This window comes from Acuticoccus yangtzensis, from assembly GCF_001927245.1.
Lineage (GTDB): Bacteria > Pseudomonadota > Alphaproteobacteria > Rhizobiales > Amorphaceae > Acuticoccus > Acuticoccus yangtzensis.
The window spans coordinates 171818-229488 of sequence record NZ_MJUX01000006.1 but is presented as its reverse complement, the minus strand read 5'-3'; the positions used below and the strand labels follow the sequence as shown (position 1 = coordinate 229488).

Sequence of the window (57671 nt, the reverse complement as noted above, 5' to 3'; positions counted from 1 at the left end):
GTCCAGCGCCCACAGGCGGCCGAGACTCTCCACCAGGAAATGACCGAAGTGCGGGCCGATGAGACCGGCGAAGAGATGCCTCCCCGAGACTGTCTCTCCCGCCGCCGCGCGCGCCTCGGGCAGCGTCTCGGGCGCCACGTTGTCCTTCGGCAGGTTGCCGGCGCGGTGGAGGGCGAGGGGACAGAGCCGCCCTTCGCCGTCATAGACGCCGCTGTCCTGGATCTCGACGCCCTCCGGCACCGTGCGTAGCGGGCCCGGAATGGTCACCGTCGCCCCGTCCAGGAATTCGACGATGGGCGTGACGGCGGCGGGAGGGCGCCGGGCGTGGTAGGCGAGGAGCGACTCGTGCAGGGCGCCGGGGTCGGGGCGGGCTCGGGGATCAGGAAGGGCGCGGGCGTCGTTCATCGGTCGGTGCGGTAGCGGCGATGCGGCGGTGGCGGGGTGGCGGCGCAAATGCCGTAGCGGTCAGGCGTGGCGCGGTGCCTCGCCGGCCGCGACGCGCTTGTTGTATTGGACCGACGACCACAGCGCCAGGATGATCAGTGAGGCGCCCAGAAGGCCGGTGACGATCTCCGGCACATGCACCATCGACTGCGCATACATGATCACCGACAGCACGAGGATGGAGTAGAACGCGCCGTGCTCCAGGTAGCGGAACTGCGCCAGCGTGCCGCGCTCCACCAGCATGATGGTCATGGACCGCACGTAGAGAGCGCCGATACCGAGGCCAATGGCGATGAGGAAGAGGTTCTGCGTCAGCGCGAAGGCGCCGACGACGCCGTCGAACGAGAACGAGGCGTCCAGCACTTCGAGGTAGAGGAAGGCGCCGAACCCGCCGCGCGCGGCGACCCCCGCGACTTCGCTCGGCGCGTCGAGGACCCGGCCCAGGATGTCGACCGCCGAGAAGGTGACGAGCCCGCACACGGCGCTGAAGAGGAAGGTCATCTCGTCCGATTCCGGCTGCGCCTCGGCGATAAGCAGGGCGAGCATGAGGACGAACGCCATCTCGAGGCCGCGGATGGAGGCGCAGCGGCGGAGGCGATGCTCCACGGCGTGGACCCAGTCCACCTCTTTCTCCTCGTCGATGAAGTAGGTGAGGGCGACCATCATGAGGAAGGTGCCGCCGAACGCCGCAATGGACAGGTGCGCGTCGTCCATGATGGCGGCGTATTGCTCGGGCTGGGTGGCGGCGAGAACGACGGCCTGGATCGGGCCGATGTTGGCGGCGATCACCACCACCAGCAGCGGGAAGACGACGCGCATGCCGAAGACGGCGATGATGATGCCCCAGGTGAGGAAGCGCCGCTGCCACTTCGGGTCCATCGTCTTCAGCTTGTTGGCGTTGACGATGGCGTTGTCGAAGGAGAGCGAGATTTCGAGCGCCGCCAGGACGATGCCGATGGCGAGGAATGAGACACCGCCGGCGAGGGTGCCCGAGGAGAAATAGCCGACCGCGAATGCAAGGATCAGTCCGACGACTGTGAGGCCGAGAGGCCATCCGAGGTAGCGAGCGGTCGTGGTCATGAAGAATTCCCAAGCGAGCGCGAGGCGCTCCGTTGGCCGGCGGGGTGCGCCGACGGCGAAACCCGCGCGAGAGGCGCGCGGTCCTGGAGCCGGAATGCTGAAGGCTCCGGCTAAGCTATCAGATAACCATCCCGCCGGGGCTTGTGAAGGCGGCGTGAGGCGCGGCTCGGCTGGGGCCAAGCTCCACGAGCGGTTGCCGAAAGGCTCGGCACAGCCCGCGCGCCGAAGCGGCCTCGTCCTGGCACACATCACGGCATACCCGTCATCTGCCCGTTGCGGGGGCACCGGTGCGGCACGTCCGCCCCGGTCACGCGGATGTGGTGATGCGTGTGCGCGAGGGCCAGGGGCGCCCTCACCGAGCGTCGCCCGGCGGCACCACCGCAGCGCTGCGAGCGGGCGGCCCGTGTGGTCGATCAGCCGCGGTGCGGATGCCGATCGGGGGTGGCTCGTAAGGCGTGGCGATGTCGCGCGGGTGGCGGCGCGGTGGCCGAGGGGATTGGCGGGATAAGTGGCCGGCTCGCCGCGAACGGGCGTATCGTCAACGGCTTAGCGCGTCCTCGAGGCGGGATGCGGCACTCCCGATCGGCGCCGGGGGCCGGGCCGGACTCATGGCCGAACCGTCGACGACGCGGCGGGGCACGGGGCGACCTTCGGGGGCAGGCTGCGGCTCCACGCCACAGTCTGCCGCCCGCTTCGCGTCACGTTCGGCCCCAGTCGGCCTGCCATCTACTCGCCGGCTTGGCGCACTTTCATCGCCGCGGCGTCCAGCGCGCGGGTCAGGTCGGCGATGAGGTCGCCTGCATCCTCGAGCCCGACCGACAGGCGCAGCAGACCCTCGTCGATGCCCGCGGCTTCGCGCGCCTCCGGCGTCAGGTTCTTGTGCGTCGTGGTCGCCGGATGGGTGAGGAGGCTCTTCGCATCGCCGAGATTGTTGGACAGCTTCACGAGCTTCAGCGCATTGGCGGCGCGGAAGGCGGCGGCGCGCCCGCCATCCACGGAGAAGGCGAGGAGGGTGGAGCCGCCCTTCATCTGCCGCTGCGCCAGTTCGGCCTGCGGATGGTCGGCGCGGCCGGGATAGAGAACGCGCTTCACCGCCGGATGGGTGGCGAGAGCGTCGGCCACGCGCGCCGCCGTCTCGGTCTGGGCGCGGATGCGAAGGGGCAGCGTCTCCAGGGACTTCAGCATCACCCAGGCGTTGAAGGGCGACAAGGCGGGGCCCGTCTGGCGCAGGATGACGTCGAGGTTGTCCTTGATCCACGCCTCACGGCCGAGGATCGCCCCGGCGAGGCAGCGCCCCTGACCGTCGATGTGCTTGGTGGCCGAGTAGACGACCACGTCCGCGCCGAGGGCGAGCGGGCTCTGCCACAGCGGCGTGGCGAACACGTTGTCGACGACGACCTGCGCGCCCGGCGCCTTCGCGTCGCGGATCGCGGCGACGCCGGCGATGTCGACCAGGGCGAGCGTCGGGTTCGTCGGCGTCTCCATGAAGAAGACGCGGGTGTTCGGCTTTACCGCGGCTTCCCAGGCGGCGAGGTCCTTGCCCTCGACCAGCGTGGTCTCGACACCGAAGCGCGGCAGATAGGTCTCGACGATGTAGCGGCAGCCGCCGAAGAGCTCGCCCGCGGCGACGACGTGGTCGCCCGCCTTCAGCGCGGCGGTGAGCGCGGCGGTCACCGCGGCCATGCCGGAGGTGGTGCCGCGGCAGGCTTCGGCGCCTTCCAGGGCGGCCATGCGCTGCTCGAACATCGCCACGGTGGGGTTGCCGTAGCGCGAATAGACGAAGCCCGGCGCCTCGTTGGCGAAGCGCGCGGCGGCTTCCTCCGCGCTGTCGTAGACGAACCCCTGGGTCAGGAACATCGCCTCTGAGGTCTCGCCGAACTGGGATCGCATCGCGCCTTCGTGAACGAGGCGTGTGGCCAAAGCCCAATCGTCAGACATCAGTCCCTCCAGAACACCGGCGTGAACAGGATCAGCACAGTCATGATCTCGAGCCGGCCGAGGACCATGATAAACGAGAGGAGCCACAGCTCGAATTCGCCGAGCGAGGCGAAATTGCCCGAAGGGCCAATGGTCTCACCAAGGCCCGGGCCGACGTTTGTGAGCGCCGTCTGCGCACCGGTCAACGCCGTGATGAAGTCTTGCCCCGCCAGCGACAGCGCAAGGATCGAAAAACCGTATACCAGAAAAAATGCGATAAAATAGATGATGACGGAATCGTAGACGTCCTGCTCGATCACACGGTCGCCGAACCGCAGCGGCTGCATGGCGTGCGGGTAGACGAGGCGGGTGAAGGCGCGCCGCAACGCCTGAAAGACGATGATGAAGCGGTAGACCTTGATGCCGCCGGTGGTCGACCCCGAACAGCCGCCGATGAAGGTCAGGATGTAGAAGATCCCGAACGCGAACGGTCCCCACACCGCATAGTCGTCGGACGCATAGCCGGTGGTGGTGACGATCGAGACGACGTTGAAGGCGGCCTGGGTGATCGCGTCGGCCAGGTCGATGTTGCGCGTCTGGTCGAGCCACAAAGCGAGGATCAGCGTCACCGCGGTGATGCCGATGAGGAAGGTGCGCACCTGCCAGTCGGTGAGGATGTTGAAACGGCCGCGGACCAGGATCTCGACATAGAGGACGAAGGGCAGGGCGCCGACGATCATGAAGAAGACCGCCGCCCAGAGGATGCGCGAATCCTGGAAGAAGCCGAACGAGCGGTCGTGATTGGAGAAGCCGCCGGTCGAGATGGTGGTCATCGCGTGACAGATGGCGTCGAACACGCTCATGCCGAGCGCGGCATAGACGATGGCGCAGGCGATCGACACGAAGACGTAGATGAAGCAGAGCGCCCGCGTGACGGAGACAAGGCGTGGCAGGGCCTTGTCGGACCGGTCCGAGCTTTCGGTGCGGAAGACCTGCATGCCGCCGATCCTGAGGAACGGAAACAGGAAGAGGCCGATGGCGACGATGCCGATCCCGCCGAGCCACTGCAGCATCGAGCGCCACAGGAGGATCGATCGCTCCATCGCGTCGAGCTCGGACAGGACGGTGGCGCCCGTGGTGGTGAGGGCGCTCGCCGACTCGAAGATGCCGCCGCCGATCGTCATCGGCAGGTCCGACAGCCAGAAGGGGATCGCCCCGATGATGCAGGAGGTCAGCCAGATGACACTGGTGAGCAGGAAGCCGAAACGCGGTGTGAACGCGGGCATCGGCTCGCGCAGGGAGATGACGCCGAGGGTCGAGATGCAGAAGACGCCCGCCGCGGAGACGGCGAAGACGCTCCACGTGTCGTTGCCGTCCGCAAGGTCGAGCAGGGCGGGGATGAGCATCGTCCCGGCGAGGACGATGCCGAAGAAGCTCGCGATATAAAGGGCCGGGCGCAAGTGCAGGACACCGCGCGGCACGTGGTGGTATTTCCGCTCGTTCCGACCGCTGATATGCGCCACAGAGGCTCAGCCCTTTTCACTCGGCGACAGGTCAAGATGGCCGCGATAGGCCAAGCCCGATAGCGGATAAAGCGGTGACGGCGCCGCGGGGCGCATTCGGTGGCGCGCCGTGACTGCGAGGTCACATCGCCCGGCGGACGCGGTGCTGAGCGCAAGGGCGCCGCCCGGCCCGGCTCTCAAGCCGCCGATTTCGCCGACGAATATTGGACTTTGGCGCGGCGACCGGGGACAAAGCGTTCGCGCATCGCCTAGGCTTGCGCCCATCGTCCGCACCCGCGGTCCGGTGCTGCGGCACGGATCGCCCCGGTCCAGATGCTCAGGAGATCCGATGGAAGGCGAAGTCGCGCACGGCATTCCATTTCTCAAGGAAGCGACCATCTTTCTCGCGCTGGCCGGGCTCGTGGTCCCGATCCTTCAGCGCTTCGGCCTGAATACGATCCTGGGCTATCTGCTGGCCGGTGTGGCGGTCGGCCCCTACGGCATCGCCCAGCTGGGCGACAGCGTGTTCGGCGTCCCGGTCTCGGCCTTCACCATCACCGACACCGAGGGCGTCCATTCGATCGCCGAGCTCGGTGTGGTCTTCCTCCTCTTCCTCATCGGACTGGAGCTGTCGGCCCCGCGCCTGTGGGCGATGCGCCGGCTGGTGTTCGGCCTCGGCGGGCTCCAGGTCGTCCTCACCGCGGCGGCGTTGACCTGCGCGGGGATCGCGGCGGGGCTCGGCGTCGAGGCGGCGGTGGCGGTCGGCGCGGCCCTCGCCTTGTCGTCCACCGCCATCGTCGTGCAGCTTCTCATCAGCGCCGGACGCCTCGCCTCGCCCTCGGGGCAGGTGATGTTCTCGATCCTCTTGATGCAGGACATCGCCGTCGTTCCGGTGCTCCTCGTCATCTCGTCCATGGCGTCGGCGGGGGAGACAAGCATCGCCATGCACCTGGCCCAGAGCCTCGCTCTCGCGGCGGTGATGATCACGGCCATCCTCCTGGCCGGGCGGCGGATTCTCGCGCCGGTGCTGCGCTTCATCGGCGCGCGGCAGGACCGGGACATGTTCACCGCGGCGGCGCTTCTCGTCATCATCGGCACGGCGGAGGCCACCTCCATCGCTGGGCTGTCGATGGCGCTCGGCGCCTTCCTCGCCGGTCTCGTCTTCGCCGACACGGAATTTTCGCACCAGCTCGAGGTGGAGATCGCACCCTTCAAGGGCCTGCTGCTCGGCCTTTTCTTCCTTTCGGTGGGGATGACGATCGACCCGGCGATCGTCCTTCAATCGCCGCTGGCGCTGGTCGGTATCATCATCGCCGTGTCGCTGATCAAGGCGGTGGTGATCATGCTTCTGGCGCTCGCGTTCCGGCAGTCCCTTCCGGTCGCCGTGGAAAGCGGGCTGATGCTTGCGCAGATCGGCGAGTTTTCGCTCGTCGGCCTGTCGCTCGCCTACACGCTGGGCGTGGTTCCGGAGGACATCGCGCGGCTTTTGGTGGTTTCGGCGGGCGTGGCGATGGCGCTGACGACCGCGACGTCCGGCCTCATTCAGAAGCTGACCGACCGCCTGACGACCCCGGCACGGGCCGAGCACGCTCCCTCCACGGCCCGGCTGGAGACGGCCGCGCCCGACAATCACGTCATCGTCGCAGGCTTCGGGCGGATCGGCCGCTCCATCGGCGCATTGTTGGATGCCCGGCGCATTCCTTACGTGGCGCTGGAAATGAACTCCAAGGCGGTGACGATGGCGCGCAAGCGCAATCTCCCCGTCTATTTCGGCGACGTGCGGCGGCTCGACGTCTTGAAGAACGCGCATGTGAGCACCGCGCGGGCCATCGTTCTCACCATGGACAGCCCTTCGGCCAACGCCGATGTCGTGCGGCTGGTGCGCGAGGCGGGGTTGGCGGTGCCGGTGGTCGTGCGCGCCCGCGACAAGGCACATGCGGGCGAGCTCTATGCCATGGGCGCCGACGAGGTGGTGCTGGAGGCGTTCGAGGCGTCTCTGCAGATGGGCGAGGAAACGCTGGTGGCGCTCGGCTTCCCGCGTGAGGCGGCCCACTCGTTGATCGAAGATCAGCGCGAGGCGGGGCGGCGCGAGCTGGCCGACGCGGCGCGGGCGGGCAAGAGCGACACCGCATAGGCCGACGCTGCGCCGGGCGCCCGATGCGCGAGGCGAAAAAAATGGCCGCGAGATGCGGCCAGTTTGTCGAAGGTGGATGTCGCTCTCGGGCCGGGGGACGACCGAGGACTACATGAAGAAGACGCGCCGGACGGCGGAAGGTTCCGCCATGGGGCCGAACTTTTTCGTCCCCCACGGTTCGGCCCCAACGGTCGGCGGCGGATTGCCGGCTTGCTCTCCTTCGGGCAGGCCATAAGTTCTTCTCAGCCGCGCCGTGCGTGCGGCCGGCGAGGTCTGATGGACGTCGGCGCGATGGTCGCGCCGGCGACGATCCCCGCCACAACAGGAATGATGTGCGCCTTATGACGACCGGCTTTTCCGCAACGGCCTGGGCCCGCAATTCGGCGGCCTATGAGACCATCCGCACCATGCCCTTCAACGCGGAGCTGGCCGAGGGAACGCTGCCGCGCGACACGTTCGAGCACTACATGGTCCAGGACGCGCACTATCTCGTCGGCTTCGGGCGTGCGTTGGCGCTCGCTGCGGCCAAGGCCCCTCATCCAGACAGGATCGTTCAATTTTCCGACGCCGCACGCGAGGCGATCGTGGTCGAGCGCGCCCTGCATGGGTCGTTCTTCAAGGAGTGGGGGATCACGGCGGGCGCCTTCGCGGACACGCCGGTTTCGCCCGCGTGCCATCATTATGTGTCCTATCTGATCGCCACCGCCTTCGCCGAACCTTACGAGATCCTGCTCGCGGCGCTGCTGCCGTGCTTCTGGATCTATGCCGAAGTGGGGCGCGACATCCACGGCCGCGCGGCGCAGAACAATCCCTATCAAGCGTGGATCGACACCTACAACGACCCGCATTTTCACGAGGCGGTGGACGGCATGAAGATGGCCACCGACGAGGCCGCCGCCGCCGCGACCGCCGACACGCGCGAAAAGATGCTGTCTGCCTACAACGCCGCGACGCAGCTCGAATATCTCTTCTGGGACTCGGCCTATCGCCGGGCGGACTGGCCGCTCTGATGGACACCGGCCGCCTGAGATTGACATCGGGACGGCTGATCCTCGCCGGGGCCGGCCTCATCGCGGCGGCCTTCGTCGCGGTGCCGGTGCTCACCGCGATCTGGCCCGGCGGCCTCGCCGGCTATCTGACCGTTCTGGCGCTTTATTGGGTGTTGTTCTGCGTGCCTGTCGGCTTGCTGTCGGGCGCGTTCGCGCGAGGGATGTCGCTGCGTGTCGGCCGGGCCGTGTGGGTGCCGGTCGTCGTGCTGGTGCAGGCGCTTTCCTATGTGGCTTATGGGCTGACGAAGGGGCTCGCCGACGTGCCGCTGGAGCTTCTCGCCCTCGGCGCGCTGCTCGCCTTCATCAATGCGCCGCTTGAGGAATTCGCATGGCGCGGGGCCTATCTTTCGGTGGCGCGGCGCAATCCGTTGATCCAGGCGGTGGGCGTGTGGCTGTTCGCGCTGTGGCACATCCCGTTGATGCTGGCGGCGGGCGTCACCTTCGGCGAAAGCGCCGTCACCGTCGTCTTCGGGACGGCGGTGCTGGGGACGGTCTGGGCCGTCGCCGCCTTCTGGACCGGGGCGGTGGGGTGGCCGATCGTCGGCCACGTCATCGTCAACATGGTGGCGATGCCGGGTCTTCTCGCCGCCAATATGTGAGCCGTCAGAACGGGTTGACGCGCCGCAGCGTGAGATTGATGCGCCCGCCCCCGTCGATAAGGCGGGAGGAGCCGGACAGCACCCTGTCGATACCGTGATAGATGAGGCGCGACGGTCCGCCGAACACGACGACGTCGCCGGATGCGAGGCGTACGGAGCGTGTCGGGCCGCGCCGCTCGGTCCCGCCGAGGCGGAAGACGGCCGTGTCGCCCAGCGAGACGGAGACGACGGGTGCGTCGAAGGTCGCTTCGTCGCGGTCCTGGTGCATGCCGAGGCGGGCACCCTCGGCGTAGATGTTGACGAGGCAGGCTTCCGGCTCGGCCGGGGCGCCGAGGTCCTGCCACAGCTTCACCAGGCGCTCGGGGATCGCCGGCCAGGGGCGGCCGGTGACCGGGTGGTTGGGCTGATAGCGGTAGCCGGCGCGGTCCGACACCCAGCCGAGCGGGCCGCAATTGGTCATCTCCACCGAGAAGGGTTTGCCCGTGCGCGGCATGACCGGCTGGAACAGCGGCGCCTTCTTGATGATCTTGCGGATGTCCTCGGCCAGCGCGCGCTGTTCCGCGGGCGTGATCCGGCCGGGCAGAATCGCAAGTCCGTCGGCCTCGATGACATCGGCCATAGGCTCACCACCTCGGTTGTACGGGACAGGCATGTGGCGCGACCTCTGCCCGATCCCGCAGGCGAACGCAAATTTTTGTCGCCGGCGTATGCCGCGGATCGCCCCATTTGTTACCTCGGCGGGACGCAGGTCACCTGAAGGTGCCCTCTTTCGGCGCAAATCCAATCTCTTAGGTGTTGCGCGGTCGGCGCGGGGACGGTCCCGCGCCCCATGTTCACACCGCAGGTGACGTGCCGCGTCACCGACACCTGGAGACTGAGATGCGCCATTTCCTCGCTGCGGCCGCCGCTGCCGTCACCTTCGGCCTCGCCGCCCCGGCCATGGCCGAGACGCTGGACATCCCGTCCGGCACCTACGTCAACGACCCGACCCACACGTCGATCCTGTGGAAGGTGAGCCACCTCGGATTTTCGACCTACACCGGCTCCTTCGCCCGCGGCGGCATCGCGGCGACGGTGGAACTCGACGCGGACGACGTCGCCCAGTCGAGCCTGAACGTGACGGTCGACGGCCAGGGGGTGACCACGGGCCATCCGAACGAGACCGATTTCGACGGCGAGATCGAGTCGGCGATGTTCATGAACACGGCCGAGTATCCGGAAATCACCTTCGTCTCCACCGGCATCGAGGTGACGGGCGAGAACACGGCCGAGATCACCGGTGACCTGACCATCGCCGGTCAGACGCACCCCGTTACGCTGCAGGCGACGCTGAACCAGGCGGCCAACCACCCGATGGCGGGCGTTCCGGCCTTCGGCATCTCGGCTACCGGCACGCTGAACCGTTCGCAGTGGGGCAACGAAGGCCTGCTCGGCCCGGTGTCCGACGCGGTGTCGATCGAAATTCAGGCCGAATTCCTGCCACAATAATCTGTCCGGCGCCGTTGCGGCGCGGGCAAACCAGTTGGCAAAGCTTTGCCGGCATGATGCGACTCCGCTTCGGGCGCCGTCGACGGTGGCCCGGAGCGGACTTTGTGCGATGAGTGGGGTGGTCCGAGCGCGTCGGGCCGTGCCGATGTTCCGAGCGCCGCATGCGGCCATTGTTCGAGGCCGTGCGCGGCCGATGTGGAGTTGAGTGCCCCGTGCCGACAACCACCGTTCCCCCTTTCAAGGCCTCGCGCTACACCACGGTCGCGATCCTGCTGCACTGGTCGATTGCGTTTCTGGTGATCGCTCAGATCGCCGGCGGTTGGGCGATGGGTGCGCTCGTTTCGGCCGGATCGCCGACGCAATATTGGCTGTTCCAGCTCCACAAGAGCCTGGGCGCGACCGTGCTGCTCCTCACCGTGGCGCGGATCGTGTGGCGGGTGTTCAATCCGCCGCCGGTCGAGCCGGCCAGCGTCAGCCGGCGGGACCGCGTGATCGCCGGCGTCGTGCACAAGGCCTTCTATGTCCTCCTTCTCGCGATCCCTCTGGCGGGCTGGGTGGTGATCACCGTGTCGCCGATCCAGATCGAGACGATCCTCTACGGTCAAACCTGGCTGCCGTGGCCGCATCTGCCGGGCCTCGGCGCGCTGGGGGCGCAGAGCCGTGAGCTCGTCGAAGGTATCGCTGCAGAGACCCACGAGATTCTGGCCTATGCGATGGGTGTCCTTGTGCTCCTCCACATCGCGGGCGCGGTGAAGCATCATCTGGCGGACAAGGCCTATCTGAGGCGCATGCTGCCGGTGTCCGGAGGGGACGGGCCGCGCAACGCCTACGGCCATGCGACCACGGTGGTGACGACGCTCGTCGTGGGCGGCGTGATCATCGGTTCGGCCGGGATCGCGCGCCATAATGCGCGTGAGGCGCGGGCATCGTCGGGTGAGCTTTTTGGGGGCGTGTCGCCCGACCAGGGCAGCGTTCTGGCATCGGGTGCCGCGATCGCACCCGGAGGGCTCGCGGATGCTGCGGTGACGGACGGCGCCTCCGCCGGTGCGGGCGGGTTCGACTGGTCGTCCGCCGTGCCGGGCTTGGCGACGGGCCCCGCTGCGGAAGCGCCGGTAGCCGCGGCGCCTGCCACGGCCCCGCAGGCCGCTGCCGCCTCCCCGGAGGCCGCGACGCCGGACGAGGCCCCGGCGCTGGAGACGGCCGAGCCGAGTGAGCCCGAGCCCGCCGCCACCGTCATCGCCGAGGCGGATCCCGCCGGCGAACCCGCCGCTCCGGAGGCCGAGGCCCCGGACGAAGCCCCGACGCTGGAGACGGCCGAGCCGAGCGACTCCGAGCCGGCGGCCGCCGTGGTCGCCGAGGCGGACCCCGCCGCCCCGGAGGCTGAAGCGACAGACGAGACTCCGGCGTTGGAAACAGCCGAGCCGAGTGAGGCCGAAACCGGCGCCGCCGTGGTGGCGGACATGGACGCCGCTGCCGAGCCCGCCGCCCCGGAGGCCGAGGCACCGGACGAGGTTCCGGCCTTGGAAACTGCCGAGCCGAGCGAGCCGGAGGCGTCCGCCGCAGTGGTGACCGAGATGGATCCCGCCGCCGAACCGGCCGCCCCGGAGGCCGAGGCACCGGACGAGGTTCCGGGGTTGGAAGCTGCCGAGCCGAGCGATACCGAGGCGTCCGCCGCGGTGATCGCCGAGGTAGATCCCGCCGCCGAGCCCGCCACGCCGGAGGCTGACGCGACAGACGAGGCCCCGGCGCTGGAAACAGCTGAGCCGAGCGAGGCCGAGCCGACCGCCGCCGTCGTGGCGGACATGGACACCGCTGCCGAGCCCGCCGCACCGGCGGCCGAGGCACCGGACGAGGTTCCGGCCTTGGAAACTGCCGAGTCGAGCGAGCCGGAGGCGTCCGCCGCGGTGGTGGCCGAGATGGATCCCGCCGCCGAGCCCGCCGTGCCGGACGCCGAGGCACCGGAAGAGGCTCCGGCGTTGGAAGCTGCCGAGCCGAGCGAGCCGGAGGCGTCCGCCGCGGTGGTGGCCGAGATGGATCCCGCCGCCGAGCACGCCGCCCCGGAGGCCGAGGCACCGGACGAGGCTCCCGCCTTGCAAACTGCCGAGCCGAGGGAGCCGGAGTCTGCCGCCGCGGTGGTGGCCGAAATGGACGCTTCTGCCGAGCCCGTCACACCGGAGGCCGTGGCACCGGACGAGGCTCCCGCACTCGAAACAGCGGAGCCGAGTGAGCCGGAAGTGGCCGCCGCCGTGGTGGCGACCATGGATCCGCCACCCGGCAGCGTGACGGATGGGTCGGATGCCGAAATGCCGTCCGTCGACGAGATGACGGACGAGGCCCCCGCCCTCGCACCGCGAGCTGCCGACGTGCCGCAGACCGCCGAAGCGCGCGATGCCGCCGTCGCGGACGACGGGCCCGAGGTGATGGTAGCCGCACCGGCCGCGGATCTGGCGCCGGCAACCGAACCCGCATCGGCCACCGAACCAGCATCGGCCACCGAACCCGCATCAGCCAACGAACCCGCACCGGCAACCGAACTCGCACCGGCCACCGAACCCGCGCCGGGAACCGAACCCGCACCGGCCGGCGGTCCCGCACCAAGCGCCGATGTCGCGCCGGCTGGCGATCCTGGGCCGGTCGCTGATCCCGCGCCGGCCGCCGGCCCTGTCGATCCCGCGGCCGCGTCGGCCTCGCAGGACGATGCGGCCATGGCAGCGGACGCGGACCTGGAGGCGGACGCGGGCACGGACGCGGAGGCGGCTCGTGCTCCGGCGCAAGCTCCGGCCGCAGCCCCAGAGACGGTCGCCGCCGTAGAGGCCGCGCCGGAGGCCGCCGGCGTGTCGCAATGGGCCTTGGCCCCCGAACAGAGCACGCTGGCGTTTGCGTTCGGCTACCAGTCCGCCCAGGTCGTCGGCCAGTTCGAGGAGTTCTCCGCGAGCATCGCCTTCGACCCGGACGACCTCGCCGCGTCGTCGATCGCCGTCAGCGTCGACCTCGACAGCGCGCTGATCGCCACCGGAGACCTCTCGCTGTCGCAGATTACAGGGCCGGACGGGCTGGCCGCCGCATCAGGCGTCCCGGCAACCTTCACGTCCGAGACGATCCGCCGGACCGGCGAGGCCACCTACGCGGCGGAGGGGCCCTTCACCCTGCGCGGTGTGGTGCGGCGGGTGGAGCTTACCTTCAGCCTCGACATCGACGGCGACCGGGCGGTGGCCGAGGGCGGCACGGCGCTGCGCCGGCTCGACTACAAGGTCGGCGCGAGCAGCGATCCGAAGGGCGGCACCATATCGCCGGAGGTGGGCGTACGCTTCAGGATCATAGCAGACAGGCTCTGACACGATTGTGATAGGGCGCGCCGACCGACTTGTGCGCCCGGCCACTCTCCTTATATCTGCACAGTGTGAGGGGGCCTTTTGCGGCCCCCGATGTCTGTCACGCGAACCGGGGACCGGTCGCGCGAGTGTGAGGGACGCCGCGAGCGGGTCCCGCCGGTCCGCCACGAAGGAGAGAACATGAGCAAAGTCATCGGCATTGACCTCGGGACGACCAATTCCTGCGTCGCCGTCATGGACGGTAAGAGCGCCAAGGTCATCGAGAACGCCGAGGGCATGCGCACCACCCCGTCGATGGTCGCCTTCACGGAGGATGGTGAGCGCCTCGTCGGCCAGCCGGCCAAACGCCAGGCGGTGACGAATCCCGAGAATACCCTCTTCGCGGTCAAGCGCCTGATCGGCCGCCGCTTTCAGGACCCCACCGTCGACAAGGACAAGGGTCTCGTCCCCTACCAGATCGTCAAGGCCGACAATGGCGATGCCTGGGTGAAGGCGCGCGACAAGGACTATTCTCCTTCGCAGATCTCCGCCTTCATCCTGCAGAAGATGAAGGAAACCGCCGAGTCCTATCTCGGTGAGACGGTCGAGAAGGCGGTCATCACCGTCCCGGCCTACTTCAACGATTCCCAGCGCCAGGCCACCAAGGACGCCGGCAAGATCGCCGGTCTGGAAGTGCTGCGCATCATCAACGAGCCGACCGCGGCCGCGCTCGCCTACGGTCTCGACAAGAAGGACGGCAAGACGATCGCCGTCTACGATCTCGGCGGCGGCACGTTCGACGTGTCGATCCTGGAAATCGGCGACGGCGTGTTCGAGGTGAAGTCGACCAACGGCGACACCTTCCTCGGCGGCGAAGACTTCGACATGCGGATCCTCGACTATCTCGCGTCGGAGTTCCAGAAGGAGCAGGGCATCGACCTGCGCAAGGACAAGCTCGCCCTTCAGCGCCTGAAAGAGGCTGCGGAAAAGGCCAAGATCGAGCTGTCGTCCGCGACGCAGACCGAGGTGAACCTGCCGTTCATCACCGCCGACCAGTCCGGCCCGAAGCACCTCACCATGAAGCTGTCCCGCTCCAAGCTGGAAAGCCTGGTCGAGGATCTCGTCGAGCGCACCATCGCACCGTGCCGCTCCGCGCTGAAGGACGCCGAGCTGTCCCAGAGCCAGATCGACGAGGTTGTTCTCGTCGGCGGCATGACGCGCATGCCCAAGGTTCAGGAAGCGGTCAAAAACTTCTTCGGCAAGGAGCCCCACAAGGGCGTGAACCCGGATGAGGTCGTGGCCATCGGCGCGGCGATCCAGGGCGGCGTCCTGCAGGGCGACGTCAAGGACGTTCTGCTGCTCGACGTCACCCCGCTGTCCCTCGGCATCGAGACGCTGGGCGGTGTCTTCACCCGACTGATCGACCGGAACACCACGATCCCGACCAAAAAGTCCCAGGTCTTCTCGACCGCCGAGGACTCCCAGTCGGCCGTGACGATCCGCGTCTTCCAGGGCGAGCGTGAGATGGCCGCCGACAACAAGATGCTCGGCCAGTTCGACCTCGTCGGCATTCCGCCCGCACCGCGCGGCGTGCCGCAGATCGAAGTGACCTTCGACATCGACGCCAACGGCATCGTTCAGGTTTCGGCGAAGGACAAGGGCACCGGCAAAGAGCAGCAGATCCGCATCCAGGCCTCGGGCGGCCTGTCGGACGCCGACATCGACCAGATGGTGAAGGACGCCGAGTCCCACGCCGAGGACGACAAGAAGCGCCGCGCTCTCGTCGAGGCCAAGAACCAGGCCGAGGCGCTGATCCACTCGACCGAGAAGATGATCGCCGAGAATGGCGACAAGATTGCTGACTCGGACAAGTCGACCGTCGAGGCGGCCATCGCCGACCTGAAGACCGCGCTCGAGGGTGACGATCCGGCCGCCATCGAGCAGCGCACCCAGGCGCTCGCCCAGGCGTCCATGAAGCTCGGCGAGGCGATGTACGCCTCCGCCCAGGCCGATGGCGGCGAGGGCCCCGGCGCCCCCGGTGCCGACGCCGAGAAGGACGATGTCGTCGACGCCGACTTCGAGGAAGTGTCGGACGACGATCGCAAGCGCTCGGCCTGAGCCGCCGGAGGGCATGGTGAAAACCGGCCTGACACATGACACGGCGGGTGCGGTCCTCAGGGGCCGCACCCTTTCTCATGGGGCCGGATGCTCCGGATCGGCGCCGTCCTGTGGCGCACCTTTCGGGACCGCGTCTCGCGGCACACGCTTCGGCGGCGCAGCGATCGACCGGACCCCGGCGCGCACGGCGCGATCCTCCCTCTTCTGCGCCGCCTCACGCGCCGCCCCGTCCGCCCTTGGCGGATGCGCACCCGGCAGGGCATCGCAGCACCGCCGTGCTGGGCTCGGCGCGCAGCACCGCCGGGCCGGACCCGGCAACGCCTTTTCATCCGTGCGCATGTCTCCCCAGCGGATCCCGCAGGGTCCGTCTCCATTGATGACAATGCATGAGTTAATCTAAGAAGAGCGATGGCAACCACTCAGAAGCGCGACTACTACGAGCTCCTCGAGGTCTCTCGGACGGTGGACGAGAAGGGCCTTAAGAGTGCCTATCGCAAGCTGGCCATGAAGTATCACCCGGATCGCAATCCGGGCGATGCCGAAGCCGAAGTGATGTTCAAGGAGTGCACCGAGGCCTACGACATCCTGCGTGACCCGCAGAAGCGCGCCGCATACGACCGCTTCGGCCACGCCGCCTTCGACGGGCGCATGGGTGGCGGCGGCGCCGGCGGCCCCGGTTTCGGCAACGACTTCGCCTCGGCGATGAGCGATATCTTCGACGAGTTCTTCGGCGGAGCGCGCGGCGGCGGCGGTGGCCGCAACGCGCGGCACCGCGGCTCGGACCTGCGCTACAACCTCGAAATCAGCCTGGAAGACGCCTTCCGCGGCAAGCGCGTCACCATCAACGTTCCGACCAGCGCCACGTGCGACGTGTGCACCGGGACCGGCGCCAAGCCGGGCACCGAGCCGGTGAGCTGCCCGACCTGCCACGGTGCGGGCCGCGTGCGCGTCAGCCAGGGCTTCTTCACGCTGGAACGCACCTGCGTCACCTGTTCCGGCCGCGGCCAGGTCGTGCGTGACCCGTGCGCCCATTGCGGCGGCTCCGGCCGCGTCTCCAAGGAGCGCGAGCTGTCGGTGGAGATTCCCGCCGGCATCGAGGACGGCACGCGCATCCGCCTCGCGGGTGACGGCGAGGCCGGCGTGATGGGCGGGCCTCCGGGCGATCTCTACATCTTCCTCACCATCAAGGCGCACGACTTCTTCCAGCGCGAAGGGGCGGACCTCTACTGCCGCGTGCCCATCTCCATGGCGCGCGCGGCGCTCGGCGGATCCATCGAGGTGCCGTCCATCGACGGCGAAAAGGCCAAGGTGAAGATCCCCGAGGCGACGCAGACCGGGCGCCAGTTCCGCCTGCGCGGCAAGGGCATGCCGGTGCTGCGCTCCTCGCAGACGGGCGACATGTACATCCAGGTGGTGGTCGAGACGCCGCAGAAACTGACCCGCCGTCAGCGCGAGCTCTTAACCGAATTCGAAGAACTGTCCTCGAATGAGAACCATCCGGAGAGTCACGGGTTCTTCTCCCGTGCCCGTGAGTTTTTCGAGAACCTGTCCCAATAGCGGCAGCGGACCCCTGCGGTGAGCGGAGCCCCCATGATTGACCAAGCACGGCAACGCGCGCGCGAGATGCACACGCGCCTGACGCAAGAGATGCAGAACTTGAAGCAGAAGCGCGCCGAAGGGGTCAACGCAACCCGCGAGCTCCGCATCGTGGAAGAATTGCGGGCGCTCGCCCGGCGCACCGAGGCGGAGCTGCGCCCCTCCGACACAACGCGCGCCAAGCTGCGCCGCGTGCAGTCGCGCGTCCTCGACGAAGCGCGCTTCCTGCGCCAATGGGCCGAGAGCCCGCTGAAGACCGGCGCTGTCGCCCCGTCCGGGCAGGAGCTGTCGCGGCTGATGGCGGGCTACGTGGAGCTGGACCGGCCGGGCGTCATCGTCGAGCTGGGGCCGGGCACCGGCGCGGTGACGCAGGCGCTGGTGGAGCGCGGCGTCCCGCAGGAGCGCCTCCTCCTCATCGAATATTCGTCCGAGTTCTGCACCCTGCTGCGCGAGCGCTTTCCGCAGGCGACGGTGGTGCAAGGCAACGCCTACGCGCTCGGCGACGTTTTGGACGACCTCGGCAACCCGCCTGTGGCCTCGGTCGTATCCGGTCTGCCGCTCTTCACGCGGCCGCTGCCGGAGCGTCAGGCGCTGATGTCCGCGGCGATGGCCGCGATGTCGCCGGGTGCCCCGTTCATCCAGTTCTCCTACGCGCTGGTTCCGGCGGTGAAGGGCCTCGTCGGCATCACCTGGTCCACCTCGCGCTGGGTCATCGCCAATCTGCCGCCGGCGCGCGTGTGGGCCTACCGGTCCGACGAGGGCGTGGCCGCGGTCGCCGCCTGAGGCATCCCGACCCGCCGTATCGCGGCCCGGCCGCGGCGGCGCACCTGTCCGCCCCTCGGTTGTTTGCCGCGTCACGGTTGCCCATATCAGGCCCGAATGACAACGGTATCTCAGGACATGACAGACTCGAACAACGCCGTCTGGCACGGGACGACGATCGTCACCGTGCGCAAGGGCGACAAGGTCGTCGTCGCCGGTGACGGCCAGGTCACGATGGGCCACACGGTCGTCAAAGGCACGGCGCGCAAGGTGCGGCCGATCGGCGGCGGCAAGGTCATCGCCGGGTTCGCCGGCGCCACGGCCGATGCCTTCACGCTGCTGGAACGCCTCGAAGCCAAGCTGGAGCAGTATCCGGGCCAGCTCATGCGCGCCGCCGTGGAACTCGCCAAGGACTGGCGCACCGACCGCTACCTCAGGCACCTCGAAGCCATGATGATCGTCGCCGACACCAACGAAACGCTGGTGATCACCGGCAACGGCGACGTGCTGCAGCCGGAAGCCGGCATCGCAGGCATCGGCTCCGGCGGCACCTACGCGCTGGCCGCCGCCCGCGCGCTCGCCGACACCGACATGAGCGCCGAGGAGATCGCCCGCCGCGCCATGGCGATCGCCGCGGAAATCTGCGTCTACACCAACGACAGCGTCATCGTCGAAAGCCTGGACGCTGCCGCCTGATGGTCAGACGCCAGGCTGGCGCACCGCGGCCAGCGCGGACCCGTCACCGGCCGGTGCGTGCGTGATCACGCTGAGCGCGCCGTTCGTCTCCAGCACCACGGCGTGGATGCCCGACAGTCCCGCATATCCCGCCGACCTCACGGCCGCGAGCACGGAGGCTTCGGACAGGCGGGCGGCGCGCATCGCTTCGGTGAGAAGCACGCCGTCCCGCACGACCAGCGTCGGCTCCGACTTCACCGCGCGCCGTGCGGCGGCGGAGTGGGCGCCGGCGAAGGCGACGACCGCCTGGCACACGACGAGCGCCAGAAGCGCGGCGAGACCGTGCGACAGGGAGACGCTCGGCGACAGGATCGTCGTCGCGAGAACGGAGCCGAGCGCCACCGTCACGACGAAGTCGAATGCGTTGAGGTCGGTGAGCGTCCGTTTCCCGCTGATCCTCAGGAGAACGACGAGTGCCGCATAGGATGCGACGGCGAGCATCGCCACTTGTACGACCCGCGGCGCGTCAGAATATAGATCAAGCATGCCACGTGAACGCGGCGCGGCCGCCGTTGGTTGCGTTGCAGTCGAATTGCCGTGCCGTCAGGGCGGCGCACGGCGGGACCACGGTCCGCCGTCGGAAAGGAACACCATGACCGACTTTTCACCCCGCGAGATCGTCTCCGAGCTGGACCGCTACATCATCGGCCAGAAGGAGGCGAAACGCGCCGTCGCCATCGCGCTTCGAAACCGCTGGCGCAGGCAGCAGCTTTCCGAAGAGCTGCGTGACGAGGTGATGCCCAAGAACATCCTGATGATCGGCCCCACCGGCGTCGGCAAGACGGAGATTTCGCGCCGCCTCGCCAAGCTCGCCAACGCGCCCTTCATCAAGGTCGAGGCGACGAAGTTCACCGAGGTCGGCTATGTCGGCCGCGACGTCGAGCAGATCGTGCGCGACCTCGTCGAGATCGGGCTGTCCCAGGTGCGCGAGCGGCGCCGCAAGGAGGTGCGCGCCACCGCCCACGCCGCGGCCGAGGCGCGCGTTCTGGAAGCCGTCGTCGGCAAGAACGCCTCGCCGGGCACGAAGGAGAGCTTCTCCAAACGCCTGCGCAACGGCGAGCTGGACGACCGCGAGATCGAGATCGAGATTTCCGCCGCACCGTCGATGCCGAACTTCGACATTCCGGGCATGCCGGGCGGCAACATCGGCGTCATGAACCTGTCCGACATGCTGGGCAAGGCGTTCGGCCAGCAGAAGAAGACGCACCGCACCACCGTGCGCGATTCCTACGAGCTCCTCATCACCGAGGAGTCCGACAAGCTGCTCGACACCGACAAGCTCACCCAGGAGGCTCTGCGCCAGGTGGAGCAGAACGGCATCGTCTTCCTGGACGAGATCGACAAGATCACCGTGCGCTCGGACCGCTCGGGCGGCGACGTCTCGCGCGAGGGCGTGCAGCGCGATCTGCTGCCGCTGGTGGAGGGAACGACCGTCACCACCAAGTACGGCCAGGTGAAGACGGACCACATCCTCTTCATCGCGTCCGGCGCGTTCCACGTGTCGAAGCCGTCCGACCTGTTGCCGGAGCTGCAGGGCCGCCTGCCGATCCGCGTCGAGCTTCAGCCGCTCACCAAGGAGGACTTCCGCTCCATCCTGACCGAGACGGAGGCGTCCTTGATCAAGCAATCCTCGGCGCTTCTGGCGACGGAGGGGGTGACGCTGAACTTCACGCCGGACGGGATCGACGCGCTGGCCGAGGTGGCGGTGGACATCAACGCCACGGTGGAGAACATCGGCGCGCGGCGGCTGCAGACGGTGATCGAGCGGGTGCTGGACGAGATCTCTTTCACCGCCACCGACCGCGCGGGCGAGACGCTGACGATCGACGGCGACTACGTGCGCTCCGGCGTGGCCGAGATCGCCAAGAACGCCGACCTGTCGCGCTTCATCCTCTAATGGGCGGCGCGGCGCATCCGTGGGCGCGGGCGGCGGTTTATGGGGATGGGCGGCGGCCATGGCGCGCCGCCGCCGTGGACCCCTCCGCGCGAGCCATGGTATCGGCGAAGAACCGTCCAGTTTGCCGGGTGATTCGCCCTTGCGCTGTGACTTCCGAGGAGGGCGGCCCGGCTGCCCGAGCGTTGTGAGAGGCCGCTGGTGAGCAACGAGGACGATCTGACTGCGCCCCGTCGCGGCCGCCCTGGCGCTGCCGGCGCGGAACGGCCGCGCCGACGCGATGCGGCCGAAGCGGGGGGCGCGCGCGCTTCGCGCCCCGGCAAGGCCGAGCGTCCCGGCAAGGGCGAACGTCCCGGCAAGGTCGAGCGCCCCGAGGGGCAGCGCCTGACCCGTGCGGAGAAGGCCGAACGGCGCGCCGCGCGCCAACGCATGCGGGCCGAAAAGCAACTCGCCCGCGCCGAAAAGCAAGCCACACGCGCCGAGAAGCAGGCGAACCGTGCCGCCCGCCAGGCCGCCCGTGCAGGAGCCGCCGAGCCGTTGACCGCGCCGCCGCTGACACCGGCCGCCGAAGCCGTCATCGCGGCCGCCCCGGCCCCGGCCGCGCCCGCCGCCGCCGCCACGGGCGACGATGCGCCGGATGCACCGCGCAGGCGCCGCCGCGTGCCCAATCCCTACATGCGCACGTCCCCGGCGAGCGCGCCGTCGGTCGACATCGCGCCGGACCTCGCCGAGCGCCTGCTCGCCGCCGCCATCGACACCGCCGAAGCGCACTTCCGCCAATATATCGCCACCGGCGGCGCGGTGACCGACGCCTATCGCTCCGCCATCGCCAAGACGCTGGACTTCACCCGCGAGCACGCCCAGAGCCCGACCTTCCACGAGGACGACTTCGTGTCGACCGCGGTGCTGGTGTCGCTGCTGGAGCCGAAACTGATCGCCCTCGCCGGGGCCAGCGCGGACGCCGTCGCCGCCGCCTACGCGACCTCGACCGCCAAGGTGGTGGCGCTGGCGCGGGACGCCGACAAGCTGGCCCGCGCCATCGCCCGCGACACCTTCTCGGAGGAAGACTTCGGCGCCTACGACTTCGGCACGCTGCCGGAGGGGTCGCTCGCCCATATCAGCGATCAGGTCTCCACCGCCAAGCGGCTTCTGGACGCCGAGGCGAAGGGGTTCGATGCGGCGATCGTCGTCAATTCACCCGGCATCGGCCTGATGACGCGCCAGGGGCCGGCCCCGGTGCCGACGCTGCCGATGATCCTCAACGCGCCGTCCTACAGGGCCGGCGACGTCTTCGCCTGGTCCACCAAGCGCCGCCGCTTCGAGGTGACCGTGTCCGAGGCGATGCTGAACGAGATGGCCCGCGCCGCCGCGATCATCGACCGCGTGGTGCCGTTCCCGGACCTGTCGGGCGTGATGGCGCTGCCCGTGAAGGACCAGCATCTCGGCACGCCCGCGCTGGTCCTCTTCCGCTGAACGCGGCTCTCGCGCTGACCGGCTTGCGCCGCGCTGAACCGCGGGCGCCCCGCCGCAACGGGGCGCGCCCGGGCCGGCCTCAGCGTGAGACGGTGATGCCCGCGCCGTCGGACGTGGAGCCGGAGAAGCTCTGCGCCGAGTCGGCCCGCAGCGTGGCGACCTGCGTCGAACCGTCGCCGCCCTTCAGCGTCACCGTGCTGCCGTTCAGGTCCCACGCGGCGATGCCGGCCAGCGACGGCGCCGAGCAGCCGCGCGTGGAGGCGCGGTAGCCGCCCGTCCACGTCGTCAGCGACATGAAGAGCTGGCAGCTCGCGCCGCCGGACGAGATGGTCCACCCGCCGAGAAGATCCGTGCGGCCGACGCTGACGCCGGACGGGGCGGGCGTCGCGGCTGCCGTCTGCACGCCGCCGCCGAAGTTCGGTTCGGTGCCCGGCAGCGGCTCGGACGCGATCGGCGCTTCCGGCACCTCCGGCTGGACCGGCTCCAGCGTCGGCGGCGGGGCGAGCGGCGCCTGCTGCACCGGGCGCGACGGGGCCGGCTGCACCGAGGCGATGGTCTGCGTGCGCTGCGTCATGCAGCCGCCTGCGGCAAGTGTCAGGGCGCCAACCATCGCGAGGTGCAATGCCCGCGGCGTGGAACGGTACTCGATCATCACATTTGCCCCTTCAGGCCTCTGGCATTCAACGCCGGTACGGGACACCGGCAGGTTCCGAGCGCGTGTCACCCATCGGCGCGGCGCATCGCACGACGACGGTCCTCTAACCGTGTCGGCCCGGACCTGTCGATATACCGTTAACGCGGGGCGCGGTTGAAGGGGGGAGGGCAAATTCGCTGGCGCTTCGACGGCCGTTTCGGCACCATCATGCACACACCCACCCTCGGCACCGCCGCGCGGCCGTCGGCGGCGGCCGCCTCACGCCGACAGCGGACGGTGCACCGGCGGCTGCGACAGGACGAGGTCCGGCGGCCTGTGCCCGTCCAGAAAAACGCGGATGTTGATGATCACCTTGTCGCCCATGTCGATCCGCCCTTCGCGCGTGGCGGACCCCATATGCGGCAAGAGCAGCGCCTTGCCCGCCTTGGCGAGCGCGATGAGCTTCGGGTTCACCTCCGGCTCGTTGGAAAACACGTCGAGCGCCGCGCCCGCCAGCTTGCCGTCCTCGATCATGCGGATCAGCGCGTCTTCGTCGACGATGTCGCCGCGGGCGAGGTTCACCACCATCGCGTCCGGCTTCATCAGCGCCAGGCGGCGGGCGGACAGAAGGTGGAAGGTCGCCGGTGTCTGCGGGCAGTGGATGCTGACGAAATCCATCCGCGCCAGCATCTGGTCGAGGCTCTGCCAGTAGGTCGCGCCGATCGGCTCGACGATGGACGGCGCCGCGGGCCGGCGGTTGTGGTAGTGCACCGACATGCCGAACGCCTTCGCGCGCCGGGCGACGGCGGTGCCGATCCGCCCCATGCCGACGATGCCGATGCGCTTGCCCCACACGCGGTTGCCCATCATCCACGTCGGCGCCCAGCCGTGGAAGCCGCCGTCCCGCATCACCTCCACGCCGTCGACGATGCGGCGCGGGAGGGCGAGGATCATCGCCATCGTCATGTCGGCGGTGTCCTCGGTCAACACGCCCGGTGTGTTGGTGACGAGGATCTTGCGCGCCGCCGCGGCCTCGATGTCGATATTGTCGGTGCCGTTGCCGTAGTTGGCGATGAGGCCGAGTTGCGGCCCCGACTGCTCCAGCACCGCCGCGTCGATCCTGTCGGTGATGGTCGGCACGAGGACGCGGGCGTGGCGCACCGCCTCCACCAGCTCGGCCTGGGTCATCGGCCGGTCGTCGGCATTCAGCTTCACGTCGAAAAGCTGGCCCATGCGCTCTTCGACCGGCTCCGGCAGCTTGCGCGTGACGATGACGCTGGTCGACATATCGCTCCTCATCACCCCGCCCTTCCGGCGGGTCCGCCTGTTCCGACGAAGCGGCCGGTCTTGCTAACGATGCCGCAACCGGTTCGATGCCACCTTATCGGTCCCCGCCAAAGAGGGAACGATGAAGCCTATCCCATTTTCTCGCGCAACTGTGGCCCTGGCCTTTGGCATGGGTCTCGCCATCATCTCCGCACTTCCGTCCACGGCGGCCGAGCCTGTGGAGACCGGCCCCAGCGGCCTGCCCTTGCCGCGTTTCGTCAGCCTGTCGGCGGGGACGGTCAACGTGCGGGTGGGGCCTGGCCCGTCGTACAAGATCAAGTGGATCTTCAATAAGCGCGGCCTGCCGGTGGAGATCGTGCGCGAATACGGCAACTGGCGGCGTGTGCGCGATTCTGAGGGCGAAGAGGGGTGGATCCACCGCTCGCTCCTGTCCGGCAAGCGAACCGCCCTGGTGGCGCCGTGGTCCGACACCGAGACGGTGCCGCTGCTGCGCGAGCCGAGCCCGAGCGCCGACCCGGTCGCCTACCTGCAGCCCTTCGTGCTGGCCGACGTGAAGCGATGCGACGGGGCATGGTGCGCCATCGAAGGCGCCAACTGGCAAGGCATGGTGCCGCAGCGCACCCTGTGGGGCGTATACCCGAGCGAAACGGTGGATTGAGGCGGGGCGGGCTCGCGCAAGTTCCGGCGCTAGATTGGCGGAGGCGCCTCAACGAGGGGAGTTCCCCCCTCGCGCTCCCACTGAAGTCGGCTGTTGCCGATTTCAGGATCCATCATGCTCGACTGCGCAACAGCGGAATTGGGGCTCGCCAGCGGGCAGGCGTTCAGTTCGGGCTGCAGAAGCCCGAGACTGAACACCTGATGCAAGGCTGTGAAGGCGCGCGACGGCGTCAAGACCACCGTCCTCCCCGTGCTCGTCCGCTGAAGAAGCGGACCGCGCGCCGGTCCGGGCGGGATCTTGACCCCGCCGCCAGCCTTCAGATCCGTGATGCTGTCGAAAATCAGCCGAACGGGCGGCGCTGGTTGATCGCAGCCGCGAGCGTGCCCTCGTCCAGATAGTCGAGTTCGCCGCCGATCGGCACACCGGACGCGAGGCGCGAGATGGTGACGCCCGTCGGCTCCAGCCGCTCGGTGATGTAGTGGGCCGTGGTCTGGCCCTCCACCGTGGCGTTCAGCGCCAGGAGCACCTCGGCGATGCCACCGTCCGCCACCCGCTCCACCAGCTTGCCGATGCCGATGTCATCCGGCCCCAACCCGTCCAGCGCCGAGATCGTGCCGCCCAGAACGTGATAGCGGGCGCGCAGAACCGCCGCACGCTCCAGCGCCCACAGATCGCCGACGTCCTCGACCACGACGAGAAGCGCGGGATCGCGCGAGGCGTCGGCGCAGACGGTGCAGGGGTCGGACGTGTCGACATTGCCGCAGATGGAGCAGAGGCCGACACGCTCGCCCACCTCCGCCATCGCCGCGGCGAGAGGGTGCAGCAGCACCTCGCGCTTCTTCACCATGTGCAGCGCGGCTCTGCGGGCCGAGCGGGGGCCAAGCCCCGGCAACTTCGCCAGAAGCGCGATCAGACGCTCGATCTCGGGGCCGGCAACCGCCACGCAACGCTCTCCGGGAAAAAGATCGGCCGCCGCACGCGGGGTGCTCGGCGGCCGGTCGGACGGGTCAGCCGCCGAAGGGCAGCTTCATGCCGGGGGGAAGGCCGAGGTCGCCCATCAGGTCCTGCGTGCGCTCCTGCACCAGGCCCTGCACCTTGGCCTGCGCATCGGCCACGGCGGCCATGACCAGGTCCTCGACGATTTCTTTCTCGTCCGGCTTCATCAGCGCCGGGTCGATCCAAAGCGCGGTCAGCACCATGGCGCCGTTCATCGTCGCCTTGACGGAGCCGGCACCCGATTCACCCGACGCCTCGATGGTCTTCAGCTCTTCCTGAAGATCGCCCATCCGGCTCTGGATCTCGCGGGCTTTGCCCATCATCTTGAAAAGGTCCATCTCAATCCTTTCGGTGCGTGCGGCCGTGCTGCTCGCCGGGTGTCGTGTCACCCTCGGCGGCGTCGTCGGGGCCGTCATGTTTGCGGACTTCTTTGATCTCGGCGTCGCTGAAGCGCTCCAGGATCGCCTTCACCAGCGGATCGGTCTCCGCCTCGGCCTTCAGGCGAAGCTGCTCGGCGGCGCGCACCTCGTAAAGCGTCGGTCCTGTGGCGCCGTCGCTCACCGAGACGATCCAGCGCTCGCCCGTCACCTCGGTCAGCTTGGCGCCGAGCTGGCCTGCCGCGGCGGCGTTGGCGCTGTCCGTCAGCGACACCTCGATGCGGCCCTGGGCAAAGCTCTTCAGCCGCATGTCCTGCTCCACCGCCTTCTTCAGGATCAGCGAGTGGGAGCCCATCAGCTCGGCCACGTCCGCGAAGGACTTCGGCGCGGGACGCTCGGACACGGCGGGGCGGGCGCGCTGCGTCGCCGCGGGACCGCGGGCGGGCCCTCGCGCGGCGCTGCCGGGCGTTCGCGCCGCGCCGCCGCCGGGGGCCTGCGGCGCGTCCGACAAGGGCAGGCGGTCGGGGTCCGGCAGGCTCGCCATGTAGCACAGACGGATCAGCACCATCTCGGCCGCCATCATCGGCTTGGGGGCAGACTGCACCTCCTGAATGCCGGTCAGAAGCGCCTGCCACATGCGCGACAAAGCGGCCATGCCCAGCGTCTCGGCGAATCCGGCGGCGCGTTCGCGCACGTCTTGCGGCTCGCCGGCGTCGGGCGGGCCGTTGGTCACCTTGAGGCGCGTCACCTGATGCGTGAAGGCGGCGAGGTCGGACAGCACCACCGCCGGGTCGGCGCCGACCTCGTACTGCGCGGCGAGTTCGGCCAGCGCGCCGGCCGGGTCACCCCTCATGATCAGCTCGAACAGGTCGACGGTGCGCGCCCGGTCCGCGAGGCCCAGCATGTCGCGCAGGCTTTCGGCGGAGATGACGCCGCCGCCGTGGCTGATCGCCTGGTCCATCAGGGAGAGGGAATCGCGCACCGAGCCCTCCGCCGCGCGGGAGATCAGCCGCAGCGCCTCGTCCTCGGCGGTGATGCCTTCGGAGGCGGCGACCTTGGTCAGATGCTCGGTCAGCTCCGCGGCGTCGATTCGGCGCAGGTCGAACCGCTGGCAGCGGGACAGCACCGTCACCGGCACCTTGCGGATCTCGGTGGTGGCGAAGATGAATTTGACGTGCTCGGGCGGCTCTTCCAGCGTCTTCAGCAGGCCGTTGAAGGCCGCCGTCGACAGCATGTGCACCTCGTCGATGATATAGACCTTGTAGAGCGCCGAGACGGGCTTGTAGCGCGCCGCGTCGGTGATCTCGCGAATATCGTTGATCGAGGTGTGGGAGGCGGCGTCCATCTCGATCACGTCGACATGGCGGCCTTCCATGATGGCCTGGCAATGGTCGCCCCGCTCGGTGAAATCCACCGTGGGTTTGCGCACGCCGTCCTTTTCGTAGTTCAGCGCGCGGGCGAGGATGCGGGCGGTGGTCGTCTTGCCGACACCGCGCACGCCGGTCAGCATCCACGCCTGGGGGATCCGGTCGTGGGCGAAGGCGTTCTTGAGGGTGCGCACCATCGGCGCCTGGCCGATGAGTTCGCCGAAATGGCTCGGGCGATATTTACGCGCGAGGACCGTGTAGGGCGATGCGCTCGAAACGGGGCTGTCGGACAAGCGAGGCTCCGGCCTGAGGCAGGCACGATCCAGAATAAGGCGCCGCGCGGTGCGGCACCTCAAGGCGCGACACCGAAGGGCGATGAGAAGGAGGCCGGCGAATGACCCGGACCGGAATCGTTAGGGCTGCTTCGTTCCCGACCTGACCCGGTTGGCGAAGGGTCCGTCCACCGCCGACCTCCCAACGCCCTATATCAATATCATGACCCCTCTTGGCAAGGCCGGATCTCGACGATCTTGCCCCCCGCGGCCTCCGCATCCGCAGGATCGTGGCTCACCATGACAACGGGAAGCGCGTCTTCGCGGGCGAGTGTGAACACCATAGCCCGAACGTCGGCCCTCAGCGCCGGGTCGAGGGCGGCGAACGGTTCGTCCAGCAGCAGCGCCCGCGGGGCCGAGGCGAGGGTGCGGGCTAGCGCGACGCGGCTCTTCTGGCCGCCCGACAGCGTCGCGGGGTCGCGGGTCTCGGTCCCGGCCATCTGCGTGCGGGCGAGGTGGGCGGCGGCGCGGGCACGGCGCTCGGCCCGCGGCAGGCGGCGGCCCTCCGCGCGGCGCGGGACGGCGAACATCACGTTTTCCAGCACCGACATGTGCGGGTAGAGGAGCGCGTCCTGGAACATGAGGCCCATGCCGCGCCGCTCGGCCGGCAGGGCGGCGATGTCCTCGCACCCCAGCGACAGCCGGCCGGTGACGGTGAAGGGCGGCTGCAACAGCCCGGCGATCGCGAGGAGCAGCGTGGATTTTCCGGCGCCCGACGGGCCGATGACGGAGAGGACCTCGCCCGGCGCGACGGCGGCCGCGAGGCTGGCGAGTTCGCGCCCGGACAGCGCAACGTGGATGTCGGCGACGAGGCCGCTTCGTGCGGGGGTGTCCGTCATACCCGCCCGCCCATGCCGGCGCGGTGGCGGAACAGGGCCGCCGGTATCCCGCGCGCCAAGGCGAAGGCGGCGAAGGGGAGGGCGAGCTGCACCAATGCCAGGATGGCGACGAGGCGCCTGTCCCCGCCGGTCGCGGTCGCCACCGCCTCGGTGGTGATGGTGACGACCGTGCCGCCGCCGACGAGCCGCGTCGGGACGTAGAGCGCTACGCTGACCGCCACCGAAAGCGCCGCCGCCACCGCCAGCGGGCGCGAGAGGAGGGCGAGCCGCACCGTCACGAAGCGCCGCCACGGGGCGACGCCGTAGCTGCGGGCGAGGCGCTCATAGCCGGGGTCCAGCGCGCGCCAGGGTCCGGCCAGGGCGATGAGGGCGTAGGGGAGCGCGAAGAGGGCATGGGCGAAGACGATCGGGACGAGCCCCGGCGCGACGCCGAGGCCGATGGATAGGGTGGAGATGCCGAACAGGAAGGCGACCTGCGGCACCACCAGCGGCACATAGATCGCCCGGCCCGTGCGCACACCGCTGGCGAGAAGCGTCACCGCCAGCGGCATCGCCACCGCCGTGGCGCCGAGCGCGACGGTGAGCGTGGTGACGAGGGCCGGCCAGAGCTGCGGCAGGCGCTCGACCCATGTGGCGAGGCTGGGGTTCGGCGGAACGAGGTCCGGGAACGGCCAGTATCCGGCGACCGACTGGGCCGCCAGCGCCATCGTCGCTGCCGCCATGATGGCCGCGAACAGCGCCGCGAGGGCGAGTGCGGCGGCGCGGGCGGGGGCGTCGTGCGTCCAGCGCCGCCCGCTGCGGCGAAGGCGTGCGGCGGCGGCTCCAGCGGCCCGCTCCAGCCCGGCCCAGGCGAGGGCGAGGCCCGCCATCAGCGCGAGCAGCAGCACCGCGCCCGCCGATCCGGTCAGCCAGGCGGCGATGTCGGGCGAGGAGAGGGCGGTGAGGACGCGCACCGCGAGCGTCGGCGGGCGGGTGGGGCCGAGGATCAGCGCCACGTCCACCACCGACACCGAGAAGGCGAGGACGGCGAGGATGGGAAGGCGCATCTGCCGGTAGACCAGCGGCCAGACGCCGTGGAGGAAGGCCGCCATCCGCCCGTAGCCCAGCGAGCGGGCGAGGGCGACGCGGGAGGGCGCCTCGGTCTGGCCGAGTGCGGCGATCCCCATCAGGACCAGGAAGGGCGTCTCCTTCAGCACCAGCGCCGCGGTGAGGGCGAGGCCGTAGGGGTCTTTGACGAGGGCGATGTCGGGCGGTGCGGTGAACCCGGTGATGCCGGGCGAGAGGGCGCGCAAGAGGAGCCCGGACGGGGCGAAGAGCATCGCGAAGCCCAGCGCCGCCGCCGCGTGCGGCACCGACAAGAGCGGGGCGAGCGCGCGATCCGCGATCCGCATCGCCCGCGTGCCGAACGTGCCGGCGAGGATCAGCGCGGCGGCCACCACCGAGAGTGCCGTCGCGGCGAAGGCGGTGCCGGCCGACAGCGCGGCCGAGCGGGCAAGGCCCGGCCATTCGGCGAGCGCCGCGAACGGGGCGAGGCTGAGCGCTGCCGATCCCGCCGCCGGAAAATAGCCGAACGCCGGGAGAAGCACGCCGAGAAGCCCCGCCGCCACCGGCACCACGATGACGAGTTTGACCGCCCACCCCGCGACCACGGCGCCCGTCAGCCCGTGGCCTCGGCCGGGCGTGCGGCGTCCGGCGCCGGATGCGGGGAGGGCGTGCAGGGTGCCGGTCGGCTCGATGGTGACGTTCCTCCTACGGCGGCGGCTGGCGTCTGCGGCGGGCCAGACCTTGTCGCGGCCCGCCGGTGATGCCACGTCCCGCCCACCCCGCAAAGAGAGTGGAGCGGCACGGCGCGATGCCACGTCCCGCCCAAGCCGCAAAGAGAGTGGAGCGGCGCGGCGCGATGCCACAGCGCCGCGGCGGACCGGCCGAACCACCTCCCGCCGTCGCTGCCGCGCCTTCCGGGATCAACACATATTTTGGGGCGCTGCCATGTGCGAGCGTGGCGGGCGGACGGCGTGCTTGTGGGCGCCGCTTTGTCCGGGGAGCGGCGTCCAAAGCTTAGGCACCTTAGGCGTGGGCGAGCGGTTCTGCGGCGCCTTGGGTGGTGAGGCGCTGGGTGCCTCGGGGAGGCGGCGGATTTCGTGCGGGCTATGGGCACGGCCGCCTCCTTGGTGCGCTGCGACGCTTCAGGCATTGGGTATTGTCGTTGCGGCATCGTGGCTGGCGGGCTCTGCGTCGTTCCATGGGCGGCGGTGTTCGTGCGGGGAGTGGCCGCGGCAACGTCCGGAGGCGCGGCGTTCCCGAGCTGCGACGCTTCAGGCATGGGGGATTGTCGTTGCGGAATCGTGGCTGGCGGGCACTGCGTCGTTCCGTGGGCGGCGGTGCTCGTGCGGGCCGTGGCCGCGGCAGCGTTCGGACGCGCGGTGTTCCCGAGCTGCGACACTTCAGGCACGGGGGATTGTATGTGCGGCGTCGTGGCTGGCGGGGCGCTGTAGCGCTTCGTGGGGAGGGGTGCTCGTGCGGGCCATGGGCGCGGCCGCGTCCGGAGGCGCGGCGTTCCCGAGCTGCGCCAACTCAGGCGTGGGTCATCGATCCTGCGACATCGTGGCAGTTGGGGCGCAGCGCTCCTTCGCGAGCCGCGCGCACGGCCCATGGGCGCGTCTGCGGTGCGGGGCCGGGTTAGGGGGCTGTAAAAGAGGCGAGAGCGGCGGCGGCGTCACCTTGGGTGTCAGGCCGCGCGCCGCAACGGGCTGCGGCGCGGACCACCTTCTGGCGCGGAGCGGTTATGCCTTTGGTGGGGCCGGATCGCCGTGGCGCGGAGGGCACGCTATATTGGGGCCATGCTCACGCACGAGACCGCGCCCTTCCACGCCGTTCTCTTCCCCCACCGCTCGCTCTCGCGGCGCGGCTTCGCGGTGCTGATGGTGATCGTCGGCGGCACGCTCGGCTTCGCCGCGCTGCGCACCCTCGCCCTCGGCGCCTGGCCCGTCGCCGTCTTCTCCGTCCTCGACATCCTGCTCGTGTGGGGCGCCTTCCACCTCTCCTACCGCTCCGGCAAGGCGTTCGAGGAAGTCACCGTCACCCAGGACGAGGTGGTCGTGCGCAAGGTGTCGCCCGGCGGCAGGGTCAGCGAGCACCGCTTCCACACCGCATGGGCGCGCATCACCATCAACCGGCGCGAGGAAGAGGTGGTGCGCCTGCGCGTCGGCTCGCACGGCCGGTCCATCGTCATCGGCGATTTTCTGAACCCCGGCGACCGCGCCACTTTCGCCGACGCCTTCGCCGACGCGCTCATCCGCAGCAAACGCGGCGTTTGAGCGGGCCGGGTGGACGGCCGCGCGCCTGCGGCCGGCCGCGGCCGTTAAGCCGGCGCCCCGACGTGCAAAGGGCAGTCCGGCGCGGGTGCAGGCGGGGGCGTCAGCGCGGCGGCGGCTCCTTCATGGGCACCACGGCGAAACCGGCGGCGCGCAGCAGGGCCACCAGCCCGTCCTCGCCCGGCAGATGCAGCGCACCCACCGCAATCACCACACCGCCCGCGGCCAGAGCGGGAGCCGCCCGCTCCACCATGCGCCTGTTGCGGGCGGCGACGATCCGGTTCCAGAACACCGCCGACAACGCCTCGGCCTCCTCCTCGCCGAGGACATCGGCCGCCAGCGCCAGCCCGTAGGTCCACATCGCGCCGATGTGGCGCGTGCGGTAGAGGGCGAGGTTGGTGAACCAGGTCGTCAGATCGTCGCCGCTCTGGGCCAGCATCATGCGCAGGATCTGCATGCTCGCCTCGGGGTCGGCGTCGAGCGCGGTCACCTGCTCGCCCACCGTCTCCAGCGCCGTCACGGGAACGCCGTTCGCGCGGGCGATGCCTTGCAGCCGCGCGTCGAGGCCGGGGCGGCTCACCGCGTCGATCGCGCAGGGCGGCACGCTGAGAAGGCCGATCAGCATCATCGGCCGCAGCGTCTCGGCCACCACCAGCGGCATGCCGTAGCGCGACAGAACGGCCGCCGCGTGGGCGCGCTCGTCCTCGCTCATCGCCTCGGTCAGGCGCGCCCCGTCTTGGCGCACCACGTTTGCGGGGTCGGCGGACCAGCGGGCGAACTCCTCGTCCAGCGTGTCCGTCTCGAGCTCGACGAGGAGGCCCCGCGCCTCGCCCACGAGGTGGGTGAGGAGGGGCCCCGGCGTATCGATCCCTCCGACGGGGACGTGAAACGTGCCGACGAGGTAGGACGGCGGGTCGGTCTCCACCCGCCACAGGCGGCCCGAAGCGTTGGGCATCGTCTCCGCCGCACGGTCGAGCGCCGCGGCGGTGACCGGCGCGGACAGCAGCGCCGCATCACCCGGTGGCACGCCGCATTCGGCCGCCGCCGGGGCGACGGCGAGGAGCGCCGCCGCCAGCGCACCATAGACGGCGCGCGACGCCCGCCCGGCGATCCCGGCGCGGATCGATGCGCGCCGGCCGGGCAGGGCGAGGCTCAGAACGAGAAGCCCTTCGCCTTGGCGAGATCCGCCAGCGAGGTCTGCGGCCGCGCGCCGAAGTGGGAGATCACCTCCGCCGCCGCCAGCGCACCGATGCGCGCACAGTCCGCCGGAGCCATCCCGCGCGCATAGCCAAGCATGAAGCCGCCCGCGAAGAGGTCGCCCGCGCCGGTCAGGTCGACCACCTTGGTCGCCTCCGCCGGAACGTCCTCGGCGACGCCCTTCGTGATCACCCGCGCGCCCTTCTCGCTCATCGTCACCACCGCGGTGGGGACGAGCTCGCCGAGCTTCGCCGCCGCAGCGTCCACGTCCTCGGTCTGGAACAGCGACTTCACTTCCGCCGCGTTGGCGAAGCACAGGCCGATGGTGCCGCCGGACAGGATCTTCATGAAGTCGTCGCGGTGACGCTCGACGCAGAAGGAGTCCGAAAGCGTGATGGCGCCGATGCGGCCCGCGTCCGACGCACGCTTGGCGGCGAGGTAGAAGGCGTCCATCGCCGCGGGCGGGTCGAACAGGTAGCCTTCCAGGAAGGTGATGGCGGCGCTCTCCACCAGCCCTTCGGCGATGTCGGCCACCGTCAGCTCCTGGCTTGCGCCGAGGAAGGTGTTCATCGTGCGCTCGCCGTCCGGCGTCACCAGGATGGTGGAGGTCGCCGTCGGTGCCCCGCCGATCAGCGGCGGTGTGGTGAAGACGACGCCCGCATGGCGCATGTCGTGGACGTAGGCTTCGCCGTTGGCGTCGTCCGCCACCTTGCCGATGAACGCCGCGCGACCGCCGAGCGAGGCCACACCCGCCACCGTGTTGCCCGCGGACCCGCCGGACACGCGCACCGAGTCCGTCAGCTCCGCGTCGACCGCGCGCGCCTCTTCCTCGGTGACGAGCCGCATCGAGCCCTTCGCGACGCCGAGGCGCTCCAGCGAATCGTCCTTCACGTGGCCCAGAATGTCGAAGATGGCGTTCCCGATGCCGAGAACGTCGAAGCGTGCGTCAGTCATTCATGTCTCCAGATAGGCCATAGGGCGAACCATGGAGCCGGGGCGCGGTCAAGTCTCCGGCCCCGTGACGGGCGCGCGGGTTGCGGCGCCTGCGCCGATGGTCAGGCGTCCCAGACGATCTGGGCGGATTGCAGATCGCGCGAGTTGGGGCCGACCTTGAGGACGAATGTGCCGGGGTCCCAGACCCATTCGACCGAGGTCATCGTCTCGCCCATCGCGTAGGAGAGGTCGCGGCGGTTGAGGGTGAAGGCCACCTCGCGCGCCTCGCCGGGAGCGAGCGTGATCTTCTCGAACCCCTTCAACTCCTGCATCGGCCGGGTGATCCGCGCCACCGGATCGGAGACGTAGAGCTGCACCACCTCGGTGCCCGTGCGCGCGCCGGTGTTGGTGACGGTGACGCGCACGGTGGCTGTGGCGTCCACGCCCTTCAGCCGGTCCGCGTCGACGCTCGGCTTCGAGTAGGCGAAGGTGGTGTATGAGAGGCCGAAGCCGAAGGGGAGGAGGCCCGTCGCCGGGGCGACGGTGTCGGGAAGGTCGAGATAGCCGGTCTTGAACTTCTCGAAGCGGCCGGGATAAGGCCGCCCCGTCGCCTCCGCCTGGTGATGCACCGGCACCTGGCCCGTGCGCGCCGGAAAGGCCGCGGACAGGCGGCCCGACGGGTCGACCTTGCCGGTCAGAATGTCGGCGATGCCGTGCCCGGCCTCGGTGCCCGCGAACCACGCGAAGAGCACCGCGTCGGCCAGCGCGAGTTCCGGCTCCAGGGCCAGCGGGCGGCCACCTTTGACGACGAGAACCAGCGGCATGCCGGTCGCCGCCAGCGCCTCGACGAGACGCTTCTGCGGGGCAGGGAGGCCGAGGTCGGTCACCGAGGAGCACTCGCCCGAATGCTCCTTCGCCTCGCCCACCACGGCCACCGTCACGTCGGCGGCGCGCGCGGCGTCGACCGCCTCGTCCAGCATCACCGCCGCGCTGCGGGTGTCGAGAAACACCGTTTGGCCGTGGACGTTCAGCCGGTCGGCGAGGATGCGGTCGTCGACGATGTCGGCGCCCTTCACGCAGGTGATCGGCCCGGTGTGGCCGGCGTGGAGGCCCTCCAGCAGCGTCACCGCCTGGCGGTGGTCACCGGACACCGCCCATGTGCCGAGGAGGTTGGTCTGGTCGTCCGCCTGGGCGCCGACCATCGCCACCCGCGCGCCCGGCGCCAGCGGCAGGATGCCGTTGTTCTTGAGCAGGACCGCGCTCTCGGCGATGGCGGCGCGGGCAAGGCGCCGGTGCGGCGGCGACAGCGGCAGGCTCGCGGCGCGCTCGTCATCGCAATAGCGGTAGGGATCCTCGAACAGGCCGATGCGCTCTTTGAGGGCGAGGACGCGGCCGCACGCCTCGTCGATCGCCGCGCGGATGTCGGCGGCGGGGATGTCAATGCCGGATTCGGGGCGTGACAGGCCCTCTTCGGCGAGCTTCGGCAGGTGGTTCAGGTAGTCCTCGCCGATCATGTCCATGTCGATGCCCGCGAGCAGGGCGAGACCGGCCACCGTCTCCCGGTCGCCGAGGCCGTGGGCGGCGAGCTCCATGATGCCGGTATAGTCGGCCACCATCAGCCCGTCGAAGCCGGCGGTGCCGCGCAGCCAGCCGCGGATCAGCGCGCGGTGGGCGTGCATGGGCCGCTTGTTCAGCGCGTTGAAGGACCCCATGACGGAGCCCGCCCCCGCCGCCACACCGGCGCGGAAGGGTTCGGCATAGACGCCGATCGCCTCCTCGGGCGACAGCGAGGCGTTGTCATAGTCGCGCCCGCCGACGGCCGCGCCATAGGCGAGGAAGTGCTTGAGGCACGAGACCACGGTGTCCGGCGCGCGCGGGTCGTCACCCTCGAAGCCGCGGACCATCGCCTCGGCGTAGCGGGCGGCGAGGAAGGGGTCCTCACCGGGGCTCTCGGCGATGCGGCCCCAGCGCGGGTCGCGGGCGATGTCCACCATCGGCGCATAGACGTGGTTGATGCCCTCCGCCGACGCCTCGATGGCGGCGACGCGCGCCACGTCGTGCCAGAGCTGCGGATTGAAGGCGCAGCCGAGCGCGATGGGGAGCGGGAAGATCGTGCGGTGGCCGTGGATCACGTCCTCGGCGAAGAACAGCGGAATGCCGTGCGCCGATCCCTTCAGCGCGATCTCCTGCCAGGCGCGCACCGAGGCGACGGACTTGGTGCCGAAGAGGCCGCCGAGCTGACCCGCGGCCAGCCGTCCCTCGATGTTGCGCGTGGCGGGGCTTCCGGTCTCCGGCCCCTCGCCGGCGCTGAGGAGGTTGAGCTGGCCGATCTTCTCGGCCAGCGTCATGCGCTGCAGGAGAGCAGCGACAAAGTCGGAGTGCGGCATGGGGACGGCTCAGCCCTATTCGGCGGCGATCTGGTCGACCGATTTCGCCACCTGACCTAGGGCGTGGATGTCGCCGATACCATCCTCGATGTAGAGAATCCGGTCGTAGAAGGACTTGCCGCCGGGCGCCACGGGAGGCTCGGGCGTGTGCATGATCGAGATCACGATCGCCTTCGGCAGGTGCTCGGCGAGCAGGCGGTGGAACTCCAGCGTGGCGAGCGGGTCCAGCGCCGCACACGCCTCGTCCAGCAGCAGCACGTCGGGCTTTTGCAGGAGGATGCGGGCGAGCACCAGGCGCTGGCGCTGGCCGCCGGAGAAGACGCTGTTCCAGGGCTTCCCGTGGTGGAGGTCGTCCTCCAGGTCGCCGATGAACTTGCCGAGGCCGACCTCCGCCAGCGCTGCGGCGATCTGAATGTCGGTGAACTTGCCCCCGAAGTCGGGGTAGCAGATCAGTTCCTTCAGCGTCAGGCGCGTGGGCAGGTCCGGGTCCTGCCCGGCGAAGAACATGCGGCTTCCGGCCGGGTGGACGATGTCGCCCGAGCCGTAGGGCCACAGCCCCGCGATCGCCTTCATCAACGAGGATTTGCCGCAACCATTCTGGCCGCGCACGTAGGCCCACTGACCGGGGCGGATGGAGATGTGCGGCACGGTCAGGAAGGGCGCGGTGTCCTTGCCGCGGTGGTGCAGGGCGACGTTCTTCAAGGTCAGGCCGAAGCGCGGGTCCTGATCCAGATGGCGGAAGGCGTGAACGCCGGTCTGGCTGTAGAAGTCGGTCTGGTCGCTGGCGATTTCGATGGCGTTGGCGACCTCCGTCAGACGGACCGCGTTGGCCTTCAGCGTGGCGATGGCGGGCATTACCTGGATGAACCAGGAGCAATCCTCGATCAGCTCGGCCGCCAGCTCCGACGTCGCCGAATAGGCGCGGAAGGAGAGGGCGCCCGACAGGTAGCCCGGCAACGCCGGCAGGTAGGAGACGAGGCGCTTGGAGAGGAAGTTGTAGCTGTTGGTGAACATCATGAACCCGGCCTGGGTGATGTTCATGCGGTGCCACACGTCGTCGATGTGGCCGTAGAGCTTGCCGTTGGTGCGCTGCTGCACGCGCTGGCCGTGGCTGATCGCGAGCTGGCCGGAGCGGCCCAGCATCTCGTTCAGCTCGCCGCGCCACGTGCCGTCGCGGGATTGGCGCTCCAGCGTCTGACGCTCCAGGACGCGGCCCAAAAGCCATGCGCAGAAGGTGCCCAGCGGCACGTAGACGATGATGAGGAGGGCCACCAGAAGGGCCGAACCGTAGTCGCCGGGCGAGAAGGTGAGCGCGGAACCGACGGCGGGGCCAAAAAGTTCCGTCGCCTTGGAACCGATCGCGGCAAACCAGCGTTCAAGAAACGGCACCGCGACCGACCGCTCGATGATGGCGGAGGACACGAAATAGATCGACGTGACCGAGCCCCAGATGCCCATTGCGAGGCCGATGATGCCGCCGAACATGGAGTTCGTGCACTCGTCGAGCCGCTGGTCGACGTTGTCCGGCATCCGGCCGACGGCATTCGGCCCTGCGTCGCGGTTGGACATCAGGTTCATGGCGATGTGGTTGCGGCCGAGCAGGGCGGCGGAGAACTGCCCCTGCGTCCACCCGCGCGCCTTGCGGTGCAGCGTGGCGGACACGAAGTGACGCAGTCCGATCAGCGCATAACGGCCGAGGAAGATGGCCGCGAACAGGGCGACGGACGCCATCAGGATGGCGACCGGATCGGCGCCGTTCGTGGGCTCGTGGAACGAGACGATGGAGTTGAGGAAGTCGGCGCTCGCGGTCGCCGCCCACACGCTGCTCTTGGAGATGACGGTGGTGATGGCGAAGACGGCGAAGGTCAGAGACCACGCCTCGACCCAGCGCTCGGACAGCCAGTAGGCCGACAAGAGGCCCCAGAAACCGCGCATGTTGGAGACGGGGGTCGCCCCTTGGCGCCGCAGCGCGCGGGACAGGCGCGGGTGCAGGCGGCCAACCGCATAGAGCAGAGGCAGCGCGCCGAGGCCGACGCCCCAGAGCGCGGCGAAGGTCACGCCGGACCAGCTTCGGCCGAATTCCAGGAGGTCGGCCACGGCTCCGGGCGCATCCATGAGCAGACGGTCGAGAACCAGAGCCACGAGGGCGGCGCCAAGCACCGTCGCCAGGAGCGCGCCCCTTTCAGTCCCGCCCGGAATCCCGTGAGACGGTCGAGTCGTCATCGCCATCCAGCCCCGTTGACCTACGCACACATCGGGCCGCGTGGTTTGGCCCAGCTCCTCCTGCGCGGCTGAGCGCTTTCACACCCTCGCCTCAAGGTTGCCCTTATGAGGCCAAGAATGCGTCACCGCTGGCGCCTGGAAAAGCTTTGACAGATATGAAGGGTGGCTTTGTCCTCGAGTGTGTTTCAAATCACACGAGTTTGTTTTCGCCCTTGGGGATATCCGAGCCTATCCTTTCTAACGCGTTAATCCCGCAGAAGAATTGAAGAATCTGCGATCTTCCGCCGCCGCTTATGATCTTGCGCAGAATGAAACAACTCTTGCGCGCGCGGCGAAGAGATTCATTCTTGCAGGTTAAGCTGGCGTGAGAATAGGCACCGATGCCGATGCGACTCGGTTTCTGCCCGAACGTTTGGCGCGATAGAGCGCACCGTCCGCCTCGGCGATAAGGCGAGCCAGCCCGGACTCGGTCGGCATCGCGGCGGTGACCGCACATCCGACGCTCACCGTCAGGTGGAGATCGGCCACCCCGCTGTTGAGCGGCTCGGCCGCCATGGCGAAGCGGATCCGCTCGCCCGCCTCGAACGCATCCGTCGCGCTGGTCGCGGGCATGAGGACGGCGAACTCTTCGCCGCCGAGGCGCACCACCGCATCGTCCGGCCGTGCATTGGTGCGCAGCCGCTCGGCCACGGCGACAAGCGCCGCGTCGCCCACCGCATGACCGTGCGTGTCGTTGACGGACTTGAAGTGATCGACGTCCACCAGAAGCACGGCGAGGCTGATCGGGTGGCGCACGGCCGAGGCGCGCAGCCGCGGCACCTGGAGCCGAAGCCACTCGCTGGCCCCGCGCCGGTTGAGTGCGCCGGTCAAAGGATCGGCCAGCGCCGCGAGGCGCAGACGGGCCGTGTCACGCTCCATCACCATGCCGAGAAGGCTGAACCCGAAGGCGACGCTGAGGACGATCGGCAGCATCAGCGCCACCAGCATCAGCACCGCGTCGCTCTCATGAACCGGGCCAGCCTGTCCCGCCGCCCCGGTGACGAACTGGCACGCGCTGCCGAAGACGCAGAAGGCAAGGAGCGCCAGCACGATGTTGCGCCACATTCCGTCGCGCTGCTCGGCACGCCAGACCTCCACCACCGTCGCGGTGATGATGACGAGGTTGATGGCGATGGTGATGTCGTAAAACCGCGCGGGGGCCCAATCGAGAAGGATGTGGGAGCCGCCGTAGGCCACCATGGCGAGGACCAGCGGCTCGACCGCGAGGGGACGCAAGTTGAACCGGCGGAACCCGTAATAGATCAGCACGTAGGCGAGGATCGACAGGAGATCGTCGGCGTAGGTGGCCTGGGGCGTCCTGAAGCTGCCCAGTTGGGCGCGGGACATCGCCAGCGACGCGGCGGACGCACAAAAGAATGCGGCACACCACCAGACGAGGGCGGGTGTCGTACGCTGCGTGTGCCAGGTCCAGGCCAGGAAGCAGCCCGTGAGACCCAAGGTAATGGCGGCAATCACACTCGAAGTCGCGGCGTCCATCCGAAAACTCTACTGTCTCACACTTTGGGATGGCGGGCGCGTTCCCACACGCGGCACGGCCGCCTTCGTCCGTCTTTGGCGGGCGCCTCTGATGACTATGGCGCCACTTTATTTCAGAGACGGTAAGCGAAAGAGACCAAACCCATCAATTGGTGGCCTGGTGGTTGTCCTTGACCAAACAGATATGGCAACACATTGGCATTCCAGCCGATGCGGATGATCAATTTTTGCAACAAAGCCATTAACTGCTTGATGCAATGCATTAATCCGGCGCGAACGCCGGCGTTCTTCTTCCGCATGAACTGAGCCGTAGCACCGGAATCCAAACGATCCTTCGGCGCTGGCGAGCCCTCTAGAAGCCGAATATGGCAACTCTATGGCTTACAGCAAATTCACCTTTCGGCGTGGTGCCAGCCACGAAAAAAGCCGGCCCGAAGGCCGGCTTTCTCGATCTCGGCGGACCCTGCCGCGTACCAAGTCGCGTCAGAAGGCCGGCACCGTCTGCCTGCGGCGCTGCATCAGGATGACGAAGGCGATGAGCAGGAAGGCGGGGATGTAGAAGATTTCCTTCGGCATCCGCTCCGCACGGGTCTGAACGGTGGAGAGGACCACCGGCTCGTCGGCATAGAAGTCGAAGTCCTGGCTGAGATAGGCGAACGGGGTCGCAGGGAAGGGCTCCTCCACGGTGATCTGGTCGCCGTCCTCCAGGAAGTCGAGGCCGATATCGGCAAGGCGGTCCTGGCCCGTCGCGCCCTCGTTCGTGCGCACGACGATGAAGATGGAGTTGCGCTTGTCGATGTTGTTGAAGTCCGTCCCGGTCAGCTCGAGGCGGATGGTCGTCCCCGGCTCGACGCTTTCGGCGACCTGGTAGACCGCCGAACCCGGCTGGGCGATGAAGGGCGGCTGCACCATGTCGAGCGCGGCGCCGGGACGGAAGAGCAGCAGCGCGGCGGCCAGCAGCATCACCGTCTCGAAGATGTTCGACTTGGCGAAGAAGTAACGCTGCGTCGCCGCGGCGAAGACCAGCATCGCCACCGTGGCGATGAGGAAGGCTTTCAGCCCGGTGAAGAAGTCGACGAAGGTCGCCACCGGCTGCCCGTCGACGAACTCCACATGCATCAACAAAAGCTCGGTGTTGAAGATGAAGAGGAAGGGCAGCAGCGCGGTGCGGATGTCGTAGCCGAAGCCCTGGAAACCGGTCTTGATCGGGTCGCCGCCTGATATGCCCGCAGCGGCATAGGCGGCAAGGCCCACGGGCGGTGTGTCGTCGGCCAGGATGCCGAAATAGAACACGAAGAGGTGGGCGGCGACGGCCGGGATGATCAGCCCCTCGGACGCGGCGAGCGACAGGATGACCGGCGCCATCAGCGAGGAGACGACGATATAGTTCGCCGTCGTCGGCAGCCCCATGCCGAGCACCAGGCTCATCACCGCGACGAGGATGAGCATGGCCATCAGCGATCCGCCGGCCAGCGACTCGATGAGGGCGCCGACCACCTGGTGCGCGCCGGTGAGAGAGATGGTGCCGACGATGATGCCCGCAGCGCCCGTCGCCACGGCGATCGGGATCATGTTGCGCGCGCCGCCCACCATGCCGTGGAAGAACTCCTCGATGCCCTGGAGGGTGGCGGAGCCGAGGCCGCGCCCGCCGCGGAACAGGGCTTTGATGGGGTGCTGCGTCAGCGCGATGAAGATCATCGCCATCGTCGCCCAGAAGGCGGACAGGCCCGGCGAAAGGCGCTCCACCATGACGAGATAGAGAAGGATGATGATCGGCAGGACGAAGTGCAGGCCCGTCAGCGCGACCTGACCGGCGCGCGGCATCTCGTGAAGCGGCGCGTCGGGATCGTCGACCTTCAGGTCGGGCCGGCCGGCGGCGATGATGAGACACAGGATGTAGAAGGCGAGGAAGATGCACATCGCCGCCAGCATGCCGCCGCCGGGGAACATCTGCCGCAGGAAGCCGAGGCCGAAGTGCACGGCGAGGCCCAGAACTGCGAGGATGAGGAAGCCGACGAGGAAGCCGCCCATCTTGCGCGCGCGGGACTTCGCCTTGGTGTCGGCGTGGGCGGGAAGGCCCTGCAGGCCGAGCTTCAGCGCCTCGAGGTGAACGATGTAGAGGAGGGCGATGTAGGAGACGATCGCCGGCAGGAAGGCGTAGACGATGAGGTCGGTGTAGGCGGTGCCCGTGAACTCGGCGATGAGGAAGGCGGCGGCGCCCATCACCGGCGGCGTGAGCTGGCCGTTGGTGGAAGAGGCGACCTCGACCGCGCCCGCCTTCTCGGCGGGGAATCCGGTCTTCTTCATCAGCGGGATGGTGAAGGTGCCGGTCGTCACCACGTTGGCGATGGACGATCCGGAATAGATGCCGGAGAGGCCCGACGCCACGACCGCGGCCTTGGCCGGCCCGCCGCGCAGGTGGCCGAGCAGGCCGAACGCGATCTGGATGAAGAAGTTGCCCGCCCCCGCGCGCTCCAGAATGGCGCCGAACAGCACGAACAGGAAGATGAGCGTCGCCGATACGCCGAGCGCGACGCCGAACACGCCTTCGGTCTGCATCCAGAAGTGCCAGGTGGCCTTGCCGTAGGAGGCGCCGGCCCAGCGCATCACGTCGGGGAAGATGTCGGACGAGCCGAAGAAGACGTAGGCGAGGAAGACCGACACGACGATGAGGAGCGGCAGCCCCAGCGCGCGGTAAACGGCGATGCCGACCAGCAGAAGCCCCGCGGTGGACACGGCGAGGTCCATGGTGGTCGGAAGGCCGGAGCGGCGGGCGATCTGGTCCGCGTTCAGCACCAGATAGAGGCAGACGAAAGCGCCCGCGGCGGCGAGGAGGAAGTCGTACCAGGGGATCCGGTCGAGCTTGGCCTTGGCGAAGAGGGGAAAGGCCATCGCCACCAGCACCAGTGCGAAGGCGAGGTGGATGGCGCGGATTTCGGTGTTGTTGAAGACGACCGAGTTGCCGACGAGATTGCCGAGCCAGAACTGCGGTTGGATCACGTAGAGCTGAAACAGCGACCAGACCATCGCGATGCCCGGGATCAGCCAGGCTTGCCAGCCGAGGGGGTTGCGCGCCCCTGTGTCGACGGAGGCGACGAGTTCGTCGCCTGACGTCGCCGCACCGGGGGCGTGTGTCGAGGTGCTGTGGTTCATGCGCCGGTCCCTGTCGGTCGAGGTCGATCGATGCTGTGGGCCGCGTCTGCTCGCCGGATCGGCTTGCGCAGATTTTGGCCAAGTTCAGCGTTCCACGCTTTTTGTCTGAAACAAAGGGCTTTGTTGAAATCTGGATAATGGGCCGGACCATGGTCGCGGGGCTCACACGGCCGCAGAGCCCGGAAGCCGGGGCGCTGTCGCGGGCGAGGGGGCCCGGCCGCGGCGCAGGCGAGTGGGGCCGGTCCCTGCGCATTAAGGCGATTTGGCGCAAGGTGAGGCCGTTGGCGCCGCCATATGCCGGACCCATGCCGAGGCAGTGCGTCATGGAGCTGGATGGGTTTGGCGCGATCAGGGCGCGACGCGGGCCACCGCCGGATGTGCCTTTGGCGGCGCGCGCGGGTTCGCCGCGCAGCCGCGGCGCCGCTCCGGGTGTAGGGTCGGGCCGGCGGGCGGCACGCCCCGGCGCCCGCGGCGGAACACTGAATGCGAGACGAGACGATGAGCTTTGAGACGACGCGCGGCGAACCGGCGGAGGCGCTGGCCCTCCTCGCCTTCTGGATCGAGGCGGGGCCGGCCAAGTGGTTCGACAAGAGCGACCATTTCGACGCCGCCTGCGGCCACTATGCGGCGGCCTGGGAGGAGGCGTGCGGCGGCGCGTTCGACCACTGGGCGGAGACGGCGGCGGGTACGCTCGCCCTTCTCATCCTGCTGGACCAGATCCCGCGCAACGTGTTCCGCGGCGAGGCGCGCCAGTTCGCCACCGACGCGAAGGCGCTCACCCTGGCGCGCCATGCCGTTCGCCAAGGCTTCGACGTCACGCAGCCCTGGCCGATGCGCAACTTCTTCTACCTGCCCTTCCAGCACGCCGAGGACATGGCCGCACAGGACGAGGGCCTCGACATCTACCGCCGGAGCGGCGACCAGAACGCCTATTATTTCGCGCTGGTGCATGCCGACGCGGTGCGGCGCTTCGGGCGCTTTCCGCACCGCAACGAGGTGTTGGGACGCGAGACGACGGCGGCGGAAGCGGCCTACCTCGCCACCGGCGGCTTCGGCGCCTGACGGGGGCTGTCCGGCGCCGGGGCGAGGGCGGTGCGCGGGCGGATCAGTAGTAGATGCGCTCGCCCTCCATGCCGGCATAAAGGCCCGCGACCTCCTCGGCATAGCCGTTGTAGAGGAGTGTCGGGATACGCTCCGAGCTGCCGAGCGGCTCCTCGGTCGCCTGGCTCCAGCGCGGGTGCGGCACCTCCGGGTTCACGTTGGCGAAGAAGCCGTATTCGGTCGGCCCCAGCTCCTCCCAGAAGGAGACGGGTCGCTGGTCGGTGAAGGTGAAGCGCACCAGCGACTTGATGGATTTGAAGCCGTACTTCCACGGCAGCGCCAGGCGCAGCGGGGCACCGTTCTGCTCCTCGACCGGCGCACCGTAGATGCCGGTGACGAGGAAGGTCAGCGGGTTGGCCGCCTCCTCGATGGTCAGCCCCTCCACATAGGGCCACGGATACCAGCTCTGGCGCTGCCCGCTGGCCACCTCCGGGTCGAGGAAGGTCTTCATGCGGACATAACGCGCGCCGGACAGCGGCCGTGCGCGCTTCAGAAGCTCGGCCATCGGAAAGCCGGTCCACGGCACCACCATCGACCACGCCTCCACGCAGCGGTGGCGGTAGATGCGCTCTTCCAGCGGCATGGAGCGGATGAGGCTGTCGATGTCGATCGTCTGTTCGGCCTCGACCATACCGTCGATGGTGACGGTCCAGGGGCGGATCGGCAGCGCCTGCGCGGCGTTGAAGATGCGCTTGTGGGAGCCGAACTCGTAGAAGTTGTTGTAGGTGGTGGCGAGGCCCTTGTCCGTCAGCGGCCGGTCGACCGCGAAGGCCGGGTTGCGCGAGACGGGGTAGAGGTCGGCGGTGGGATCGACCTCGTCGTCCGGCTTCGGCTCGTCGGCGCCCAGGAACCGGTCGAAAATACCGGCCTTGGCGGGGCCCGCGGCGGCGAGGCCGATGGCGCCCAGCCCGGCGGATTTGATCAGCGCCCGGCGCGAGCGAAACACCGACTCCGGTGTTGCGTCGCGCTCCGGGATGGCCCATCGGGGTTTGATGAACGTCGGCATGCCGAACCTTTCATACTGTCTTCGCAATCGTTGGACACACTAGATTCGGGTGGCGGTCCCTCAAATGAACCTTACGTGAGAGGGTGGCCAATAGATGAGACGAGGGGCGCGCATGGGCCATGAGACCGGCCGAAGGGCAGGGCGCCGCCATCGCCGCAGCAGGTGCTTTAACCGTGTTTACAATGGTCTACGAGTTTGTTCCGCTCCTCGCTGCTGCCGCTGGGGCTCTGCTCGTCCTGCGGCCACAAAGCGCGGTGGCCGCAGTGCGTGAGGGTGTGGCCGAGCCCGATCCGGCCGCCGGACCCGCAGGCGGTGCGCCCGCCGCCGCGCAATCGCCCCTTAGCGTCGACGCTCAGCAACTGCTCGACACGTCGCCCGATGCATGCGTCGTCATCTCGCAAGAGGCGACGGTGGTGTGGTTCAACCGTGCCGCGCGCGAGCAGATGGGCGCCGTGCGCATCGGCAGCCCGATGGCCTTCGCCCGGCGCGTCCCCGAACTGGTTCGCGCGATCGACAAGGTGCGCGCCACCGGCCGGCCGGAGCGCGCGCGCTGGTCCGAGAAGGTGCCGACCCGCCGCTGGTACGAGGCGACGGTCTCCCCGCTCACCCTGAGCCCGCCCTTCGCCGAGCCCTTCCCGGCGATGGTGGTCTACATTCACGACCTGTCCGACCAGCAGCGGCTGGAGCGCATGCGCGAGGACTTCGTGGCGAACGCCAGCCACGAGCTTCGCACCCCGCTCGCCTCGCTGACCGGCATGATCGAGACGCTGCAGGGCCCCGCCCGCGAGGACGCCAAGACGCGCGACCAGTTCCTCGGTCTGATGCGCGAGCAGGCGGACCGCATGAAGCGGCTGACGGACTCGCTGCTGTCGCTGTCGCGCATCGAGCTGCGCGCCCACGTCCACCCGACCGATGTCGTCGACTGCGCCGAGACGGTGCGCTCGGCCGTCGAAATGTCCCGCAACGTGGCCGACGAGGCGGACGTCCGCCTCGAGCTGGCACTGGCCGACGAGACGCTTCCTGTCCACGGCGATCCGGACGAGCTGTTGCAGGTGATGAACAACCTCATCGAGAACGCCGTGAAATATGGCGGCGACGGCGGGCGCATCCTCGTCAGCGCGCGGCGGGACGAGACGATGTCTGGCCCGGTCGTCGCGCTCGCGGTCCAGGACTTCGGCAAGGGGATACCGCCCGAGCACGTCCCGCGGCTCACGGAACGCTTCTACCGTGTCGACATCGAGGAATCGCGGGCGCGGCGCGGCACGGGGCTCGGCCTCGCGATCGTCAAGCACATCGTCAACCGCCACCGCGGCAGGCTCACGGTGCGCAGCACGATCGGGACCGGGTCGACCTTCACGGTGCGTCTCCCGCTGGTGACGGAGGAGGCGTGACGCGCGCCGGGCGGCGGTGTCGATATCGCCGCCTCTAAATTAAGCCGAAATTGGTGCAAGAGGCGGCCATTGCGGCGCCGATGAGGGCGGCGGACGTTGACACACGCGCCGGACGAAGCTGAAGGCTTTTCCGGGGCAAGGGCGGTTTTTCGTGTCTTTTCAATGGACTGCGGTGTCACTCAATTTTCATAAAAGTGACACAGTAGCGTGTCCTTGGGTCTCTAACTCCGAGCTCACAGACGGCAGCGGGCAATTCAGCCGAACCGTCCATTGACCACACGAGTTCAACTCGAGGGAGCATCCCCGTGAAATTCACCAGCCTTGCCGCGCTTGCCGCCACCGGCGCGCTCGTCGCCACCGGTGCGGCCGCCCAGACCCGCGACACCATCCAGATCGCCGGCTCTTCGACGGTCCTGCCGTTCGCCTCGATCGTCGCCGAAGAGTTCGGCAACGCTTACCCCGAGTTCAACACCCCGGTCGTCGGTTCCGGCGGTTCCTCGGGCGGCCTGCGCCAGTTCTGCGCCGGCGTCGGTGAGAACACCATCGACATCGCCAACGCCTCGCGTCAGATCCGCCAGGGCGAGATCGACTCCTGCGGCGAAGCGGGCGTCGCCAACATCATCGAAGTCAAGATCGGCTATGACGGCATCGTCTTCGCCTCCGACGTCGAGACCGGCCACTTCGAGCTGACCCCGGCCCAGGTCTACCAGGCGATCGCCGCCCAGGTGCCGGTCGACGGCGAGCTGGCCGACAATCCCTACACCAACTGGAACCAGATCGACTCCTCGCTGCCGGACCAGGAGATCACCCTCGTGATCCCGGGCACCAACCACGGCACCCGCGAAGTGTTCGAAGAGAAGGTCGTCATCGACGGCTGCGAGTCCTTCGACGTCATCACCGCCATGGGTGACGCGGGCGAAGAGTCCTGCCTCGCCTTCCGCCAGGATGGCCGCGTGATCGAAGTCGCCGGCGACTACACCGAGACGCTCGGCCGTCTCGACGCGCAGCCGAACGCCCTCGGCGTCTTCGGCCTGTCCTTCTACGAGCAGAACCGTGACCGCCTCCAGGTCGCCACCGTCGACGGTGTCGAGCCCTCCATGGAGACTATCGCGACCGGCGAGTATCCGGTGTCCCGCCCGCTCTTCTTCTACATCAAGGGCGAGCATGTCGGCGTGATCCCCGGCCTGCAGGACTACGCGCTGTTCTTCGTCTCCGAGGAGATCTCGGGCGAGAATTCGGTCCTCTCCGACGCCGGCCTGATCCCGCTCTCCGCCGACGAGCGCGAGGCGCAGGTCGAAGCGATCGAGAACAAGACCAACGTCTCCCTCTAAGCGAACCTGTGGTATGGGGCGCTGACCGGCGCCCTTGCCTCACCAGAGCGCCGGCCGCCCTTCGCGGTCGGCGTTTGCTTCGCGGCTCTGGCCGCACACCCGACGCCGGACGCGGCCCGGCCCCTTCAGGCCCCGCGCATGTTGAACCGCCGAGCGAAGGTTTGGCCCTGACGTGAACACATTCATCACCCTGGCGATCGTCTTGATCGCGCTGAGTTTCGTCTACACCTGGGGGGCGGCCGCGAGCCGCCGCGTCGCCAGCCAGACGGGCGAGAAGCTGCACTCCCGCCCGCCTTATTATGGCCTCTACCTCGTCCTGTGGTGCGCGATCCCGGCGGCGATCATCTTCATCGTCTATTCCTTGATCACGCCGACGATCGAGACGGTGATCATTCAGTCCTACTTCCCGCAGGAGGTGCTGAACGATGCCGCCGAGCTCGCCAACCAGACGCGGCAGGTCGAGAGCATCGCCGGCGGGTTCGGCATGTTCGGCGAGCCGGCCCCCTACCAGGTCCAGGCCGCCGCCGCGCTGAAGAACGTCGAGTGGATCGGCAAGATGGCGCTGGTCGCGCTCATCGCCGTCGCCGCCGTCGCCGGCACGCTGGTCGCGCGCACGAGGATCTCCCCCGAGTTCCGCGCCCGCAACCGCATCGAAACCGCCATCGAGATGCTGCTGATCACCTGCTCGGCGATCGCGGTGCTCACCACCGTCGGCATCGTCCTTTCGGTGCTGGGCGAGGCGGTGCGCTTCTTCACCTTCGTCAACCCGATCGACTTCTTCCTCGGCACCTCCTGGAACCCGCGCTTTTCGACGACGGGCCACGGTGGGCAGGGCGATTTCGGCCTTCTGCCGCTCCTCTGGGGCACGTTGATGATCACCATCATCGCGATGATCGTCGCGGTGCCGATCGGCCTGATGGCGGCGGTGTACCTGTCCGAATATGCCGGGCCGAAGTTCCGCTTCGTCGCCAAGCCGATGCTGGAGGTGCTCGCCGGCATCCCGACCATCGTCTACGGCATCTTCGCTGCCTTCACCGTCGGCCCCTTCCTCTCGACGATGGGCGATGCCGTCGGCCTCGACATCAACGCAACATCCGCCTTCACCGCGGGCATCGTGATGGGGATCATGATCATCCCCTTCGTGTCCTCGCTGTCGGACGACATCATTTCCCAGGTGCCGCAGTCGCTGCGTGACGGCTCCTATGGCCTCGGCGCCACGCGCTCCGAGACGATCCGCCGCGTGATCCTTCCGGCGGCGCTTCCCGGCATCGTCGGCGCCTTCCTGCTGGCCGTGTCGCGGGCCATCGGCGAAACCATGATCGTGGTGCTGGCGGCGGGCAATTCGCCGGTCCTCACCGCGAACCCCTTCGAGGCGGTGTCCACGGTCACCGTGACCATCGTCAACCAGCTCACCGGCGACACCGATTTCGCGTCGCCGCAGTCGCTGGTGGCCTTCGCGCTCGGCCTCACGCTCTTCGTCATCACGCTCTGCCTCAACGTGGTGGCCATCTACATCGTCCGCAAATATCGCGAACAATACGAGTAGGATCGATGGCGACGACAACCACAGCAACGGAAGCCATGTCCGAGAAGAAATCCAACCGCGATCTGGTCCAGGCGAAGCTGGCCAAACGTCACCGCTCGGAAACGACGTTCCGCGCGGTCGGCCTCGGCGCCATCCTGATCGGTATCGCCCTGGTCTTCGTCCTCTTCGGGTCGATCCTCTACAAGGGCGTTCCGGCCTTCTGGCAGGCGACCCTTCATCTCGAGATCAACTTCGACCCCGAGGTGATCGACATCGACCCGCGCCCCGTCCAGCAGCCCGGCCAGTCCGCGGCCGAGCATCTGGACAACGTCAACGCCTGGATCCGCGGCCTGCGCCGTGCCCGGTTCGACCGTCTGGTGCAGAGCGCCATCGCGGCCGAGATCCCGGCGGCGGGCGATCCGTCCGAGACGCGCAATGTCTACGGCCTCGTCAACGCCAACGCGCGCTACGAGCTGGCGGCGCTGGTGGAGGCGGATCCGTCGATCATCGGCACCACGGTTCCGGTGGCGCTGGTGGCGAACGAGAACGTCGACACCTGGCTGAAGGGCAACATCGACCGCGACCTGCCGCAGCGCATGCAGCAGCTCAGCCCCGAGCAGCAAGAGTGGGCCGACGCGCTCTACGATCGCGGCGTCATCGAGATGAATTTCGCCTCGTCGATCTTCACCAACGTCGACTCGCGCTCCTCCGGCGCGACGGCGGGCCTGCTCGGCGCCATGGTCGGCTCGGTGATGATGATGCTCATCGTCATGACCGTCGCCGTCCCGGTCGGCGTCATGGCGGCGATCTATCTGGAAGAGTTCGCGCCCAAGAACCGGCTGACCGACCTCATCGAGGTGAACATCAACAACCTCGCCGCGGTGCCGTCGATCGTCTTCGGCCTGCTCGGCGCGGCGGTGTTCATCAACTTCCTCGGGCTGCCGTTGTCGGCGCCCCTCGTCGGCGGCCTCGTTCTCTCCTTGATGACGCTGCCCACCGTCATCATCGCCTCCCGTGCGGCGCTTCGTGCGGTGCCGCCGTCGATCCGCCAGGCGGCGCTCGGCATCGGCGCTTCGCCGACGCAGGCGATGTTCCACCACACCCTGCCGCTCGCGGTCCCCGGCATGCTGACGGGTGCCATCATCGGCGTCGCCCAGGCGCTGGGCGAGACGGCGCCGCTGCTCCTCATCGGCATGAACGCCTTCGTGGCGTCGGTGCCGTCGACTCCGCTGGACCAGGCGTCCGCGCTGCCGGTGCAGATCTACCTCTGGCAGGGCAACGAGAACCGCAACTTCTTCGAGTCGCGCACCGCCGCGGCCATCCTCGTGCTGCTCGGCGTGATGATCACGCTGAACGCACTCGCCATTCTGATGCGCCACCGCTTCGAGCGCCGCTGGTAACAAGGACCCCGATCATGGCAGCAGTCGATACGGCCGTCGAAGCGCCGAAGACCAAGAACCCGCACGCCCACAACCGTTTCGCCACCATCCGGCGTCCGGACCCCGTAGCGCGGGAGACCAAGATCGAGGCGAAGGACGTCTCGGTCATCTACGGCACGAAGGAAGCGGTGCACGGGGTGTCGATCGACATCCCGGCCCAGGCGGTGACGGCCTTCATCGGCCCGTCCGGCTGCGGCAAGTCCACTTTCCTGCGCTGCTTCAACCGCATGAACGACACCATTCCGGGCTGCCGCGTTCTGGGGCAGCTCAACATGGACGGCGAGGATCTCAACGATCACGCGCTCGACGTGGTGTTGCTGCGTGCCCGCGTCGGCATGGTGTTCCAGAAGCCGAATCCGTTCCCCAAGTCGATCTACGAGAACATCGTCTACGGTCCGCGCATCCACGGCCTCGCCTCCAAGAAGGCGGACCTCGACGAGATCGTCGAGCGCTCGCTCGCCCGCGCCGGCCTGTGGAACGAGGTGAAGGACCGCCTGCACGAGCCGGGCACCGGCCTGTCGGGCGGTCAGCAGCAGCGCCTTTGCATCGCCCGCGCCATCGCCGTGTCGCCGGAAGTGATCCTCATGGACGAGCCGTGCTCCGCGCTCGACCCGATCGCCACCGGCACCGTGGAAGAGCTGATCCACGAGCTGAAGCAGAATTATACGATCATCATCGTGACGCACTCGATGAGCCAGGCGCAGCGCGTGTCCGACCGCACCGCCTACTTCCACCTCGGCGATCTCGTCGAGGAGGGGCCGACGAAGACGATCTTCGAGGACCCGCAGGAGCCGCGCACGAAGGACTATATTTCGGGCGTCTTCGGCTAAGTGATGAGAGCGGCGCCGGACGTCGGCCCGGCGCCTCATGACCGGCGCGACAGCCTGGATGTCAGGGAGAGAAAAAGAGTGATGGGGGTGAGTGTGATGGACGATCATCGCGAGCGGGCGCTGGTGAGCCTTGCGGCCGAAGTGGCCGAGATGGGCGGCCTCGCCGAGCACCTCGTCATGGACTCCGTCACCGCCCTCACGCGCATCGAGCCCGAGCGGGCGCGCGGTGTCATCGCCGCGGACCAGCGGCTCGACGCCATGCAGCGCAGCGTCGAAAATCACGCGGTGGAGCTGATCGCGGCCCACCGCCCGGCCGACAAGGCGCTGCGCGAGCTGGTGGCGGCGATGCGCATCTCCGCCGACCTGGAGCGCGTCGGCGATCTCGCCAAGAACAACGCCAAGCGCGTCATGGCGATCGAGGGGCGGACCTTCCCCGCCCGCGTCGCGCTCGGCATGGAGCACATGTCGGACATCGCGCTCGAGCAGTTGAAGGTGGTACTCGACGCCTTCGCCACGCAGGATCTTTCGGCCGCGCTCGACGTGCGCAGCCGCGACGACGAGGTGGATGCCATCTACACCTCGATCTTCCGCGAGCTGTTGACCTATATGATGGAAGATCCGCGGAACATCACCTTCTGCACGCACCTGTTGTTCTGCGCCAAGAACATCGAGCGGATCGGTGATCACGCGACGAACATCGCCGAGAACATCCACTATCTCATCACCGGCGAGCAGCCGGTGGACACGCGGGTGAAGATGGACTCGACGTCCTACCTGTCGGCGGACTGGGCCGACACCCGCAAGCGCGACGGAGGCCGATGACCTTGCCCCAGGTGATGATCGTCGAGGACGAGGAGCCGCTGCAGCTCGTCCTGCGCTACAACCTCGAAGCCGAGGGCTACGCGGTCGACAGCGCCATGCGCGGCGACGAGGCGGAGATCAAGCTGCAGGAGAACCTGCCCGATCTCCTCATCCTGGACTGGATGCTGCCGGGCCTGTCAGGCATCGAGCTCTGCCGCCGCCTGCGCTCGCGGCCGCAGTCGGAGAACCTGCCGATCATCATGCTGACGGCGCGCGGCGAGGAGACGGAGCGCATCCGCGGCCTTGCCACCGGCGCCGACGATTATGTGGTGAAGCCCTTCTCCACGCCGGAGCTGATGGCCCGCGTGCGCGCCATCCTGCGCCGCTCCAAACCCGCCGTAGTATCGACGATGCTGAAGGCGGGCGACATCGAGCTCGACCGTACCACGCACCGCGTCCGCCGTGCGACGCGCGAGGTGCATCTCGGCCCGACCGAGTTCCGCCTGTTGGAGTTCCTGATGCAGTCGCCCGGCCGCGTCTTCTCGCGCGAGCAGCTTCTGGACGGTGTGTGGGGGCGGGACGTCTACGTCGATGAGCGCACGGTGGACGTCCACGTCGGCCGGCTGCGCAAGGCGATCAACCGCGGCAAGGCGAAGGACCCCATCCGCACGGTGCGCGGCGCGGGCTACGCCTTCAACGACCAGTTCCACATTCACTGAGAGTGGCCCGCCGGGGGCTCTGACGCTTCGGCCTGGCGGCGCTGCTGCCGGGCTCACGTCGTGACGGCGGCAGATCGGCCCTCACCCGTCATGGCGGCGCGTCGGCCGCCTCGTCTCGTCTCGGCGCCGCGGCGCCGTCGAGATGCGGCGCGCCCGGCGCGCCGGTGAATCAGCGCGAGGGTTTGCGGGCCGGAAAGGCCTGCTCGGCATGGGGGCGGCAATAAATGTCGCCCGCGCCGACCTTGCAGCCGCAGAAGCGGAAGTCGGCCGACGACGGATCACCCACCGGCCAGCGGCACGTGGAGTGGGACAGGTCCATGAGGCCGATCCCTTCGGAAAACGCGACGATGGCGGCGGGCGCGGGGGCGACCTCCATCTCCGGCTGCTCCACCACCTTCACCGCCAGCGCCCCCGCGGCCATCACGCGCGGGGCAGGGGCGGGCTTGGCCACCGGCGGCGGCGGTGCGGCAGCGGATGCGGCCGCCGGTCGCGGACGGGCGCGGCCCGCCTGCGGCGCCTTGACCCGGCCCGACAAGCCGAGACGGTGGATCTTGCCGATCACCGCATTGCGCGTGACACCACCAAGAGAGTTGGCGATCTGGGACGCGGACATGCCCTCTGCCCACATCTTGCGCAAAACCTCGATTCGCTCGTCGGTCCAGCTCATCGCCTCATCCCTTTGTTCACGACCGATTCACAGCTTGATCCACAGCCGCAGAGGGGGCTTGACCAAGTGTGAGTCCGTCGCTGTCCTAACGCTACGTCCAGAATCGTAAGAGATTTGGCGATTCGCGGTCTAGAGTCGCCGAGTCCGCCGCGACTCAAACCTTGCTTTTTCCCCAACCATCGGAAAGAAAGCCCGCCTGTCCCCCGCTGGCCTTGACGGAGCTGGGGACAATCTTTCGCAAAACCGCGAGTTACCCCATGACGATCAACAGCCTGTTCCCGAACTATGGCCGCGCCGACATCTCCTTCGAGACCGGCGAAGGTGTCTGGCTTCAGGGCTCGGATGGGCGACGATACCTCGACATGGGGTCCGGCATCGCCGTCACCTCCGTGGGGCACGCCCATCCGCACCTCGTCGCCAAGATGAAAGAGGCGGTCGAGAAGGTCTGGCACACGTCCAACCTCTACCGGATCCCCGAGCAGGAGCGGCTGGCCGATCGGCTGGTCGAGCACTCCTTCGCGGACCGCGTCTTCTTCTGCAACTCGGGCGCCGAGGCGAACGAGGCCGCGATCAAGTGCGCGCGCCGCTATCATTATGTGAACGGCCGCCCGGAGCGGACGCGCATCGTCACCTTCACCGGCGCCTTCCACGGCCGCACCCTGGGGGCGCTCGCCGCCACCGGCGTGCCGAAATATCAGGAAGGCTTCGGCGACCCCGCGCCCGGATTCGACAAGGTCGAGCTCGGTGACATGGACGCGCTGAAGGCGGTCATCGGCCCCGAGACGGCGGCGATCATGATCGAGCCGGTGCAGGGCGAGGGCGGCGTGAAGGTGATCGACCGCGCGGTCCTGGCCGAGCTGCGGCGCATCTGTGACGCGCAAGGGCTTCTCCTCATCTTCGACGAGGTGCAGACCGGCGTCGGCCGCTTCGGCACGCTCTTCGCCTACGAGGCGCTGGGCACGACGCCCGACATCCTATCCTCCGCCAAGGGCCTCGGCGGCGGCTTCCCGATCGGCGCCTGCCTCACCACCGAGGCGGTCGGCACGGTGATGACGCCGGGCACCCACGGCACCACCTTCGGCGGCACGCCGCTCGCCTGCGCCGCCGCCAACGCGGTGCTCGACGTGGTGTTGGCCGACGGCTTCCTGGACGAGGTGCGCCGCAAGGGCACCTTCCTGATGCAGGCGCTCTCCGGCGTGGTCGACAGCCATCCGGACATCTACGAGACCGTCCGCGGCGAGGGCCTGATGATCGGCGTGAAATGCCGCGCGCCGGCCGGCGACGTGACGCTGGCCGCGCGCGACGCGGGGCTGCTCATCATCCCCGCGGGGGACAATGTGGTGCGTTTCCTCCCCGGCCTCGTCGCCACGGAAGAGGATTTGCGTGAAGCGACCCGGCGGCTGGAAGCGGCCGCCGTGGCGCTCGAGACGAACAAGGATAAGGCCGGCGCATGAGCCCCAAGCATTTTCTCGACATCGCGTCTCAGTCGCCCGAGGCGCTGCGGGCCATTCTGGACGAAGGCCACCGGGTCAAGGCCGAAGGGCGCATCCGCACCGACCGGCTGCGCGGCAAGACGCTCGCCATGCTGTTCGAGCGGCCGTCCACGCGCACCCGCTTCTCGTTCGATCTCGCCATGCGTGAGCTTGGCGGCGACACCATCGTCGCCTCCGGGGACGAGATGCAGCTCGGCCGCGGCGAGTCCCTCTCGGACACCGCCAAGGTGCTGTCGCGCTACGTCTCGGCGGTGATGATCCGCATGCTGGACCACGGCGGCCTCACCACCTTCGCCGAGGCGGCCGAGGTGCCGGTGATCAACGGCCTCACGCGCCGGTCGCATCCGTGCCAGATCATCGCCGACCTCATCACCATCGAGGAGCGGGTCGGCCCGCTGGCCGAGCAGACGCTCGCCTGGGTGGGCGACGGCAACAACGTCTTGTCGACGTTGCTGGAGGCCGCGCCCAAGCTCGGCTTCAAGATGCGTATCGCGACGCCGCCGGAGTTCGCGCTCCGCCCGACCGTGGTCGACACCGCCCGCCGCCTCGGCGCGGACGTGACCGTCGGCACCGACCCGAAGGAGGCCGTGCGCGGCTGTGACGTCGTGGTGACCGACGCCTGGGCTTCCATGGGCGACGAGGACGAGGAGGAGCGGCGCCACGTCTTCCGCCCCTACCAGGTGGACGAGGCGCTGATGGAGGAGGCGGGGCCGTCCGCCATCTTCATGCACTGCCTTCCCGCCCACCGCGGCGAGGAGGTCACCAACGCCGTGATGGACGGTCCGCGCTCGGCCGTGTTCGACGAGGCCGAGAACCGCGTCCACGCCCAGAAGGCGATCCTGGCCTACGTGTTCGACCGGCTCGGCTGACGCCGCACACTGCTGCGACGCTCCGCCCCGACGACACCGTTCCGGCGACCCCGGTGCGCTTCCCGCGCGCCGGGGTTTTTCGTGGCCGTGTGCAGCATCGCGCCTCAGAGCCGCATCGCCGGGGCGCGGTGCCGAAGGGGCTCGGGTCCACCAAGGAACAGGGGAGTGCCGCCCGCTCCTCGAACCCACCGCCGCACTGCACCGCATGGCAGAGACGGCGGCACACCATCAAGGGCAAGCGGCTGAAGCCGGCCTGCGGCCCCTTGATGGCGCACCACCGCCTCCGCCAAGGGATTGGCGCGACGGTGGCTCCGAGGAACAGGCGGCAGGGGACCCCCTCGCCTCGGCGCGCGGGACGAGAGGCTGTTCCGGGCCAGCCGGACGAGAGGCTGTGCCGGCAGCCGGACGAGCGGGTAAGCCGGGCCAGTCGGACGAGCGGGGCGTGCCGGGCCGGAGGGGGGGCAGACCGGGCGGGGGCGGCTGTGGCGTCCCGTGCTGCAACACCTATATAGAGGGTCTGCCCGACCGCAGAGTCCGCTTTGCACGCCGTGCCTTCGGGCCGGCGGCAGATGTTTCGCGTTTCGGATCCCTGCGCTCCAAATCCACCTTGCGTCCCAGATTCAAAGGCTCGCCGTGACCGCCACTGCCGACGATTGTGTCCTCCCGTTCGCCGTCGATGCGCTCGACGTGCGCGGCCGTGTCGCCCGGCTCGGGTCGTCCCTCGACGACATCCTGCGCCGGCACGACTATCCGCCCGCCGTCTCGCGCCTCCTCGGCGAAGCCATCATCCTCAACGTCCTCTTCGCCACCGCACTGAAGATGGAGGGCCGCGTGATCCTCCAGATCCAGACCGACGGCCCCGTCTCGCTCATCGTCACAGACTATACCTCGCCCGACAGCCTGCGCGGTTACGCCCGCTTCGATGCGGACGCCGTCGCGGCGCTCGCCGAGAATCCGGACTTGGCCGACCTCGTCGGCACCGGCACGATGGCCCTCACCATCGACCCGCGCGACACCGTGCGCCGCTACCAGGGCGTCGTGGAGATGACCGGAAAGAGCCTGGAGGAGGTGGCCCACGCCTACTTCACCCAGTCCGAGCAGATCCCGACCATGGTGCGCCTCGCCGTCGCCGAGACGCTGGAGCGCCGCCCCGGCGAGGAGCCG

General features: G+C 68.9%; 46 protein-coding genes and 1 other RNA gene (2 of these 47 running past the window's edge). 24 read left to right on the top strand and 23 right to left on the bottom strand.

Features of this window, described 5'->3' with window-relative positions:
• From BIX52_RS15795 to BIX52_RS15780, 4 genes are all read right to left on the bottom strand, one after another.
• Positions 1 to 405, bottom strand: the beginning of a protein-coding gene (locus BIX52_RS15795; RefSeq protein WP_075222043.1) for a glycosyltransferase family 61 protein. The gene continues 624 nt to the left of window position 1, outside the view; the window shows 405 of its 1029 coding nt (coding positions 1-405); its start codon is at positions 403 to 405; its stop codon lies off the left edge, out of view.
• Positions 406 to 465: 60 nt separating this feature from the next.
• Positions 466 to 1524: a DUF475 domain-containing protein gene (locus BIX52_RS15790; protein ID WP_075222042.1), complete on the bottom strand. Its 1059-nt coding sequence runs from the start codon at positions 1522 to 1524 to the stop codon at positions 466 to 468.
• A 726-nt stretch (positions 1525 to 2250) separates the two neighbouring features.
• Complete coding sequence (gene metZ, locus BIX52_RS15785; protein ID WP_075222041.1) at positions 2251 to 3462, bottom strand: O-succinylhomoserine sulfhydrylase; 1212 nt, start codon at positions 3460 to 3462, stop codon at positions 2251 to 2253.
• Positions 3462 to 4901 carry a TrkH family potassium uptake protein gene (locus BIX52_RS15780; RefSeq protein WP_205647764.1) on the bottom strand — a complete coding sequence of 480 codons (1440 nt, stop codon included), beginning with the start codon at positions 4899 to 4901 and terminating at the stop codon, positions 3462 to 3464. The genes metZ and BIX52_RS15780 overlap by 1 nt, the downstream gene beginning before the upstream one ends.
• A 391-nt stretch (positions 4902 to 5292) precedes the next feature.
• On the opposite strand from BIX52_RS15780, the gene BIX52_RS15775 reads away from it, so the two are divergent.
• The 3 genes from BIX52_RS15775 (at position 5293) to BIX52_RS15765 (ending at position 8725) form a co-directional block, all read left to right on the top strand.
• Positions 5293 to 7077, top strand: a complete 1785-nt coding sequence (locus BIX52_RS15775) for a cation:proton antiporter domain-containing protein (RefSeq protein WP_075222040.1) — start codon at positions 5293 to 5295, stop codon at positions 7075 to 7077.
• 341 nt (positions 7078 to 7418) lie between these two features.
• Positions 7419 to 8087, top strand: coding sequence for a TenA family protein (locus BIX52_RS15770; protein ID WP_075222039.1), 669 nt, complete (start codon positions 7419 to 7421; stop codon positions 8085 to 8087).
• On the top strand, positions 8087 to 8725 hold the full coding sequence (locus tag BIX52_RS15765) for a CPBP family glutamic-type intramembrane protease (RefSeq protein WP_075222038.1): 639 nt from the start codon (positions 8087 to 8089) through the stop codon (positions 8723 to 8725). The genes BIX52_RS15770 and BIX52_RS15765 overlap by 1 nt, the downstream gene beginning before the upstream one ends.
• Before the next feature lie 4 nt (positions 8726 to 8729).
• Here BIX52_RS15765 and BIX52_RS15760 read toward each other — a convergent pair whose 3' ends face one another.
• Positions 8730 to 9344 carry an alpha-ketoglutarate-dependent dioxygenase AlkB gene (locus tag BIX52_RS15760; RefSeq protein ID WP_075222037.1) on the bottom strand — a complete coding sequence of 205 codons (615 nt, stop codon included), beginning with the start codon at positions 9342 to 9344 and terminating at the stop codon, positions 8730 to 8732.
• 260 nt (positions 9345 to 9604) lie between these two features.
• Between BIX52_RS15760 and BIX52_RS15755 the strand changes: the two genes are divergently transcribed.
• The 6 genes from BIX52_RS15755 to hslV all read left to right on the top strand — a co-directional run bounded on the left by BIX52_RS15755 (position 9605) and on the right by hslV (position 18696).
• Positions 9605 to 10213 (top strand): YceI family protein, encoded by a 609-nt coding sequence (locus BIX52_RS15755; protein ID WP_075222036.1) that lies wholly within the window; start codon positions 9605 to 9607, stop codon positions 10211 to 10213.
• 212 nt (positions 10214 to 10425) lie between these two features.
• Positions 10426 to 13548, top strand: coding sequence for a cytochrome b/b6 domain-containing protein (locus BIX52_RS15750; RefSeq protein WP_075222035.1), 3123 nt, complete (start codon positions 10426 to 10428; stop codon positions 13546 to 13548).
• A 177-nt stretch (positions 13549 to 13725) separates the two neighbouring features.
• Positions 13726 to 15642, top strand: a complete 1917-nt coding sequence (gene dnaK, locus BIX52_RS15745; RefSeq protein ID WP_075222034.1) for a molecular chaperone DnaK — start codon at positions 13726 to 13728, stop codon at positions 15640 to 15642.
• A 408-nt stretch (positions 15643 to 16050) separates the two neighbouring features.
• Positions 16051 to 17199, top strand: coding sequence for a molecular chaperone DnaJ (gene dnaJ / locus BIX52_RS15740; protein ID WP_075222033.1), 1149 nt, complete (start codon positions 16051 to 16053; stop codon positions 17197 to 17199).
• A 222-nt stretch (positions 17200 to 17421) separates the two neighbouring features.
• A complete protein-coding gene (locus tag BIX52_RS15735) occupies positions 17422 to 18021 on the top strand; it encodes a class I SAM-dependent methyltransferase (protein ID WP_083551411.1) in 600 nt (199 codons plus the stop codon).
• Between the two features lie 117 nt (positions 18022 to 18138).
• Positions 18139 to 18696: an ATP-dependent protease subunit HslV gene (hslV, locus tag BIX52_RS15730; RefSeq protein WP_075222032.1), complete on the top strand. Its 558-nt coding sequence runs from the start codon at positions 18139 to 18141 to the stop codon at positions 18694 to 18696.
• A 3-nt stretch (positions 18697 to 18699) separates the two neighbouring features.
• On the opposite strand, the gene BIX52_RS15725 is transcribed toward hslV, so the two are convergent.
• Positions 18700 to 19176: a DUF421 domain-containing protein gene (locus BIX52_RS15725; RefSeq protein WP_205647765.1), complete on the bottom strand. Its 477-nt coding sequence runs from the start codon at positions 19174 to 19176 to the stop codon at positions 18700 to 18702.
• A 151-nt stretch (positions 19177 to 19327) separates the two neighbouring features.
• On the opposite strand from BIX52_RS15725, the gene hslU reads away from it, so the two are divergent.
• Positions 19328 to 20632 carry an ATP-dependent protease ATPase subunit HslU gene (gene hslU / locus BIX52_RS15720; protein WP_075222030.1) on the top strand — a complete coding sequence of 435 codons (1305 nt, stop codon included), beginning with the start codon at positions 19328 to 19330 and terminating at the stop codon, positions 20630 to 20632.
• Between the two features lie 198 nt (positions 20633 to 20830).
• A complete protein-coding gene (locus BIX52_RS15715; protein WP_075222029.1) occupies positions 20831 to 22102 on the top strand; it encodes a hypothetical protein in 1272 nt (423 codons plus the stop codon).
• 79 nt (positions 22103 to 22181) lie between these two features.
• On the opposite strand, the gene BIX52_RS15710 is transcribed toward BIX52_RS15715, so the two are convergent.
• Both BIX52_RS15710 and BIX52_RS15705 read right to left on the bottom strand, forming a co-directional pair.
• On the bottom strand, positions 22182 to 22676 hold the full coding sequence (locus BIX52_RS15710; protein WP_083551409.1) for an AprI/Inh family metalloprotease inhibitor: 495 nt from the start codon (positions 22674 to 22676) through the stop codon (positions 22182 to 22184).
• 339 nt (positions 22677 to 23015) lie between these two features.
• Positions 23016 to 24023 (bottom strand): 2-hydroxyacid dehydrogenase, encoded by a 1008-nt coding sequence (locus BIX52_RS15705; RefSeq protein ID WP_083660332.1) that lies wholly within the window; start codon positions 24021 to 24023, stop codon positions 23016 to 23018.
• A gap of 169 nt (positions 24024 to 24192) precedes the next feature.
• Here BIX52_RS15705 and BIX52_RS15700 point away from each other — a divergent pair, with 169 nt between their 5' ends.
• The gene (locus BIX52_RS15700; protein WP_205647778.1) at positions 24193 to 24681 is read left to right on the top strand and encodes an SH3 domain-containing protein; all 489 of its coding nucleotides are present in this window, start codon (positions 24193 to 24195) and stop codon (positions 24679 to 24681) included.
• 340 nt (positions 24682 to 25021) lie between these two features.
• On the opposite strand, the gene recR is transcribed toward BIX52_RS15700, so the two are convergent.
• The 6 genes from recR to BIX52_RS15670 form a co-directional block, all read right to left on the bottom strand.
• Positions 25022 to 25624, bottom strand: a complete 603-nt coding sequence (recR, locus tag BIX52_RS15695; RefSeq protein ID WP_075222025.1) for a recombination mediator RecR — start codon at positions 25622 to 25624, stop codon at positions 25022 to 25024.
• Positions 25625 to 25688: 64 nt separating this feature from the next.
• The gene (locus BIX52_RS15690) at positions 25689 to 26015 is read right to left on the bottom strand and encodes a YbaB/EbfC family nucleoid-associated protein (protein ID WP_075222024.1); all 327 of its coding nucleotides are present in this window, start codon (positions 26013 to 26015) and stop codon (positions 25689 to 25691) included.
• A gap of 1 nt (position 26016) precedes the next feature.
• Complete coding sequence (locus BIX52_RS15685; RefSeq protein WP_075222023.1) at positions 26017 to 27714, bottom strand: DNA polymerase III subunit gamma/tau; 1698 nt, start codon at positions 27712 to 27714, stop codon at positions 26017 to 26019.
• Between the two features lie 89 nt (positions 27715 to 27803).
• Positions 27804 to 27893, bottom strand: an RNA gene (gene ffs, locus BIX52_RS15680) — signal recognition particle sRNA small type.
• Positions 27894 to 27914: 21 nt separating this feature from the next.
• A complete protein-coding gene (locus BIX52_RS15675; RefSeq protein WP_075222022.1) occupies positions 27915 to 28592 on the bottom strand; it encodes an ATP-binding cassette domain-containing protein in 678 nt (225 codons plus the stop codon).
• A complete protein-coding gene (locus tag BIX52_RS15670; RefSeq protein ID WP_211098189.1) occupies positions 28589 to 30403 on the bottom strand; it encodes an ABC transporter permease in 1815 nt (604 codons plus the stop codon). Before BIX52_RS15670 ends, BIX52_RS15675 begins: the two co-directional genes overlap by 4 nt.
• A gap of 1029 nt (positions 30404 to 31432) precedes the next feature.
• Here BIX52_RS15670 and BIX52_RS15665 point away from each other — a divergent pair.
• Positions 31433 to 31909: a DUF2244 domain-containing protein gene (locus tag BIX52_RS15665; RefSeq protein WP_075222021.1), complete on the top strand. Its 477-nt coding sequence runs from the start codon at positions 31433 to 31435 to the stop codon at positions 31907 to 31909.
• A gap of 100 nt (positions 31910 to 32009) precedes the next feature.
• Here BIX52_RS15665 and BIX52_RS15660 read toward each other — a convergent pair whose 3' ends face one another.
• The 7 genes from BIX52_RS15660 to BIX52_RS15635 all read right to left on the bottom strand — a co-directional run bounded on the left by BIX52_RS15660 (position 32010) and on the right by BIX52_RS15635 (position 43335).
• Entirely contained in the window at positions 32010 to 32933 is a 924-nt protein-coding gene (locus BIX52_RS15660) for a TraB/GumN family protein (RefSeq protein WP_075222020.1), read from the bottom strand.
• 125 nt (positions 32934 to 33058) lie between these two features.
• Positions 33059 to 34057, bottom strand: a complete 999-nt coding sequence (locus BIX52_RS15655; protein WP_075222019.1) for an adenosine kinase — start codon at positions 34055 to 34057, stop codon at positions 33059 to 33061.
• Positions 34058 to 34158: 101 nt separating this feature from the next.
• Positions 34159 to 36423, bottom strand: coding sequence for a beta-glucosidase BglX (gene bglX, locus BIX52_RS15650; RefSeq protein WP_075222018.1), 2265 nt, complete (start codon positions 36421 to 36423; stop codon positions 34159 to 34161).
• A 15-nt stretch (positions 36424 to 36438) separates the two neighbouring features.
• Positions 36439 to 38565 carry an ABC transporter ATP-binding protein/permease gene (locus tag BIX52_RS15645; protein WP_170126417.1) on the bottom strand — a complete coding sequence of 709 codons (2127 nt, stop codon included), beginning with the start codon at positions 38563 to 38565 and terminating at the stop codon, positions 36439 to 36441.
• 435 nt (positions 38566 to 39000) lie between these two features.
• Positions 39001 to 40182, bottom strand: a complete 1182-nt coding sequence (locus BIX52_RS15640; RefSeq protein WP_075222017.1) for a GGDEF domain-containing protein — start codon at positions 40180 to 40182, stop codon at positions 39001 to 39003.
• Positions 40183 to 40295: 113 nt separating this feature from the next.
• Entirely contained in the window at positions 40296 to 40481 is a 186-nt protein-coding gene (locus tag BIX52_RS22930) for a hypothetical protein (RefSeq protein WP_139312780.1), read from the bottom strand.
• A gap of 184 nt (positions 40482 to 40665) precedes the next feature.
• Positions 40666 to 43335, bottom strand: coding sequence for a TRAP transporter permease (locus tag BIX52_RS15635; protein WP_075222016.1), 2670 nt, complete (start codon positions 43333 to 43335; stop codon positions 40666 to 40668).
• Positions 43336 to 43818: 483 nt separating this feature from the next.
• On the opposite strand from BIX52_RS15635, the gene BIX52_RS15630 reads away from it, so the two are divergent.
• The gene (locus BIX52_RS15630) at positions 43819 to 44397 is read left to right on the top strand and encodes a DUF924 family protein (RefSeq protein WP_245803213.1); all 579 of its coding nucleotides are present in this window, start codon (positions 43819 to 43821) and stop codon (positions 44395 to 44397) included.
• Between the two features lie 43 nt (positions 44398 to 44440).
• On the opposite strand, the gene msrP is transcribed toward BIX52_RS15630, so the two are convergent.
• Complete coding sequence (gene msrP / locus BIX52_RS15625) at positions 44441 to 45442, bottom strand: protein-methionine-sulfoxide reductase catalytic subunit MsrP (RefSeq protein ID WP_075222015.1); 1002 nt, start codon at positions 45440 to 45442, stop codon at positions 44441 to 44443.
• Between the two features lie 182 nt (positions 45443 to 45624).
• Here msrP and BIX52_RS15620 point away from each other — a divergent pair, with 182 nt between their 5' ends.
• The 7 genes from BIX52_RS15620 to phoB all read left to right on the top strand — a co-directional run bounded on the left by BIX52_RS15620 (position 45625) and on the right by phoB (position 53478).
• Positions 45625 to 46833 carry an ATP-binding protein gene (locus BIX52_RS15620; protein ID WP_245803217.1) on the top strand — a complete coding sequence of 403 codons (1209 nt, stop codon included), beginning with the start codon at positions 45625 to 45627 and terminating at the stop codon, positions 46831 to 46833.
• A 305-nt stretch (positions 46834 to 47138) separates the two neighbouring features.
• Positions 47139 to 48164 (top strand): substrate-binding domain-containing protein, encoded by a 1026-nt coding sequence (locus tag BIX52_RS15615; protein ID WP_075222013.1) that lies wholly within the window; start codon positions 47139 to 47141, stop codon positions 48162 to 48164.
• Between the two features lie 172 nt (positions 48165 to 48336).
• Positions 48337 to 49710 carry a phosphate ABC transporter permease subunit PstC gene (gene pstC / locus BIX52_RS15610; RefSeq protein ID WP_083551151.1) on the top strand — a complete coding sequence of 458 codons (1374 nt, stop codon included), beginning with the start codon at positions 48337 to 48339 and terminating at the stop codon, positions 49708 to 49710.
• 35 nt (positions 49711 to 49745) lie between these two features.
• Positions 49746 to 51089, top strand: coding sequence for a phosphate ABC transporter permease PstA (pstA, locus tag BIX52_RS15605; RefSeq protein WP_205647779.1), 1344 nt, complete (start codon positions 49746 to 49748; stop codon positions 51087 to 51089).
• 14 nt (positions 51090 to 51103) lie between these two features.
• Positions 51104 to 51958, top strand: a complete 855-nt coding sequence (gene pstB / locus BIX52_RS15600; protein ID WP_083660326.1) for a phosphate ABC transporter ATP-binding protein PstB — start codon at positions 51104 to 51106, stop codon at positions 51956 to 51958.
• 81 nt (positions 51959 to 52039) lie between these two features.
• Entirely contained in the window at positions 52040 to 52780 is a 741-nt protein-coding gene (gene phoU, locus BIX52_RS15595; protein WP_245803216.1) for a phosphate signaling complex protein PhoU, read from the top strand.
• Entirely contained in the window at positions 52777 to 53478 is a 702-nt protein-coding gene (gene phoB, locus BIX52_RS15590) for a phosphate regulon transcriptional regulator PhoB (protein ID WP_208990493.1), read from the top strand. Before phoU ends, phoB begins: the two co-directional genes overlap by 4 nt.
• Before the next feature lie 169 nt (positions 53479 to 53647).
• Here phoB and BIX52_RS15585 read toward each other — a convergent pair whose 3' ends face one another.
• Complete coding sequence (locus BIX52_RS15585; protein WP_075222010.1) at positions 53648 to 54145, bottom strand: GcrA family cell cycle regulator; 498 nt, start codon at positions 54143 to 54145, stop codon at positions 53648 to 53650.
• Positions 54146 to 54402: 257 nt separating this feature from the next.
• Here BIX52_RS15585 and BIX52_RS15580 point away from each other — a divergent pair, with 257 nt between their 5' ends.
• The 3 genes from BIX52_RS15580 to BIX52_RS15570 form a co-directional block, all read left to right on the top strand.
• Positions 54403 to 55599, top strand: a complete 1197-nt coding sequence (locus tag BIX52_RS15580) for an aspartate aminotransferase family protein (RefSeq protein ID WP_075222009.1) — start codon at positions 54403 to 54405, stop codon at positions 55597 to 55599.
• Positions 55596 to 56507, top strand: a complete 912-nt coding sequence (argF, locus tag BIX52_RS15575) for an ornithine carbamoyltransferase (protein ID WP_075222008.1) — start codon at positions 55596 to 55598, stop codon at positions 56505 to 56507. Before BIX52_RS15580 ends, argF begins: the two co-directional genes overlap by 4 nt.
• Positions 56508 to 57140: 633 nt before the next feature.
• Positions 57141 to 57671: the 5' portion of an Hsp33 family molecular chaperone gene (locus BIX52_RS15570; RefSeq protein ID WP_245803212.1), read on the top strand. 441 nt of this gene lie beyond the right edge of the window; 531 of the gene's 972 nt are visible here — the first part of the coding sequence; its start codon is at positions 57141 to 57143; the stop codon falls past the right edge of the window.

What these genes read in the sequence shown, in the direction of transcription:
- BIX52_RS15790 (WP_075222042.1), bottom strand. Translation starts at nt 1,524, where the DNA reads ATGACCACGACCGCTCGCTACCTCGGATGGCCTCTCGGCCTCACAGTC.
- metZ (WP_075222041.1), bottom strand. Translation starts at nt 3,462, where the DNA reads ATGTCTGACGATTGGGCTTTGGCCACACGCCTCGTTCACGAAGGCGCG.
- BIX52_RS15775 (WP_075222040.1), top strand. Translation starts at nt 5,293, where the DNA reads ATGGAAGGCGAAGTCGCGCACGGCATTCCATTTCTCAAGGAAGCGACC.
- BIX52_RS15770 (WP_075222039.1), top strand. Translation starts at nt 7,419, where the DNA reads ATGACGACCGGCTTTTCCGCAACGGCCTGGGCCCGCAATTCGGCGGCC.
- BIX52_RS15765 (WP_075222038.1), top strand. Translation starts at nt 8,087, where the DNA reads ATGGACACCGGCCGCCTGAGATTGACATCGGGACGGCTGATCCTCGCC.
- BIX52_RS15760 (WP_075222037.1), bottom strand. Translation starts at nt 9,344, where the DNA reads ATGGCCGATGTCATCGAGGCCGACGGACTTGCGATTCTGCCCGGCCGG.
- BIX52_RS15755 (WP_075222036.1), top strand. Translation starts at nt 9,605, where the DNA reads ATGCGCCATTTCCTCGCTGCGGCCGCCGCTGCCGTCACCTTCGGCCTC.
- dnaK (WP_075222034.1), top strand. Translation starts at nt 13,726, where the DNA reads ATGAGCAAAGTCATCGGCATTGACCTCGGGACGACCAATTCCTGCGTC.
- dnaJ (WP_075222033.1), top strand. Translation starts at nt 16,051, where the DNA reads ATGGCAACCACTCAGAAGCGCGACTACTACGAGCTCCTCGAGGTCTCT.
- hslV (WP_075222032.1), top strand. Translation starts at nt 18,139, where the DNA reads ATGACAGACTCGAACAACGCCGTCTGGCACGGGACGACGATCGTCACC.
- BIX52_RS15725 (WP_205647765.1), bottom strand. Translation starts at nt 19,176, where the DNA reads ATGCTCGCCGTCGCATCCTATGCGGCACTCGTCGTTCTCCTGAGGATC.
- hslU (WP_075222030.1), top strand. Translation starts at nt 19,328, where the DNA reads ATGACCGACTTTTCACCCCGCGAGATCGTCTCCGAGCTGGACCGCTAC.
- BIX52_RS15710 (WP_083551409.1), bottom strand. Translation starts at nt 22,676, where the DNA reads ATGACGCAGCGCACGCAGACCATCGCCTCGGTGCAGCCGGCCCCGTCG.
- BIX52_RS15705 (WP_083660332.1), bottom strand. Translation starts at nt 24,023, where the DNA reads ATGTCGACCAGCGTCATCGTCACGCGCAAGCTGCCGGAGCCGGTCGAA.
- BIX52_RS15700 (WP_205647778.1), top strand. Translation starts at nt 24,193, where the DNA reads ATGGGTCTCGCCATCATCTCCGCACTTCCGTCCACGGCGGCCGAGCCT.
- BIX52_RS15690 (WP_075222024.1), bottom strand. Translation starts at nt 26,015, where the DNA reads ATGGACCTTTTCAAGATGATGGGCAAAGCCCGCGAGATCCAGAGCCGG.
- BIX52_RS15675 (WP_075222022.1), bottom strand. Translation starts at nt 28,592, where the DNA reads ATGACGGACACCCCCGCACGAAGCGGCCTCGTCGCCGACATCCACGTT.
- BIX52_RS15665 (WP_075222021.1), top strand. Translation starts at nt 31,433, where the DNA reads ATGCTCACGCACGAGACCGCGCCCTTCCACGCCGTTCTCTTCCCCCAC.
- BIX52_RS15655 (WP_075222019.1), bottom strand. Translation starts at nt 34,057, where the DNA reads ATGACTGACGCACGCTTCGACGTTCTCGGCATCGGGAACGCCATCTTC.
- bglX (WP_075222018.1), bottom strand. Translation starts at nt 36,423, where the DNA reads ATGCCGCACTCCGACTTTGTCGCTGCTCTCCTGCAGCGCATGACGCTG.
- BIX52_RS15640 (WP_075222017.1), bottom strand. Translation starts at nt 40,182, where the DNA reads ATGGACGCCGCGACTTCGAGTGTGATTGCCGCCATTACCTTGGGTCTC.
- BIX52_RS22930 (WP_139312780.1), bottom strand. Translation starts at nt 40,481, where the DNA reads ATGCGGAAGAAGAACGCCGGCGTTCGCGCCGGATTAATGCATTGCATC.
- BIX52_RS15635 (WP_075222016.1), bottom strand. Translation starts at nt 43,335, where the DNA reads ATGAACCACAGCACCTCGACACACGCCCCCGGTGCGGCGACGTCAGGC.
- BIX52_RS15630 (WP_245803213.1), top strand. Translation starts at nt 43,819, where the DNA reads ATGCGAGACGAGACGATGAGCTTTGAGACGACGCGCGGCGAACCGGCG.
- msrP (WP_075222015.1), bottom strand. Translation starts at nt 45,442, where the DNA reads ATGCCGACGTTCATCAAACCCCGATGGGCCATCCCGGAGCGCGACGCA.
- BIX52_RS15620 (WP_245803217.1), top strand. Translation starts at nt 45,625, where the DNA reads ATGGTCTACGAGTTTGTTCCGCTCCTCGCTGCTGCCGCTGGGGCTCTG.
- pstA (WP_205647779.1), top strand. Translation starts at nt 49,746, where the DNA reads ATGTCCGAGAAGAAATCCAACCGCGATCTGGTCCAGGCGAAGCTGGCC.
- pstB (WP_083660326.1), top strand. Translation starts at nt 51,104, where the DNA reads ATGGCAGCAGTCGATACGGCCGTCGAAGCGCCGAAGACCAAGAACCCG.
- phoU (WP_245803216.1), top strand. Translation starts at nt 52,040, where the DNA reads ATGGGGGTGAGTGTGATGGACGATCATCGCGAGCGGGCGCTGGTGAGC.
- phoB (WP_208990493.1), top strand. Translation starts at nt 52,777, where the DNA reads ATGACCTTGCCCCAGGTGATGATCGTCGAGGACGAGGAGCCGCTGCAG.
- BIX52_RS15585 (WP_075222010.1), bottom strand. Translation starts at nt 54,145, where the DNA reads ATGAGCTGGACCGACGAGCGAATCGAGGTTTTGCGCAAGATGTGGGCA.
- BIX52_RS15580 (WP_075222009.1), top strand. Translation starts at nt 54,403, where the DNA reads ATGACGATCAACAGCCTGTTCCCGAACTATGGCCGCGCCGACATCTCC.
- argF (WP_075222008.1), top strand. Translation starts at nt 55,596, where the DNA reads ATGAGCCCCAAGCATTTTCTCGACATCGCGTCTCAGTCGCCCGAGGCG.